Below are 57,671 nucleotides of genomic sequence, written 5' to 3' on the forward strand. Positions count from 1 at the left end.
AAGAAAAGCATGGACTGCGTTATACAACTCTTAGAGGAATAGATAAAGTGCGAATGCAGACCCTGCTTGCTTTCGCATGTCTAAATTTAAAAAAGCTGGCAAATTGGAAGTGGAAAAACTCCAAAAGCCAGCTCTTTTTGCGATCTTTTTTTGTTAGGAAAATACATATTTCCAAATTACAGGATATTTTCTCATGCAAGTTAAAATATTTGCCCTTTCGGGCAGATTGTTTTGTCTACAAACTGAGAAGAATGCAAGAGCATTCTTCTTTTTTTGACAAAATAGATAATAAGTAATATATTAAAACATCTCGACATATAGTATAATCTTAATACGAATGTCAAATCAGATCTACAAAAGAGGGATAAGATGGAAAACACTAATACTCTAGGTAATATGAATAAAGTTATTGATAATATAATTCAATCTGTAAGAAGCGGACAAGATGAGATTTTTTCTATATACGAGAATGCAAAAAATGAGTGCGAGAGAATAAAACTTGAACTACAATTATTTAAAGACAAAGTCGTAGATATAATAAGAGAAGTAGAAATACTAGAAAATGAAGAGAAAAAATGCAGAAATAAATTATTCATAGTTAGTAAAAATTTTGAAAGGTATAGCGAAGAAGACATAAAAAATGCTTACCAAGAAGCTACAGATGCACAAGTAAAACTAATACTAAAAAGAGAAGAAGAAAAAAATCTAGTAAAAGCTAGAAATGAATTAGAGATAAGACTAAAAAAGAATACAGAACTTGTTGAAAAAGCGGAAAATTATATGTACAAAATGAAGTCTGTTATGGATTTTTTAGTTGGAGATCTTCAAAATGTGTCTAAACAATTAAATCTATTAGAAGACAAAAACCAAATGGGAATAAATATAATAAAAGCTCAAGAAGAAGAAAGAAGAAAGATAGTTAGAGATATACACGATGGACCTGCACAGAGTTTAGCTTCCTTAGTTCTTAAATCTGAAATGTTAGAAAAGATAATGGATAAAGATATTTCTCTACTTAAAGATGAAATAAAAGAGATGAAAAATGTCATAAGAGATACACTGAAAGATGTAAGAAGGATTATGTATGATCTTAGCCCAACTTCATTAGACGATTTAGGACTAATTCCTACTATTAGGAGGATTATATCGGATATTACATACGATAGAGGAATAAATATAGATTTGATAGAACTAAGTAATGAAAAAATATACAGTCCTTTAGTTAATGTAACTGTTTTTAGAATAATTCAAGAAAGTTTAAATAATGCATGGAAGCATTCAAAATGTAAGAATATAAAAATCAAACTTGATATAAATAAAACTAATATATCTGCAATAGTAGAAGATGATGGTATAGGATTTAAGTTGAGTAATGACATAATATCTAAAAATTCATTCGGAATTAAATTTATGAAAGAAAGAGTGGAGCTTTTAGATGGAAAATTGGGCATACAATCTAAAGAAGGTCAAGGAACAAAAATAATATTTACAATTCCTAACAGGGAGGTACGATATGAAGGAAAAGATTAATGTATTGATAGTAGATGATCATGCACTTATGAGAGAAGGACTAAAAAAGATACTAGAACTTGAGGATAATATAAATATTGTAGCAACAGCTAGTGATGGAGTAGAAGCTATAGAGAAGTTCAAAATACATGATGTAGATGTTGTTCTTTTGGATATAAATATGCCAAACATGAACGGAATAGAAACTTTAAGAAAATTAAAATATATGGATTCATCAATCAAAGTAATAATGCTTACTATATATGATGAAAGAGAATATCTATTAGAAACATTAAACTTAGGAGCTAATGGATATATGCTTAAAGATTCAGAATCAGCAAGCTTAGTATCTGCAATAGTTAATGTAAATGATGGAGGAACTTATGTACATCCTAATTTAGCTGGAGAGCTTTTCAGAGAAATAAATGTAAAAAGAAGCAGTGGCTGCAAGTGTGGTATAGATAGTTTAACTAAAAGAGAGTACGAAGTTCTTTGTTGTATAGCTGATGGACTTAGTAATAGACAAATTTCAGAAACTCTTATCATAAGTGAGAAAACAGTAAAAAATCATGTTTCTAGCATACTTAAAAAACTAGAACTAGAAGATAGAACTCAAGCTGCAATATATGCATATAAAAATAATGTTAAAAAAATCTAACTTGAAATAAGTTAGATTTTTTTAAATTGTGAGAATTGTGATATAATAAAAACAATACATAAAAAAATTTTTAGAAGGAGGCAGGGAAAGGTGAAATTGACTCATGAATTTAAGAATGCTTGGAACAACCTAAAAGATGGTGAAATAGAAAGTGTAATGACTTATGGTAAAGAATATATGCACTTTTTAGACAATGGAAAGACAGAAAGGGAATGTGTTAAGGAGATAGTAAAGCAAGCTAAAGAAAATGGATTTATTTCTATTGATGATGCTATAAAAAATGGAAAAATAGAAAAAGGAGCTAGAATATACGCAGAAAACAAGGGGAAAGCTGTAGCATTATTTATAATAGGTGAAGAAGAGTTAGAAAAAGGTATGAGAATAGTTGGAGCTCATATAGATGCTCCAAGACTTGATCTTAAAGCGGTTCCACTGTATGAAGATGGAAATTTAGCTCTTTTAAAAACTCATTACTACGGTGGAATCAAAAAATATCAATGGACTGCTATACCACTAAGCTTACATGGAGTTATATATAAAGCTGATGGAACTAAAGTTGATATAGTTATAGGAGAAGAAGAAACAGATCCTGTACTTTATATAACTGATTTACTTCCTCACCTTGCTAAAGATCAGTATGAGAAAAAATTAGGAGAGGGTATAACGGGAGAAGGACTAAATGTTCTTATAGGACACATTCCTAGCAATCAAGATGAGAAAGATAAGGTCAAATACAATGTTCTAAAACTTTTGAATGATAAATATGGAATAACTGAAGAAGACTTCACTATGGCTGAAATAGAGATAGTTCCTGCAGGGAAATCAAGAGATGTAGGTATAGATAGATCTATGATTGCAGCTCATGGACATGATGATAGAGTATGCTCTTTTGCTGCATTAAAGGCAATACTAGAAACTGAAAATCCAAAATACACATCTGTAGGGTTGTTTGTTGATAAAGAAGAAGTAGGTTCTATGGGTAATACTGGAATGGAATCTAGATTTTTTGAAAATACAGTAGCTGAACTTATAAACCTACAAGGAGATTATAATGATCTAAAAGTTAGAAGATCTCTTGCAAATTCCATGGTGTTATCAGCAGATGTACTTGCTGGATTTGATCCTAATTTCCCAGATGTTTTAGATAAGAGAAATGCAGCATTCATAGGTCATGGGGTAGTTGTGACTAAGTATACAGGAGTTAGAGGTAAAGCAGGTTCTAATGATGCTAATGCTGAGTTCTTAGCTTATGTAAGAAAGATATTTAATGAAAATAACATAACTTGGCAAATAGGAGAACTTGGAAAAGTTGATCAAGGCGGCGGTGGTACTATCGCTTATATTTTAGCAAACTACGGAGCAGAGGTAGTAGATTGTGGTGTTCCTATGCTTAGCATGCATGCACCTTTAGAGCTTGTTAGCAAGGTTGATTGCTACGAAACATATAAAGCGTACAAGACATTTTATAAGGGAGTTTAAAACTCCCTTTTTTAGCTAAAGAAACTAATAACATGATCTATAAATTTCTTCTCTAGAGGTGTTAATGATTTTCTCTTAGAGTATGCAAGATAAAATTTTCTCTTAAGATTAAGATCTCTGATTTTGTAAGATTTTAGAAGATTAAAATTAATTTCATCTACAATTGCTTTATTTGAAATTATAGATAGACCTATTTCATGCCTTACCATTTTCTTTATAGCTTCAGAATTTTCTACATGAGCTATGATATTAAATTCATCTAAGGACATATTATTTTTGCTTAATTCCGATGTTATAAGCTTTCTAGTAGAAGATCCTTCTTTTCTCATTATTAGATTCTCATTTTTTATATCTTGTATTTGTACATATCCATTTTCGTTATTTATTTTATGATTATAAGGAGTTATTAAAACCAGTTCATCGCTTATCAAATCGATATACTCTATCTGGCTATTTGAGGATTTTCCTCCAACAAATCCAAAACTTATTTTATCAGTTATTATTCCTTCTATAATATCTTGAGAATCACATTGATTTAATATGTACTTTATATGAGGAAAATCACGGCTGAAAGACTTTAGTATATCAGGGATAACATATCCGTCAGGAATTGAACTAGATGAAATTTCTATAACTCCTTCTATTTTTCCAGCATATTCACCTAGATTGTAAAGAGCTCTTTGTTTAGTGTTGATCATATCTAGAGCGTATTCATAAAGTATTTTTCCGGATTTTGTAAGAGATATTCCTTTATTACTTCTATTGAGAAGAACAGTTCCTAACTCATTTTCAAGGTTTTGAATATGATTACTTATAGTTGGTTGAGTTAGAAATAGTTCTTTTGCAGCTTTTGAAAAGCTTTTATATTTTGCAACACAAACAAGTGTTTCTAGTTGTTTGAAATCCATTTTGTCCCCCTTGCTTGAAATCAATTTAATACGTCAATATAATATAATTATATCATATAGTTATAAAAATTATCAAAACATCATAATTTAATGTAAATTAACTCTTTAGGAGGCTTAGGATGTATAGATATAAAATAGAATCCTTGCTAAAACAAAATGAAGGACCTAAACTTGATTATAAATTAAAATTAAGTGTTGATACTGAGGGAGAAAAAAAGGAAATAGCTAAAGATATAGCCGCTATAGCAAATACTAATGGTGGAAGAGGATATATAATATTTGGAATAGAAGATAAAAGCAAGGAAGTTGTAGGAGTGGAAAGAAATGATCACATAGAAGAACAAATACAACAAATAATATCTAACAGAATAGACCCTCCTGTACCTATAAGAATGGAATATATAGAACATAAAAATAAAACATTAGGAATACTAACGATATTTAAAAGCAAACACAGACCACATCAAATAAGGCAAAATGGAACATTTTATATAAGAAGGGGATCTACAACTGATGTAGCAAGAAGATATGAGGTTGCAAATATGTTTAAGGAAAGTGCTATATTAACATCAGAAATGGTTCCTATATACAACGGCAGAGTAGATGAAATAGATGAAAAGTTAATATACAAATACTGCAATAAGATAAATATAAAAGAAGAAATATCACTTCAGCTTCTTGAAAATCTTGGAATATGTGTAAAGACAGAAGAATCTAAATACCATCCTACTTTAGGAGGGATACTTGTATTTGGAAAGTATCCTCAAAAACACATATTAGGAGCATCTATAAGAGTAAATAACAATATAAATAAAGATAATGTAATTAGAGTTTTCCAAGGAAATATTATTTATATGCTAGATGAAGTAGAGGAATATATAAAGTATATTCTAGCAAATTACAATTATCCAATAGATGGACTGTTTGAGTGTATAAGAAACAGTTTAGTTCATAGAGATTATCTAGACTTAAATAGAGAAATATTAATATATATAGGAACGGATAAAGTAGAAATAAGTAACCCTGGTACATTGACGCATGGAGATACAATAAATTCTATACTCAAAGAAAGAAATCCATCTAGAAGAAACAACTGGATCCACCAAAGACTACTGATTATAGATGATAAAATGAGGTTCCTAGGAAGTGGCATGGGTCTTGATAAAATAAAGAAATCTTTCGAGGGTGAAGGAAATGTAAGATTTTTCAATGTATATAATAGAAACCTATTTAGAGTAGTACTTCCAGGAATTAAAAAAAGCTAGATTGTACAATCTAGCTTTTGATGTTTAATAAGTTGGTGCCGGTGGTGGGACTTGAACCCACACGGTATTGCTACCAACGGATTTTGAGTCCGCCCCGTCTGCCATTCCAGCACACCGGCGATATGTAGTATATTAACATAAAATTTACCAAACATCAATATAAAAATATGATACGTTAGCCTTTTTACATAACTTTTTTTCTGTTATAATCTAGTTTAACAAATATATAGGAATTATTTTAAATTTAAACGAAAATGCACAAATTAAGTGTAAAAATAACACTAGGAGTTGTTAATATGGATAAGACGCTTGTTATAATAGATGGGAATAGTTTGATGAATAGGGCTTTTTATGCTCTTCCTGAACTTATGAATAAAGATGGACTTCATACTAATGCTATATATGGATTTACAACTATGCTATTTAAAATACTGCAAGATTATAATCCAACACATATAAGTGTAGCATTTGATAAAAAAGCACCTACATTTAGACACATAGAGTATAAAGATTACAAGGCTACAAGAAAAGGGATGCCAGACGAATTAAGGCAACAAGTTGAGCCACTAAAAGAACTATTAGATGCTTTTAAGGTACATAGACTTGAAATAGAGGGATTTGAAGCAGACGATATAATTGGCACTATATCTAAGATAGCAGAAGATAGTGGATTTAAGGTTATAATTGTAACAGGAGATAAAGATGCTATACAACTTGCATCAAATAATACTACTGTTTTAATAACAAAAAAAGGGCTTACAGACCTTGAAAACTACGATTATAGTGGAGTTATAGAAAGATATGAATTAACTCCAAATCAGTTCATAGACCTTAAAGGGCTTATGGGAGATAAATCTGACAATATACCAGGAGTTCCTGGAGTAGGAGAAAAAACAGGTATAAAGCTTTTGAAAGAATTTGGAAGTATTGAAAATATAATAGAAAATGTAGATAAATTAAAAGGAAGTATAAAAAATAAAATACAAGAAAACATTGAAAGTGCTGTCATGAGTAAGCGTCTTGCTACTATTGTTAGAGATATGCCTATAGATGTAGATCTTGAAAATCTTAAAGTAGAAGAATATGAATTTGATAAGCTAATAAATCTTTTTAATAAATATGAATTTAACTCTTTAATACCAAGGCTTAAAGCTAAAAGTGATACACAAGAAGTAAAGTTAAATATTATAAATATGGATGAAAATATAAATGAAATTATAGATGAAATAAAAAATAAAAAGTATCTAACTCTAAAAACAGTATCAAAAAACGGAAATCTAGTTAATAAGAATATTATATATATGTTTATTACATTAGATGGAGAAAATATATATTATACACAAAGCGAAGATGCTATGTTAAAAATGAAAGAAGTGTTAAATTCAAATGAAATTAAAAAGTATGGATATAAATTAAAGGAAGATTATATTAATTTAAGACCATACGATATTGATTTGAATAATCTATCATTTGATATCGAAATAGCAGAGTATTTAATAGACTCTACAAGCTCTACTTATACACATGATACTATAAGCACAAAATACCTAGGTCAAAAGGTAATGTCTGAAGAAGAACTTCTTGGGAAGGGAAAAAACGCAAAGAAGTACGAAGACTTAAACAAAGAAGAATTGACTAATTATTTTGCGAATATATTGAATGTAGTTTTTAAAGTAAAAGATAAAATGGAAGAGAAGATAAATAATTTAGACATGAATGAATTATTTTACAATGTTGAAATGCCTTTAGTACAAGTTTTAGGGTTTATGGAGTATGAAGGATTTAAGATAGATACAGATAAATTAAAAGAGTTAAAACTAGAATACAGTGATATTATACAAAACCTAGAAAATGACATATATGATTTAGCTAACGAAAAATTTAATATTAACTCACCGAAACAACTAGGAGTTATATTATTTGAAAGGCTAAATCTTCCAGTTATAAAGAAAACTAAAACTGGATACTCAACGGACAGTGAAGTTTTAGAAAGTCTAAAAAAAGAGCATCCGATAGTTGAAAAGATATCTGAATATAGACAGATTGTAAAGCTAAAAACTACTTATGTAGATGGATTACTTAATATAGTAAATGAAAAAACAGGAAGAATACACTCTTCGTTTAATCAAACTATAACAACAACAGGAAGAATTTCATCTACTGAACCGAATCTACAAAATATACCTATAAGGCTTGAAATGGGTAGAAATCTAAGAAAAGTATTTATAGCACAGGAAAACTATAAATTGCTAGACTCAGATTATTCTCAAATAGAACTTAGGGTATTAGCTCATATCTCTAAAGACAAAAACCTTATAGATGCATTCTTGAACAAAGAAGATGTTCATACTACAACTGCATCGAAAGTATTTGATGTAAGTATTGATAAAGTGACAAGAGAAATGAGAGATGCTGCTAAGGCTGTAAACTTTGGAATTGTTTATGGTATAAGTGATTTTGGACTTTCTCAAAATTTAAATATACCTGTAAAGAAAGCAAAAGATTATATAGATAGCTACTTTGAGAAATATCCAAAGGTAAAAGAATACATGGATAAGGTAGTAGAAGGTTCTAAGGAAAATGGATATGTTACAACTATTTTGAATAGAAGAAGATATATTCCTGAGATTAATTCTAAGAACTTTGTTCTTAGAAACCTAGGCAAAAGACTTGCTATGAATACACCTATTCAAGGAAGTGCAGCAGATATAATAAAAATAGCTATGGTAAATGTATATAAAAAGCTAAAGGAAAATAACTTAAAATCAAAACTTATTCTTCAGGTGCACGATGAACTTATCATAGAAGTACTAGACGAAGAAATAGATATGGTAAAAGACATTTTAAAAAATGAGATGACAAAAGCATTACATCTAGAAGTTCCTCTAGATATAGATATTAATTTAGGAAAATCTTGGTATGATACTAAATAGGAGAACGCTATGAAGATTATAGGGCTTACAGGATCAATAGGAAGTGGGAAGAGTACTGTATCAGATATATTAATAAAGAAGGGATTTAAGATAGTAGATGCAGATAAGATATCTAGAAAAATACTAGATAAAAATAGCGTTGCATTTATTGAAGTGGTTGAGCACTTTGGGGAAGAAATACTTCAAGATGATGGCAATATAGATAGAAAAAAATTAGGAAGTATAGTTTTTTCTGATGATGAAAAGCTTAAAAAACTAAACTCTATAACTCATCCAAAAATAGAACAAAATATAAAAAGTGAAATAGAGAACTACAAAAATAAAGGTGTGGATATAGTATTTCTAGATGCTCCTTTATTAATAGAAGCTAATCTAACTGGAATGGTAGACTTAGTACTTTTGATAATTTGTAGTTATGAAGTTCAAATACAAAGAATAATAAATAGAGATAATATAACTAAAGAAGAAGCTATCAAAAGAATTAATAGCCAAATGAGCGTTGAGGATAAAAAGAAATATGCAGACTATATAATAGATAATTCATACACATTAGATAAGTTAAATAGTGATGTTGATATGTTTTTGAAGTATTTGGAGGGAGTAGAACGGATTGATAAGGCATAAAAAAAAGCACTCTATATTGAGTGTAGTTATATTTGTAGCTTTAATAGTACTTGTGAGTAGGAGTAATATACTAGATAAACTATCTCACCCTTTGCACTATGAAAAGTACGTATATAAATATTCTGCAGAATATGAAATAGATCCCTACTTGGTATTTGCCATAATAAGAACTGAAAGTAAATTCTTTCCTTATGCTAAATCAAGAAAAGATGCTAAAGGGCTTATGCAAATAGCTCCTATAACAGAGAATTGGGCAAAAGAAGAGCTAAACAAAACTAATATAGACATATATGATCCAAAAACAAATATAAAAATAGGATGTTGGTATTTAAGTAAGCTTATGCGTCAGTTTGATGATATAGATCTTGTAATAGCAGCTTACAATGGTGGATCTGGTAATGTAGATAAGTGGTTATCTGATAATAGATATAGTTATAACGGAATTAATTTGACTAATATACCATTCAAAGAAACTAGACAATACGTAACAAAAGTAAAACAAGCAATGAAAACATACGAAAAGCTTTATAAGAAAAGGTGAATTGGATGAAGAGTATTAAATTTATTTGTGTAATATTTATGATTATCTTTTTATTGATTGGTTGTACAGATGCAGATATTGAAAATGATATAGATTTAGAAGAAAATGAAGAGATTACTGAAAATATATCTCCTAAAGAAGGAGGAAGTATAAGTATATCTGTTGTTAGATTTGAAACACTAAATCCTCTTTTGAATAAGGAAAAATCTTTAGATTACGCTCTAAAGCTTGTATATGATAGTTTATTTACCTTAGATGAAAACTATAATGTAGTACCACAGTTAGTTAAGCACTATGAGTTATCAGAAGATGGTATTTCTTTGAGAATAACATTAAGAGATAATGCAAAGTGGCACGACGGTGCAAATTTAACCTCGGATGATGTCAAATTTACTATAGACTTTCTAAAAGGAAATCCTGAAAGTCCGTATCATCCTCTTGTATCTAATATTTATAGTGTAAATATTATAGATGGTAAGAGTTTTAATATATCATTTGCTAGGCCTTATGCATTTTCTCTTGAAAAGCTAGTTTTCCCTATAGTACCTAGACATAGAGTTGGAAATTTAAGAGCAGAAGATGTAAAGCTTCCAGAAAAGAATTTTATAGGCTCTGGAATGTATAAAATAACAGAGTACGAAAAAAGAAGACATATAATTTTGACTAAAAACAATGACTATTACTATAAAAAGCCATATATAGATGAAATAAAAGTAATAATAGTGCCAGATAGAGAAACACAGGAGAATATGCTACTTTCTTTTGAAGCTCATATAGGTAAGGTTAGTGAGGTTATAAGTGGAAAATTCTCTCAAAGAAAATTCAATATTCATGAATATTTAGGTGAAGAATATGATTTTGTAGGTCTTAACTTTAATAGTGAATATATACAAGATATAAACTTTAGAAAGGCATTAGCATATGCAATAGACAGAAAGAAGATTTTAGAAAATGCCTATGTAGAGAAAGGAAGTTTAGTTGAATTTCCTTTAAATATAAATTCTAAATACTACAATAAAAATATAGAGTCCTATCAACATAATATAGATAAGGCTAGAGAATATTTACAGAAAACAGAATTTGAAGATATAAAACTAAGACTTTTAGTAAATGAAGATAACAGATTAAAAATAAAAACTGCATATATAATAAAAGAGTGTCTAGAAAAGCTAGATATAGAAGTTGAAATAATAGAACTTAGCTCTGATGATATGATGAATACGGTTTATGCAGGAGAGTACGAACTGGCTTTGCTAGGGTGGAAGTTACCTATATATAGCGACATATCATTTGCATTTTCATCACTAGATGGAAAAAATATTACAAACTATAATGATGAAAGAATGAACTATTTATTATCAAAGCTTACAAGCTCTGTGAATAAAGAAGAAACAATAATAAACTATCATTTAGTTCAAAACTATATCAAAGAGCATATTCCGTATATAAGTTTGGTTTTGAATAATCAACATATAGTTCTGAACAACAGGATAAAAGGAAGGTTAAAGCCAACTGATTTTAATATATACAATGGAATAGAAGAAATATTTGTTATAGACTAAAAGGGCAGGTAAATCTGCCCTTAAATATTAATATTGACTAAGTGATAAAAATAATTTAAAATAATAATACAAACCATGCAGGAGTGGTGGAATCGGCAGACACGCTATCTTGAGGGGGTAGTGAGAATATTCTCGTGCGGGTTCAAGTCCCGCCTCCTGCACCAGTTAAGCAGCGCTTATAGGCGTTGCTTTTTTCATATCAAAAACATTTTCAAATTTCGAGGTGAAGTATGGAAAAATTATTAGAATTATCACGTCAAAATGAAATAACACCATATTTTATAGATACGAAAGATATAATAGTAGAGGATAGAGTTTATCTAAAATGTGCCTACGGATGTAAAGACTTTGGCAAAAGACTTAATTGTCCACCTAATATAATAACTATAGACGAATTTAGAAGAATACTAAAAGAATATGAAAAAGGGCTAGTACTAATAGAAGAATATTACATAGATAAAGATGATGATATATATAATACGTGGGAAATAATAAGAAAAAACTCATTTCATAAAATGATTGAGATAGAAAAAGAAGCATTTAGACAAGGCTATAGCTTTGCACACTTATTAAGAGCTGGGTCATGTAATGAATGCCCAAAATGCAGTGAGCAATGCTCAAAACCATATTTAAGAAGGTTCTCTCCAGAATCTGTTGGAATAAATTTAACTAAAACACTAGAAAATATAAATATAACTATTAATTATGACAATACTAATAAGATAACGTTAATTGGATTACTTTTGTTATATTAAAAATAAATGATATAATAAGAAGGTATTATATACTATTTGTAGAATATATAATATAAATAATGTATTAAAACAGGAGGAACCAATGAATAAAAAAGCATTGACGCCACTTTTAGCAGGGTTAATAACTCTTTCTATGAGCTTTGGACATTCATTTGCACAAAGCGAACAAAGAGCAAGTATAACAGCTTCAGTGTTGAATGTCAGAAGTCAAGCTGCAATTTCATCTAGTGTAATATCAAAATTGTATAGAGGAAACCAAATCGTTGTAACAGGAGAAAATAATGATTGGTATAGTGTAAGGCTTAACAATGGAAGACAAGGATGGATAAGTAAGCAATATGCTTCGATTATTCCTTCTCAATCTGTATCAAGAAGTGCAAACTCTACAGGAGCAGTTGTTAGGTCAAATAATGTAAACTTCAGAGCAGGAGCTAGTACAAGTAGTAGAGTTATCAGAAGATTGAGCGCAGGAACAAGAGCAAATGTATTAGAAAAAACAGGAGATTGGTATAAGGTAGATATTAATGGTCAACAAGGATATATACACTCATCATTACTTACTATAGCACAACCTCAATCAGTAAAAGAAGAAACAAGACCTGTTGTTAGCAGGGGTACAACTAGATCAAATGTTATACAGATAGCTAATTCTCAGCTTGGAACAAGATATGTTTGGGGAGGTTCAAGCCCAAATGGATTTGATTGTTCTGGGTTTGTACTTTATACGTATAGAGCAGCTTTAGGAAGAAATCTTCCACATAGCTCTAGAGATCAGAGTAGAGAAGGAGTATATGTAGAAAAACAAAACCTAGAATTAGGTGATTTAGTATTCTTTGATACAAGTAATGATAGAAATATTAACCACGTAGGTATATATATAGGAAATGGACAGTTTATACATGCTTCGTCTTCAAGAAGACAAGTTATAGTATCTTCATTAAGTGAAGGGTATTATCAGAGAACTTACGTTACAGCTAGAAGAATTATAGATTAAAAGTGGTCTTTAGACCACTTTTTTAATTTTATTCTATAATTTCCGTTATGAATTTCAAAAAAGTTTACCTTTAAAATCTTTCAAGGAAAGACTTTTTTATTTTATTATAATAATCCATAACCTTTACTACATAGTTTTGAGTTTCTCTAAAAGGAGGAATACCTTTATACTTATCGACATTCCCAGGACCTGCATTGTATGAAGCTAGTGCAAGATCTAAATTTCCATACCTTTTAATAAGAGAACTTAAATATTTTGTACCACCAAAAATATTATCCCTAGGATCGTAAGCATCTTTAACATCTAAATAATCTGCAGTAGAAGGCATAAGTTGCATAAGACCCATAGCTCCTTTTGGAGATGTAGCATTTGGATTAAAATTAGATTCTACTTTTATTACAGATCTAATTAAAGCTTCGTCTACATTATATTTAATAGAAGCTTCCTTAATTATATCGTCAATATCGCTACTAAGTAGATTAGAATTTTGTACCTGAGAAACAGGACTAGAATCGATTATTTCGTTGTTAACTGAAATTTTATTGTTAAGAATATTATTAAACTCTGCACTGGAATTATTTGGAATATTTTCATTATTTCTGATAATTTTAACAGGTATTCTACTTTGAATTTCGTTTATTTTGTTTAGATATATTTGTCGAACTAAATTATTCATAGTCATACCCCTCATGATAGTAATATTTTATATACAAATATTATATAAATTATATATAGAATAGTAAAGGGTGGAGGGGAAACAAATGAGAAAAAGAAAAAATTACAAATTATCTAGTGCTATGTTGTTATTAGTTATACCAATAGTGGCAACAATTGTATCATGGAGTATATACAAAAAAATAAATACACTAGATTCAGTTCCTACATTTGCAAATAAAAACTCATACAAGATAGAAGCACTTACAGTATATTCTATACAAGTAGGAGCACTTACGGATAAGAATCAGACAAGTATAGTGGTAAAAGACCTAGAAGAAAACAGAATACCTAACTATATAGTTACAAAGGGAAATCTAAACAAAATAAATAGTTATATGTTCTTAGATAAGGAGCAAACAAGAAGTCTATTAGAAGATGTAAGAGGTAATTACTCAGATGCTTTTTTAGTAACAAGTCAAATTCCTGCTATAAATCTTTCTTATAGTAAAGAACATTCTTACTTGAGAGATGTAGGAAAAAAAATTGATCTTATTTTAGAAAATATGAAAAAAGAATCAAATTTCTGGTACTCGTATAGAGAAGGAAATCTAGAAACCGAAGAATACCTGAAAATAATAGAAGAAAGGAAAAACATTCTAGATGAAATGAAACAGTATACAATGAACATTGATAAAGAAGAAACAAAAGAATTTAATGCAAACTTATTAGTATTTATTAACAATGTACGGGAAAAAATAGATACAATAGACGGAAATATGCAAAAGCAAGACATGTTTTCCTGTGAAAAAATATACATAGATTCAATATTTGAATATTTAAAGTTTGTTGAGAGTTTAAGAAAAAGGAGCTAAATAGCTCCTTTTTGAAAAATTATGCATAAAAACCGTTAAAAAAATAATTAAAAGGACTTTTTATATCATTTGTAGTATACTATTTGTAACACGACTACAATGATTGTATGCTTAAAATGAATTATACTATTTTAAGCATATTTATTCATCAATACATAAAAAGGTTAGTAAGGAGGTAATATGATATGGCGCTCTTAACATTTAAAGGTGGTGTTCATCCCCCACATAGAAAGAAGTATACAGAACACATTCCTACAAAAAGAGCTAATGAACCTGAAATTGCATACATTCCACTACAACAACATATAGGTGCGCCTTGTAATGCTATTGTAAGTGTTGGAGATACAGTAAAAGTAGGGCAAAAAATAGGTGAGGTTCAAGGATTTGTTTCATCACCAGTACATTCATCTATATCTGGAAAGGTAAAAGCTATAAAGGAATACCCAACTCCTGGTGGGAACTCTTTGTGCATAATAATAGAAAACGATTTCAAAAATGAAGTTCATGAAAGCGTAAAAAGTAAGGGAGATATAGATACTTTAAGCAAAGAAGAAATATTAGAAATAATTAAAGAAGCTGGAATAGTTGGTATGGGTGGAGCGGGTTTCCCTACTCATGTAAAGCTTTCTCCTCCTAAAGACAAAAAAATAGATACAGTCATACTTAATGGTGCAGAATGTGAACCATATTTAACAGCTGACCATAGGTTAATGCTTGAAGCTCCGGAAGATGTTGTATACGGTCTAAAAGCAATTATGAAGGTACTAGGTGTAGAAAAGGGATATATAGGCATAGAAGATAACAAAATGGATGCTATAGATTCCATAAAAAAAGCTGTAGCAAATGAAAAGAATATCGAAGTTGTACCTCTTAAAACAAAGTATCCTCAAGGAGCTGAAAAACAGCTTATATATGCTTGTATAAAGAAAGAAGTTCCATCAGGAGGACTTCCTATGGATGTTGGAGTTGTTGTTAATAATGTTGGAACAGCAGCACAAATTGCAAAAACTATAAAAACTGGTATGCCTCTTATTGAAAGAATAACAACTGTAACCGGAAGTGCTATAGCAAATCCACAGAACTTGATAATAAAAATAGGTACTTTATTTAAAGATATAATAGATCAGTGCGGTGGATTTAAGGAAGAAGCAGGTAAGGTAATAATGGGTGGTCCGATGATGGGACTAGCTCAATACACATTGGATGTTCCTGTTATAAAAGGTGCATCAGGAATACTTTGTTTAAATAAAAAAGATGCTACCTTACCTAATCCAAAGAGCTGTATAAGATGCGGAAAGTGTGTTTATATATGTCCTGCAAATCTTCAACCATTATATATAAGTGCACATGCATTAAAATACAACTTTGACAAAGTAGAGGAATACAAAGCATTAGATTGTATTGAATGTGGATCGTGTTCTTTCATATGTCCATCTAAAAGGCCTCTACTTCATTCAATTAGAGTTGGTAAAAGAGAAATAATAGCTAAAAAGAGAAAGCAAAATAAGTAGTAAGGAGGCAAGTAAATGAATACAAAATTTATAATATCATCTTCTCCTCATTTAAGATCTGATGAAGATGTATCAGTTATAATGAGAGATGTTGTAATAGCACTAATACCAGCTACTATAGCTGCTGTATATTATTTTAGAATGGGTGCTGTAATAGCGATACTATCTGGTGTAATAGGAGCGGTTCTTACAGAGGCTTTAATTCAAAAGGTTATGGGAAAAGAGGTTACAATAAATGACTATTCGGCTGTTATAACAGGTCTTTTGGTTGCTTTTAACGTACCAGCGTCAGCTCCTTGGTGGATACCTTTTGTTGGTTCTGTATTTGCAATTGCTATAGTAAAACAGCTATTTGGAGGGCTTGGTCATAACTTTATGAATCCTGCACTTGCAGCTCGTGCGATGCTACTAGCTTCTTGGCCAGTTGAAATGACTAACTGGATTACTCCAGGAGTAGATGCAGTAGCTACAGCTACACCACTTGGAATGATGAAAAGTGGAGAAGCACTTCCAAGTATATTTGATTTATTCATAGGTAATATAGGAGGATGTGTAGGAGAAACTTCTGCAATAGCACTTATAATAGGAGGAATCTATCTTCTTTATAGGGGAGTAATAACTTATGTAATACCTACTTATTATATAGGTACAGTGGCAGTATTAACATTCTTATTAGGAGGATTTGATTTAACTACTGTTATTTATCATCTTTTTGCAGGTGGACTTATGATAGGTGCATTTTATATGGCAACTGATTATGCTTCTTCTCCTATGACAAATAAGGGACTTATAATATATGCAATAGGATGTGGAGTTTTAACAACTGTAATAAGATTTTACGGTGGATATCCTGAAGGAGTTTCATACTCTATTCTACTAATGAACGTTGCAACTCCGTTGATAGATAAATACACTAATCCTAAGGTATTTGGGGAGGTGTCTAAGTAATGAAAGATATAGCTAAACTTGGAGTAATTCTTCTAATAATAACATCTATATCTGCTGTAGTATTAGGATTTACAAACAATCTAACACTGCCTTATATAGAAAAGCAAGCTAAAGAAGCTAACAACCTAGCTCGTCAAGAAGTATTACCTGATGCTAATGAATTTGAAAAAATAGATATTAATATAGAATCTTCATTAGTACAAGAAATATACAAAGGGTTAAATGGAAGTGAACTAGTAGGGTACACTATAAAGACAACACCAAAAGGTTATTCTGGTGAAATAGAAGTTATGGTTGGAATAGGAGTAGATGGAACTATACATGGAGTAAATATAGGAAACCATACCGAAACTCCTGGGCTTGGTGCAAAAGCAAGCGATGATGAATTCAAAAATCAATACAAAAATAAAGAAGCTAAAGGTGATATAGAAGTTATAAAAAGTGGAATTCCAAAAGATGATGAAATAGTTTCTATAGCAGGAGCTACAATAACTTCAGAGGCAGTTACTGATGGGATAAATGAATCTATTAGAATATTTAATGAAGTTTTAAAGTAGCTTGGAGGTGTAAATATGAATTTGTTTAAACTTATAAAAAATGGAATAGTTAAGGAAAATCCAATATTTGTTCATGTATTAGGTATGTGTCCTACTCTTGCCGTAACTACATCGGCTGAAAATGGTATGGGTATGGGTCTAGCTACAACTACAGTTTTATTGTGTTCAAATTTTGTAATATCTCTTATTAGAAAGATTATACCATCTAAAATTAGAATACCTGCATTCATAGTTGTAATAGCAACATTCGTTACTATGGTTGGAATGCTTCTAAAAGCTTATCTTCCAGCACTTGATAAGTCGCTTGGGATATTTATACCTTTAATAGTTGTTAACTGTTTAATACTTGCAAGAGCGGAGAGCTTTGCATCTAAAAATAGCCCAGTTCCTTCTATATTTGATGGTATAGGTATGGGGGTTGGATTTACAATCTCTCTTACTATACTAGGTGCAGTTAGAGAATTATTTGGTGCTGGTTCTATATTTGGAGTTAATTTACTTGGAAGCGCTTATAAACCTGCTTTAATAATGATTTTACCTCCAGGAGCATTTTTAGCACTAGGTCTTTTACTTGCTGTATTTAACAAAATATCTGTCAAAAAAGCTAGTTAGGAGGAAAATTTATGGCAAATATATTTATAATACTACTAAGTTCTATACTTGTTAATAACTTTGTTTTGTCTAGATTCTTAGGTATATGTCCATTTCTTGGAGTTTCAAAGAAAGTTGAAACATCTTTAGGAATGGGTATGGCTGTTACGTTTGTTATGACTTTAGCTTCTGTAATAACTTATTTTATTCAAAAGTTACTAGTGTTTCTAGGAATAGAGTTTTTACAGACTATAGCGTTTATACTAGTTATAGCTTCTTTAGTTCAGTTTGTTGAAATGGTAATTCAAAAGGTAAGTCCAACACTATATCAAGCACTAGGGGTTTATTTGCCTCTTATAACTACTAACTGTGCTGTTTTAGGTGTTGCTATACTAAATATACAAAACGACTACAATCTAATAGAAACTATATTCAACGCAATAGGGGCAGCGGTAGGATTTACACTTGCTATAGTATTATTCGCTGGAATAAGAGAAAGACTTGAAATTGCTGATATACCGGAGTTATTCAAAGGCTTCCCAATAGCATTAATTGCAGCAGGACTTATGTCTATAGCATTTCTAGGATTTACAGGATTAGTATAATAAGGTGGTGTTAGAATGGCAAATCTAATATTAAATTCGGTATTGAGTTTGGGTGCTATGGGACTTATATTTGGAAGTGGACTTGCATATGCATCTAAAAAGTTTGCTGTGGAAGTAGACCCTAGAGTTGAAGATATAAATGAAGTTTTACCAGGTGCTAACTGTGGTGGATGTGGTTATCCAGGATGTAACGGATTAGCAGTTGCCATAGTAAACGGAGAAGCTCCTATTACAGCTTGTCCAGTAGGTGGATCTGATTTAGCTGATAAAATAGGTAACATAATGGGAATGACAGCAGAAACTGGAGAAAAGAAAGTAGCAAGAGTAATATGTAAAGGAACATGCAACAATGCAAAAGACAAGGCACAGTATCATGGAATACAGGATTGTAGAGCAGCAGCTATGATAATAAGCGGACCAAAATCATGTCAGTACGGATGCTTAGGGCTTGGAACTTGTGTTAATGTGTGTCAGTTTGGAGCAATAGTAATAAAGGATGATATTGCTCAAATAGACAAAGATAAATGTGTAACTTGTGGAAAATGTCTAGAAGTATGTCCAAAGGCAGTGATAGCATGGGCACCATATGGTCAAGATGTTGTAGTAGATTGTAATAGTAAAGAGTTTGGAAAAGATGTAAAAGTTAAGTGTACGGTAGGATGTATAGGGTGCAAGATATGCGTTAAGGCATGTCCATTTGAGGCGATAACTTTTGATAATAATCTTGCTAAAATAGATTATTCAAAATGTACTCACTGTATGGTATGTGTAGAGAAGTGTCCAACTAAAGCTATAAGTGGAGATTTGAGTAAAAGAAAAAAAGCAATAATAGAAGAAGATAAATGTATAGGATGTACTATATGTAAGAAGAAATGCCCAGTAGATGCTGTGAGTGGAGAACTAAAATCAAAACACGAGATAGATGAGCAAAAATGCATAGGGTGTTCAGAGTGCTTCAAAAAATGTCCTAAACAAGCTATAAAAATGAAATAATAAGGTTAAGATATAAGGTGTGGAAGATTCCACACCTTATTGTATTTTGAGTTTCTAAGTGGTAAACTATAATATGGTAAAAATAAAGAGGTGATGTAAAAAATGGGCATTGTATTAGCTTCATCTTCACCTAGAAGAATAGAGCTACTTTCTAACTTGAATCTTGAATTTAAAGTGCTAAAAAGTGAGATAGATGAAAATGTAAATAACAAAGATGAACCATTTATAACAGCTGTAAGTTTATCTTTGCAAAAAGCATTAGATGTTGCATCAAGGGTAGATAAAGATGATATAGTAATAGGAGCAGACACTATTGTAGTCTTTGAAGGTGAGATACTAGGAAAGCCAAATGATGAAAAACAAGCATACGATACGCTAAAAAAATTGTCCGGGAAATATCATACTGTTGTGACAGGAATAAGCATAATAAGACTTTCTGACAACAAGAAGATAACAGATTATGTGTCAACAAGTGTTAAAATGAAAGAATTAGATTCTGAAAAAATAAAAAGATACATACAAACCAAAGAACCTATGGACAAGGCAGGAGCATATGGTATACAAGGATATGGAGCTTTATTAGTGGAAAAAATAGATGGAGATTATTTCAACGTAGTTGGACTTCCTTTAGCGAAACTTGAAGAAAATTTATATAGACATTTTAATATAAATATTATATAAATTTAGGGGGGCTTGATGTGGAAAGTCTAGCTAAATTGTCTATAAAAGATATGGCAAAAGAAGAAAGACCAAGAGAAAAATTACTTCTTAAGGGCCCAAATTATTTATCAAATGTTGAGTTACTAGCCATACTTCTTAGAACAGGAACTAAGGATATGTCAGCTTTAGAACTTGCAAATTACATAATAAATAAGGAAAAAGAAGGAATAAAGCATCTTGGGAGTGTGTCTGTTGAAGAACTAAGCAACATAAAGGGATTAGGAGTGGCAAAGTCGTGTCAGATTATAGCAGCACTAGAACTTGGAAAGAGAATATCAAAATCGATGAAGCTAGAAAGAATAAAAGTAAGCTGTCCAAGTGACATAGCTGATGTTTACATGGAGGATTATAGATACCTAAAGAAAGAAGTGTTTAAGATACTTCTTTTGAATACAAAGAATGAAATAATAAATGATGTAGAAATTTCAGTTGGGTCTTTAAATTCATCAATAGTTCACCCAAGAGAAGTTTTTATAGAAGCTATAAAGAAAAGTGCAAGCAAAATAATGCTTATACATAATCACCCATCTGGAAATCCTGAGCCAAGTAAAGAGGATAAAGTTATTACAAATAGATTGATAGATGGAGGACGAATACTAGGCATTGAGGTTATAGATCATATAATATTTGGAGATGGTGTATATTTTAGTTTTAAAGAAAAATCTTTAATTTAGGAAGGTGAATAGGTGTGAGATTAAAAGCAAAGAAAATGAATTTATTTGGAGTTATCTCTAAAGATATGGGTATAGATTTAGGTACTGCTAATACTTTGGTATATGTTAGAGGAAAAGGTATAGTATTAAGAGAACCATCAGTTGTTGCTGTAAGAGATGATAATAAAGATGTATTAGCTGTTGGAGAAGAAGCAAAGCGTATGATAGGAAGAACTCCAGGAAATATAGTTGCTATAAGACCTATGAAAGATGGAGTTATAGCAGACTTTGATATAACTCAAAGTATGCTTAGATACTTTATAAGAAAAGCATATCCTAAAAAATCGTTAATAAGTCCTAGAATTGCCGTTTGTGTTCCTTATGGAGTTACTGAAGTTGAAAAAAGAGCAATAGAAGAAGCAGCAAAACAGGCAGGAGCTAGAGATGCTTATCTTATAGAAGAGCCTATGGCAGCAGCTATAGGAGCTGGTATAAGAGTTGAAGAGCCAGACGGAAATATGGTTGTAGATATAGGTGGAGGAACAAGTGAAATAGCTGTTATATCTTTAGGTGGAATAGTTACAGCAAAATCCATAAGAATTGGTGGAGATGAATTTGATGAATCTATTGTTAATTATGTAAAAAAAGAATATAATTTAATGATAGGGGAAAGAACAGCAGAAGAAGTTAAGATAAAAATCGGTTCTGCGTTCAAATCTGAAAAGGAAGAAAAAATGAGCATAAGAGGAAGAGATTTGATAACAGGCCTTCCTAAAACAATAGATATAACTTCAAGTGAGGTTAGAGAAGCGTTAAGTGAACCAGTAACAAGCATAGTAGAAGGAATAAAAGCTACTCTTGAGAGAACTCCACCTGAACTTGCGGCAGATATAATAGAAAATGGAATTATGCTAACAGGCGGAGGGGCGTTATTAAAAGGTTTAGACAGGTTAATTAAAGAAGAAACAGGAATGCCTGTACATGTAGCAGAAAATCCTTTAGACTGCGTTGCGATAGGTACAGGAAAGTCAGTTGAAGATAAAGAGATATTTGATAAAGTTCTTATGCACAATAAAAGGTGATAGATATGAGTAGAAGAAGAAAAAAAGAAAATAAGACTAATAAAGAAGTGATAGCATTTGTTTCAATTGCTATCACTCTAATTATAGTTATAGGTATATCTGCAACAAGGGGAAGTACGAATCCTTTATCTAAAATAATTTTAGATACTACATCTTCTATATCTAGGGGATTAAATAAGGCATTTTCTACCTTAGAAGAAAATGTTGTTGGAATTATAAACTATAGAAAAAACTTGCAAGTAATAGAAAGTATGCGTTCAGAAAATCAAGAACTTAAGCAGAAGATAATAGAAATAGATTTAAGAAGAAGTGAACTTGAAAGCTTATCAAATCTTAAAAGATCACTTAATTACGTAGAGGATAGCTATGAAAAGAAATATATAAGTGCTAGCGTTGTAAGTAAAAACGATGGAAATTGGTACAATAGCTTTACGATATCGGCAGGTAGAAAAGATGGTGTGAAAAATAACAGCATAGTAATATCAGGCGATGGATTAGTTGGAATTATATATGAAGTTTCAAATAATTATTCAAAAGCAATATCTATAATAAACAATAAATCTGCTGTGAGTTTTGAAGTTCTAAGAAAGCCAGAATATACAGGAGTATTAAGTCAAAACATATCTTTAGATTCAGATGAAAAATTTGAAGAAGGACATATAAAAGGATATTTATTTGATGAAGAATACGAAGTTGTTGCTGGAGATATAATAATAACTTCAGGTATAGGACTATATCCAAAGGGGATACCTATAGGGCAAGTAGATAAAGTTATAGAGGATAGAAATAGCTTATTAAAGTATATTAGTGTAAAGCCATACGCAAACTTTAAAAATCTAGACAAAGTGCTAGTAGTTCCGCCAAGAGTATTAGAATAATGGGGGATTTATAATGAAGAATTTTATAGTTTTATTACTAGGAATAATATTTATTATATTTGAAAATAGTGTTCTAAATTATATGCCTATATTCGAAGCTACTATCAATCTTTCGCTTGTATATATAATTTTCATATCCTTATCACTTGAAAAAAATGAAGGTGCTATAATAGGTCTTGTCATGGGAATTTTTAAAGATATTTTAGTTGGGAGATTCCTAGGATTAAATGGACTAATATTTTTCGTAGTAGGATATATATTAGGGGTTATGAAAGATAAAATATTCAAAGATAATATAATTACAGTGCTTGTATTAGTTGTTTTTTCAACTATATTTGACTGTGCTATACAGTTTTTGATGGCAAGTTATTTTGTAAGTACCCAATCTATATCTAAATTTTTATATAAAGGAATGATACTTATTCCACTTTTGCACGTAGTATTTACAACATTAATATATAGGTTTTTAAGGAACTTCATAAAAAGAATAGATAATATATAGTGGTGATTGATTATGAAAAAGAAAAAAATAGAAGATAGATTCGAGGTTTTAAATTTAGTATTTGTAATTGTATTATCAATAGTAACTCTTAGATTAGGATATATAACTACAATAAAGGGAGAAGAATACGCAACACAAGCAGAGAACAAGGTATATAAAAACATATTAGTAGAAGCCCAAAGAGGAGAAATAAGAGATAGATACGGTAGGTTATTAGCAGGAAATAGACCATCTTTCACAGTTCAAATTTATAAAGATCAAGTCCAAAATGAAGGTTTTAATAGTGTTGCTATAAAGCTTATAAATATACTAGAGGATAATGACGAAAAATACATCGATGAATTTCCAATAATTGTAGAAAATGGGGAGTATGTATTCACATATGACATAGCTATAAGAGATTGGAAAGAAAGAAATGAAATACCTCTAAATTATGATGCTGAAAAGAGCTTTTATTACCTAGTAGATAAATATACAAAAGAAGGAGAAATAAATCCACAGCCAGATGCAGATAAATTTGAACTACAGAGAATGTTAAATGAGCAAGGATATTATCCTCCTATAAGAGTATCCACATGGGAATTTAGTGAGCAAGTGAAAAAGAGAGAATGGCTTTATAGATACAGAATTAGAGATGAAGAAATAACTGCTAAAGAAACTTTTGAAAGACTAAGAGAACGATTTAAAATAGATGAGAGTTTTACAAATAACGAAGCTAGGAAGATATTAGTTGTTAGGGATTTATTACTATCTACAGGATATCTTCAGTATCAACCAATAAAAGTAGCTCTTGATGTATCAAAAGAAACAGTTGCAAAAATAGAAGAAAGAGCTATAGAGCTTCAAGGTATAAATATAGAGGTAGAGCCTGTAAGATATTATCCAAACGGTAATTTAGCATCTCATATACTAGGACAGATAGGAAAAATATCTCAAAAAGAAGAAATTGAAAAGTATATAGAACAAAATGGATACAGTATAACTGATATGATTGGTAAAACAGGTATAGAAAAAACATTTGAAGATGTACTTCAAGGAAAAAAAGGGTACAAAAAAGTACAAGTTGATGCATACGGAAGATTGGTTAGAAGAATAGAAACTAAAAATCCAATTCCTGGGGATACTGTTTACCTTACTATAGATATAGATCTTCAAAGAGAAGCAGAAAGATCTTTAAGAGAAGTTTTACAAACTATCCAAGTAGGTGGCGTTTATGAAAGTCCTTTTGGAAATGTAACATTAAGAAATAATCAAAGAATATATAGAAATGCAAAGTCAGGGGCTGTAGTAGCTTTAGATGCAAAAACAGGGGAGGTTCTTGCTATGGCAAGTTACCCAGACTATGATCCTAATTTATTTGCAACAGGAATAAGTGCAAGTGACTGGAGAGCTTTGCAGCCTGAAAACCCAAATGATCCAATAGCTCCAAAACCTCTTTTTAATACAGCTACATTAACTTCTGTTCAGCCTGGATCTACATTTAAGATGATAACAGGACTTGCGGCTATAGAAAATGGATTAAGCCCTTATTATACAATATATGATAAAGGATATATAATGGTAGGTAATAGATCATTTGGATGTTGGATATGGAATGATCGTAGAGGAACACATGGTGCTACAGATTTATTCAGAGCTATAGAGCATTCTTGTAACTATTACTTTTACTCTGTAAGTACAGGATACGATTATAGTAGAAATAAGCCTTTGCCTGTAAAGATGAATGTAGATGAAGTTTTAAAATACGCTAGAATGTTTGGACTAGACTCAAGAACAGGTATACAGATAGAAGAAAGACCTGGAAGGGTTCCAAGTCCAGATGAGAAGCTAAGAGTTACAAAAGCATCTTTAAAAGCTAGATTAATTAGAGAAATGAGAAATTCTTTTGAAGATATAAGTCCAAACAAAAATGAACAAGAATATGAGAAAAGAGTAAATGAGATAGTTAGCTGGACTGAGGAGAATCCTTCAAGAGGTGAAATAATAAGAAGACTTATAAGCCTTAAAGTACCTGAAAGTGAAGCAAATAGAATTGCAGATTTAGCTAAATATAGTTATTTTAATCAAGCTGATTGGAAAACAGGAGATACATTCAACCTTTCTATAGGACAAGGTCAGCATGCTTATACTCCACTTCAAATGGCAAATTCAATAGCTACTATGGTAAATGGAGGTTATTTAAATAAAGTTACTGTTGTTGATAGAATTGTATCTCAAGACAAACTTGAAACTCAAAGAATAGAGAGAGTTTCAGAAAAAATAGATCTTAAAGATCCTAAGAATTTAGACTACCTAAAGCAAGGAATGCTAGATGTTACACAAAGTGGTTCAACAAGGAGTGCATTTGCAAACTTTCCTATACAAACAGGTGGTAAAACTGGTACGGCTCAAAGAAGTGGTAGAATACCTACAAAAGACGAAAAACAATATCTACTTTCACACCTTGCAAGCTTTAGAGTAAGTGAAAAAGATGTTTTAGAAACTGCTGAAATTCTAAAAAAGCAAAGTACCGACAACAGAAGAGAAGATTATTATATAAGACAGGCCATAAGAAAATTAAATCCTAGTCTAAGCAATGAAGATATAGACAGATTTAAAGATACTTATGACAACTTTTCTTGGTATGTTTCTTACGCTCCACACGATGACCCAGAGATAGTAGTAGCAGTACTTCTATTCCAAGGAGGTCAAGGAGGATATGCAGCTCCAATTGCAAGAGATGTAATGGCACAGTACTTTGGACTCAATAAAAATTCAGATGTAGTACAAGAAAAATTAAATCTATCGGAAGAATTACAAAGATAAAGAAGGATTTGAAAAAATAATGTAGAATCTATATAAAATATAAAGTCTTTTGGAGGATGAATTATGGCTTTAGGTGAAGTAATACAGCTTAAAAATGCGAAAAGAAACATAATAGAATTCAAAGGAACAAAAAATGGTCTTGTAATAAATGTAAAACAAGGATATGACTTTGAAACTATAAAGAATAATTTGATTGATAAGATAGAGGAAAGTAGAAATTTCTTTTCAGGAGCTAAAATTTCGTCGATTAACTGTATTGATTTAACTGATCTAGAGATTATAGAATTAAAAGATATAATTACTCAAAAATTCGATTTGGACTGGGTAGAAGAAGATATTGAAAGTGAAGATGAAATATTTCAAGGCATAAATGAGGGAAACACTAAAATTGTAAAGACTACACTAAGATCAGGAACTAAAATAGAATATAAAGGAAATGTAGTTATAATTGGAGATGTAAACCCTGGAGGACAGGTAGTAGCATATGGCAATATAATAATAATGGGTGCATTAAGAGGTGTTGTACACGCAGGTGCTAATGGAAATAAAAACGCTTTTGTTGCAGCGTACAATCTAGACCCTATGCAGCTTAGAATAGCTGATACTATTGCTATAGCTCCTGAAGACAATTTTGAAAAGCCTAACTTTCCAGAAGTAGCACACATTAAGAATGATTGTATAGTAATAGAGCCATATTTAAATAGAAAATAAGGATGGGGGAGTAAAATGGGTGAAGTTATTGTAATAACATCAGGAAAAGGTGGAGTTGGCAAAACTACTACCACGGCTAACTTAGGTACAGCTTTAAGTTTATCTGGAAAAAAAACAGTAGTTGTAGATGCAGATATAGGTCTTAGAAATCTAGATGTTGTAATGGGGCTTGAAAATAGAATAGTATACGATATTGTAGATGTTGTTGAAGGAACGTGTAGATTAAAACAAGCTATTATAAAAGATAAAAGATATGAAAATCTATGTTTACTACCTGCAGCACAAACTAGAGACAAAAATGCTATTTCTCCAGACCAAATGAAAAAATTATGTGATGAGCTTAAAGAATCGTTCGATTATGTACTTATAGATTGTCCAGCAGGAATAGAGCAAGGATTTAAAAATGCAATAGCTGGTGCTGATAGAGCAATAGTTGTAACAACGCCGGAAATTTCAGCAGTAAGGGATGCTGATAGAATTATAGGTTTATTAGAAGCAAACGACATTGAAAATCCACAGCTTATAATAAATAGAATAAGACCGGAGATGGTAAAACGTGGAGATATGATGAATATGGATGATATAATAGATATCCTAGCTATAGATCTTATAGGTATAGTTCCAGATGATGAGGCTATCGTAGTATCCACAAATAAAGGTGAACCAGCTGTTGTTGACAACAAATCAGTGGCAGGACAAGCATACAAAAATATATGTAAGAGAATAATGGGAGAAGAGATTCCTTTTCTAGATATAGATACCCAAGAATCTTTTGTAAGTAAAATCAAGAAAATATTTGGACTTGCTAAATAGGGGTGGTGAATATGCTAGATTTATTTAAAATGTTTGGGAATGAATCAAAAACAAGTAAAAATGTAGCAAAAGAAAGACTAAAATTAGTATTAGTTCACGATAGAGCAAATTGTTCTCCAAGTTTTTTAGAGATGGTTAAAAGTGATATATTAAGAGTTATATCTGATTATATAGAGATAGATGAATCAGGATTAGAATTTAAGATGGCAAAAACAAGAAATGAAGAAGAAGGAGCTGCTACATCTGCATTAGTTGCAAATATTCCTATAAAGAAAGTGAAAGATAAGACAAGATAAGGGAAATCCTATAAAGGAATTCCCTATATTTTTTCCAAACTAAACACAAGAGGAGCTGAAAATAATGAATATATCTCTGATTGCTCATGACAACAAAAAAGAAGAAATGGTAAATTTCGCCTTAGCATATAAAGATATATTAAGCAAATATACCCTTCATGCAACTGGAACTACAGGAAGAAGAATACAAGAAGCCACAGGTCTTGATATTAAAAGATTTTTATCTGGACCATTAGGTGGAGATCAGCAAATAGGTGCAAGAATAGCAGAAGAGAATATGGACTTGGTAATATTTTTAAGAGATCCAATGACTGCTCAATCACATGAGCCTGACATACAAGCACTTATAAGACTTTGCGATGTTCATCAAGTACCTATCGCTACAAACTTAGCCTCAGCAGAAATATTTATAAAAGCACTAGAAAGAGGAGAATTGAACTGGAGAGAAACTAGAAAGAAAAACCTATTCAAATAAAGCTACTGACAAATCAGTAGCTTTTCTTTTTTTTTGAATAAATACACCTTGTACATCATATATATTGGTAAAAAGAAAATTTTAAATATACATAAATAGAGGTGCAGGGAAAAGGGTAGTTTTGGGTGATAAGGATAAGAACATCCAATACCAAATACGAATGGTTTCCTTGCCGAAAGAATATATTAGTTCTTTAATATATTCTTGGTTATAAAGCAAAATACTTTATAACTGCTATGAAGTATTCATAGAGAGCTATTTATGTAATGAAAACGTAGATTTTCATTGCATTATAGCAGTATAAAAAGCACTGAAAATCTTCAGTGCTTTATTATTTTAAAGAGGGGGATGAGTATGAAGGCAACTATTAGAGTAAGAATGAGCAATCATGATGCACATTATGGAGGGAATTTAGTTGATGGAGCTAAAATGCTTCAATTGTTTGGAGATGTAGCTACAGAACTTCTAATAAGAAACGATGGAGATGAAGGACTTTTCAGGGCATACGATAGCGTAGAATTTTTAGCTCCTGTATTTGCTGGAGACTACATAGAAGTAATTGGTGAAATAGTACAACTAGGTAATACATCTAGAAAAATGATATTTGAAGCTAGGAAAGTTATAACACAAAGACCTGACATAAATGATTCAGCAGCAGATTTATTAGAACAGCATATAGTTGTGTGTAGAGCTTCTGGAACGTGTGTTGTTCCAAAAGACAAGCAGAGAAAATAGGAGGTTTATCATGGAAAAGTTGATAATAACAGCTGCTATATGTGGGGCTGAGGTTACAAAGAAACATAATATAAATGTTCCATACACTGTTGAGGAAATAGGAAGAGAGGCGGAAAGTGCCTATAAGGCAGGGGCAAGCATAATACATCTTCATGTTAGAAATGATGATGGAACTCCAACACAGGATATAAATAGATTTGAAGAATGTATAAAAGAGATAAGAAGAAGATGCCCTGATGTAATAATTCAACCATCAACTGGTGGTGCGGTTGGCATGAGCAATGAAGAAAGAATACAACCTATATACTTAAAGCCTGAGATGGCAACATTAGACTGTGGAACATGTAATTTTGGTGGAGATGAAATATTTATCAATACTGAAAATACAATAAAAGAGTTCGGAGAAAAGATGATAAGTCTTGGGGTAAAACCTGAACTTGAAGTATTTGATAAAGGTATGATAGATATGGCAATAAGACTTCACAATAAAGGATATATAAAAGCTCCTATGCATTATAACTTTGTATTAGGTGTCAATGGAGGAATAAGTGCAACTATTAGAGATCTAACATTTATGGCTGGAAGTATACCAAGTGGTTCAACATTTACAGTTTCAGGAATTGGAAAAAGCCAATTTCAAATGGCCGCACTATCAATAGCAATGGGTGGACATGTAAGAGTGGGATTTGAGGATAACGTTTACATATCTAAAGGGGTGCTTGCAAAATCTAACGGAGAATTAGTAGAAAAGGTTGTAAGAATTGCAAAAGAAATAGGAAGAGAAATAGCATCTCCTGATGAAGCAAGAAAAATACTTCAACTTAAGGGGTGATTAGATGAACAAGGTAGTAAATATAGATGAGATAAAACACCTTTTCAAAGATGGGATGACAATAATGGTAGGTGGATTTTTAGGGTGCGGTACACCAGAAAAATTAATAGATGTTCTTATAGATTTAAATATAAAGGATATAACATTAATAGCCAACGATACAAGTTTTGTAGATAAAGGTGTAGGAAGACTAATTGTAAATAATCAGATTAAGAAAGCTATTGTATCCCACATAGGAACAAATCCACAAACAGGTAAACTTATGAACGAGGGCAAATTAAAAGTAGAGCTTTGTCCGCAAGGAACATTGATTGAAAGAATAAGGGCAGGTGGATATGGTCTAGGAGGAATACTAACACCTACTGGCATCGGAACAGTTGTAGAAGAAGGAAAACAGAAAATAGTAATAGATGAAAAAGAATACTTATTAGAACTTCCATTAAGAGCAGATATTGCTTTAATAAAGGGAAATACAATAGATGAATTTGGTAATGTATCATACAAAGGAACTACAAGAAATTTCAATCCAATAATAGCAATGGCAGCTGATAAGGTTATAGCAGAAGCTGAAAAGATAGTTAAAACTGGAGAAATAGATAAAGAGCTTATAGGGACACCGGGAGTAGTAGTAGATTATGTGATAAAAGGAGGGGAGTAACTTGATAATAGATGAAACAGTTGGAAAAGAAATCATAGCTAAAAGAGTTGCAAAAGAGCTTAAAGATGGTCAACTCGTAAATCTAGGAATAGGACTTCCTACGCTTGTTGCAAATTATATCCCTAAAGATATTAATGTAACATTTCAATCTGAAAATGGAATGGTAGGTATGGGTAGCTTAGCACAAAGGGGAGAAGAAAATATAAATATAACTAATGCTGGAGGACAGTATGTAAATGTACTTCCACAAGGATCTTTCTTTGATACATGTATGTCTTTTGGGCTTATAAGAGGTGGTCATGTAGATGTAACTGTTCTTGGAGCACTTGAAGTAGACCAAAGTGGAAACTTAGCTAACTGGATAATACCAGGAAAGCTAGTACCAGGAATGGGTGGAGCTATGGACCTTGTTACAGGAGCTAAAAAGGTGATAGTTTCTATGCTTCACACATCTAAAGGAAAACCTAAAATATTTAAAAAATGTAACTTGCCATTAACTGCAAGAGAAAAAGTAAATTTAATAATTACAGAATTAGGAGTAATGGAAGTTACAAATAAAGGATTAGTTCTAAGAGAAATAAATAAAGATGTAACTGTAGATCAGATAAAAAGCTTAACGGAAGCTGATTTAATTATTTCAGATGATCTTAAAATTATGGATATATAGGGGGATTAATAAATGAAAAGAGGATGCAAATACGGAACGCATAGAGTTATAGAACCTAAAGAGGTTTTACCTCAACCTGCTATAAAGATAGATAATGATATGAATATATATGATAATGAAATACTAATAGACGTTTGTGCGTTAAATATAGATTCTGCAAGTTTCACTCAAATAGAAGAAGCGTGTGATCACGATATAGAAAAAATAAAACAAATGATACTAGACATAGTAAATGAAAGAGGAAAGATGCAAAATCCTGTTACAGGATCTGGCGGAATGCTAATAGGGGTAGTGGAGAGATTAGGAGATAAGCTAAGAGGAAAAATAGATCTAAAGGAAGGAGATAAAATTGCAACATTAGTTTCTTTATCACTAACTCCTCTCAGAATAGATGAAATAATAGATATTAAGCCTGAGATAGATAGAGTTGAAATAAAAGGAAAGGCAATTCTATTTGAAAGTGGTATATATGCTGTTTTACCAGAAGATATGGAGGAAACTTTAGCACTTGCTGCTTTAGATGTTGCAGGAGCTCCAGCACAAACTGCAAATCTTGTTAAAAAAGGAGATACAGTTTTGATACTAGGAGCTGCAGGAAAATCAGGTATGCTTTGCTGCTATGAAGCTAGAAAGAGAGTAGGAGAAAAAGGAAAGGTAATAGGTCTTGTTAGAGATCAAAAGAGTAAGGACTTTCTAGATAAAACAAATTTCTGTCATGATGTTATAGTTGCTGATGCTCAAAATTCATCACAAGTTTTAAGTGAAGTATTAAAAGTTAACAACAATGAAGAAGTAGATATATGTATAAACTGTGTAAATGTACCTAATACAGAAATGTCTAGTATATTACCAGTTAAAGATGAGGGAATAGTTTATTTCTTCTCTATGGCAACAAGTTTTACAAAGGCAGCACTTGGAGCAGAAGGAGTAGGAAAAGATGTTACTATGATAATCGGAAATGGATATACAAAAGGCCATGCAGATGTTACAATTCAGGATTTAAGAGAGTGCGAAACTTTGAGAAATATATTTAAGGAATTATACGTTTAATATAGGGGGGTTAAATATGAATAGGAGATTTGAATTATTTAAAGATGTAAGTGATAGCAATTGGAACGATTGGAAGTGGCAGCTAAAAAATAGAATAGAGACTGTTGATGAACTTAAGAAATATATACCATTAACTGATGAAGAAGAACAAGGTGCGAAGGAATGTCTAAAGGCATTGAGAATGTCTATAACTCCTTATTACTTATCTCTTATAGACCCAAATGATAAAAATGACCCTATTAGAAAGCAAGCTATACCTACAACTTTAGAATTACATAAAGCTGAAGCAGATCTTTTAGATCCACTTCACGAAGATGAGGATTCTCCAGTTCCAGGCCTTACTCATAGATATCCAGATAGGGCACTTCTTTTAGTTACAGATCAGTGTGCAATGTATTGCAGACACTGTACAAGAAGAAGATTTGCAGGACATACTGACGATGTTTTACCGATAGAGCAAATAGACAAAGCAATCGAATATATAAGCAAGACTCCTGTTATAAGAGACGTATTATTATCAGGTGGAGATGCACTTTTAATATCTGATGAAAAATTAGAATACATAATAAGAAAATTAAGAGAAATTCCTCACGTTGAGATTGTAAGAATAGGAAGTAGAACTCCTGTGGTAATGCCTCAAAGAATAACAGAAGATCTTGTGAATATGCTAAAGAAATACCATCCTATTTGGATAAATGTACACTTTAATCATCCAAATGAAATAACAGAAGAATCGAGAAAAGCTTGTGAAATGTTAGCTAATGCAGGAATTCCAATTGGAAACCAATCAGTTTTATTAAGGGAAGTTAATGATTGCGTTCATGTAATGAAGAAACTTGTAAATGAACTAGTAAAAATAAGAGTTAGACCTTACTATATATATCAATGTGACCTTTCTATGGGACTTGAGCATTTTAGAACTACTGTATCTAAAGGAATTGAAATAATAGAAGGGTTAAGAGGTCACACATCAGGATTTTGTGTTCCAACCTTCGTCGTAGATGCACCAGGGGGTGGAGGAAAGACTCCAGTTATGCCAAATTATATAATCTCACAAAGCCACGACAAAGTAATACTTAGAAACTTTGAAGGGGTAATTACAACATATAAAGAGCCTACTAGCTATACTCCTGGATGCAAATGTGATATTTGTAGAAAAGAAAAAAACATAGATTTAGTTGGAGTAGCAGGACTTTTGAACAATCAAAAGATGGCACTAGAGCCAGAAGGTCTTGAAAGGAAATCAAGAGGCAAGAAAAAAGATGAATAATATTATAGATGAAATAAGAAATTACAAAAGCATATCAATAATAGGAATGGATAAGAATGTAGGAAAGACAACAACACTAAATTATATTATAGGTAAGGCTAGGGGTAAGTTAACCCTTGGTCTTACATCTATTGGAAGAGATGGAGAAGAAGAAGACATAGTAACTAGCACAGCAAAGCCTAGGATTTATGTAGAAAAAGGAAGCATTATTGCTACTGCAAAATCTTGTTTTTTAGATAGTGATATAACAAAAGAAATACTAAAAACTACTTCTATAAACACATCAATGGGAGAAATTATAATATTTAGATGTATAAGTGATGGATATATCCAAATTGCTGGTCCTTCCCAAAACTATTATATAGAAAAGATATATAGACATTTAGAAGAGTTAGGAAGTGATCTTATACTTGTAGATGGTGCATTATCTAGAAAAAGTTTAGCCTCACCTAAAGTAACACAAGCAACTATACTTTGCACAGGAGCTACACTTTCTAACAGTCAACAAAAAGTAGTTCAGATGACTTCACACACTGTAAATCTTTTGTCTATTGAAAAGGAAAAAGAAAGGCAAATACTAGATATATCTAAAGATATAATAAACACTTGCAAAGTAGGAATTATAGACAAACACAAAAAAGTAAAAAAATTAGATGTACTCACATCTCTAGACGCATCAAAAGAGATAATAGAAAGTTTAGATAAATTCTCAGAATACATAGTTATTAATGGAATATTATCAGATTCACTTTTAGAATACATTATGAAATCTACAGATATATGTAGTCAAATTACTTTTTTAGTTGAAGATGGAACCAAACTATTTATAAGTGAGGAAACACTAAATAAATTAATTAAAAAAGGTGCAAAGATAAAAGTAATAAACAAAATAAACATAATAGGGATAAGTGTAAATCCTAAATCTCCTTATGGATATGAATTTGATAAAGATAAATTCCTAAATATGCTTAGAGAAAAAATAAATCTACCTGTATTTGATGTCGTGGGAGGTGGATAATATTAGATTCTTAGATGATGAACAAAGACAAGATGTTGGGTTTAACTTCATATTAGAAAATTTGAACATACATACACCTTTTGGAATACAAGAAAAAAAGAAAATAAAGCCCTTCAAAAAAAGTGAATTGAATTTATTAAGAAAAGAACTAAACAATATAGAAAATATCATACATAATATGAAGCTCAATGATGATATATACAATGATATAACTAGAAATCTATCAAAATACAAAGATATAAGTGGCTCTATTAGAAAGTGCAAAACTTTAAACACACTAGATGAGATAGAACTTTATGAAATAAAAAATTTTTCTATACTGATAAATGACTTAATCACTATTTATAGTAGCCTAGATATAAAAATAGAAAGTGTAAACTTTAATTCACTACAAGAAATATCAAATCTATTAGATCCAGAAAACAATAAATTACCTACATTTTATATATACAGCTCATATAGCACTAATTTAAAAAAGATAAGAGAGAATAAAAGAATTATCGAAGAAAAAATATTTCTTGAAGAAGATGAAGAAAAAATAAAAATACTGAAAGAAGAAAGGTTAGATATAGTTATACAAGAGGAAAAAGAAGAGCTTAAAATAAGAAAATATCTAACAGAGAAAATAAATAAGAAAGTATTTGATATAGAAGAAAATATAAAATCACTAGCAAAGTTAGATATCCTTATAGCAAAGGCTAGGCTTTCAATAAAATATGATGGGGTAAAGCCAAACATAATTACAGATTGCAAAATACAGCTCAAAAATGCATTTAACCCAAGTATAAAAGAAATACTGGAAAAAAGGAAAAGTCCATTCATACCAATTAGTATATCACTAGATGAAGGAAGTACTCTTATTACAGGAGCTAACATGGGAGGCAAAAGCGTTACGCTAAAAACTATAGTTCTTAATATACTTTTAGCTAATATGGGATTTTTCGTATTTTGTGAGAATGCACATATACCTATACTAGATTTTATATACTACATTTCTGATGATATGCAATCTATAAATAAAGGCCTTAGCACATTTGGAGCAGAGGTAATCAAACTAAAAGAAATAACAGAAAGCATAAAGATAGGAAATGGATTCATTGCGTTAGATGAATTTGCTAGAGGAACAAATCCTAAAGAAGGAAAAATTCTAGCAAAAGCTTTATGTGAGTATCTAAATAAATATAAATCTATGAGTGTATTATCAACTCATTATGATGATGTTGGTAATTCTGATATAGTTCATTATCAGGTTATAGGACTTAAAAATATAAATTTTGACTCACTAAAAAGAAGAATAGATTTAAATAAAAGGCAGTCTATACAGATAATTCAAGATCACATGGATTATAGATTAGAGAAAGTATCAGTAGATAATAAAGTCCCTAAAGATGCACTAAATATATCTATATTGCTAGGGCTTGAAAATGAGATTGTAAATTTAGCTAAGAAGTATTATGAGGGGGAGTAATATGAAAAGTAAGTTAAATTTAGATTGGTCAGTAGTAGAAAAGGCGAGAAGTTGTGCTAAGAATATAGCCTTGAATACTCAGAAATTTATAGATATGCACACTACAGTAGCAGTAGAAAGAACTGTATGTAGATTACTTGGAATTGATGGAGTAGATGAATATGGTGTTCCACTTGCAAATGTCGTTGTAGATAGCATAAAAAAAGAAAATGCCCTTTCGCTTGGAGTAGCTATATTTATAGGAAACGCTATGGTGAAATTAGGAATTACTCCGCAAGAAGTAGCTATGAAAGTTTCAAACAAGGAAATAGAAATTACTAAAATACCTATGGCAGATTTATTTGAGATAAAGTTAGCAGTATCTAAAGTAGCTAGAGAAACTGTAAAGAAGATAAAGGACAATAGAGCTAAAAGAGAACATTATCTACAAAAATACGGAGATAAGCAAGGTCCATATCTATATGTTATAGTTGCAACAGGTAATATATATGAAGATATAATTCAAGCAAAAGCAGCTGCAAGACAAGGTGCTGATATAATTGCAGTTATTAGAACAACAGGACAAAGCTTATTAGATTATGTCCCTTATGGTCCAACTACTGAAGGATTTGGTGGAACATACGCTACGCAAGAAAACTTTAGATTAATGAGAAGTGCATTAGATGAAGTAGGAAAAGAGCTTGGAAGATACATTAGACTTTGTAATTATTGTTCTGGACTTTGTATGCCAGAAATAGCTGCAATGGGAGCACTTGAAAGATTAGATGTTATGCTAAATGATGCTCTTTATGGAATATTATTTAGAGATATAAATATGAAAAGAACAATGGTAGATCAGTACTTCTCAAGAATAATAAATGGATTTGCTGGTGTAATAATAAACACTGGAGAAGATAACTACTTAACTACTGCCGATGCTATAGAAGAAGCGCATACTGTACTTGCTTCTCAATTTATAAATGAACAATTTGCACTTATAGCAGGACTTAAAGAAGAACAAATGGGACTTGGTCATGCATTTGAAATATCACCTGATGAGAAAAATGGATTTCTATTTGAATTAGCTCAAGCTCAAATGGCTAGAGAGATATTCCCTAAAGCCCCATTAAAGTATATGCCACCTACTAAATTTATGACAGGAAATATATTCAAAGGTCATATTCAAGATGCACTATTTAACATGGTTACGATAATGACAAATCAAAAAATACATCTTTTAGGAATGCTTACAGAAGCTATACATACTCCTTTTATGTCAGATAGAGCCTTAGCTATAGAAAATGCTAAATATATATTTAATAATATGGAAGATCTAGGGAATGAAATTACTTTCAAAGAAGATGGAATTATTCAAAAAAGAGCAAATGATGTATTAAATAAAGCGTATGAATTACTTTTAGAAATAGAAAAACAAGAGCTATTTAAAACTTTAGAAAGCGGAACATTCGGAGGAATAAAAAGACGAATTGATGGAGGAAAAGGACTTGATGGAGTAGTTGAAAAACACAAAGACTACTTTAATCCATTTATAGAACTTATGTTAGGGGGAAGAAACTAATGGATAGCAAAACACTTGATCTTACAAGAATAACTCCTTATGGAGATACTATGAATGATGGAAAAGTCCAGATAAGTTTCACTCTTCCAGTTGAAAATGGAGAAAAAGGAGTAGAAGCAGCAAAAATTCTTTCTAAAAAAATGGGATTGATGGATCCTTGCGTAGCTTACAGCAGTGAACTAGATAAAGGATTTACATTCTTTGTTGTGTATGGAAGTTTAATTCACAGTGTTGACTATACTCAAATACACGTTGAAAGTGTAAATGTTGATACAATGAGTATGGAAGAGACTAATGAGTATATAAAAGAAAATATAAAGAGGAAGATAGTAGTTGTAGGGGCAAGTACAGGAAGTGATGCACATACTGTAGGAATAGATGCAATAATGAACATGAAAGGATATGCAGGACATTATGGACTTGAAAGATATGAAATGATAGAAGCATATAACCTTGGTAGCCAAGTTCCAAATGAAGAATTTGTAAAAAAAGCTATAGAGCTTAAAGCTGATGTACTTTTAGTGTCTCAAACTGTTACACAAAAAGATATCCATATTCAGAATCTAACGAACTTAGTTGAACTTCTTGAAGGAGAGGGAATAAGAGAGAAAGTAATTTTGATATGTGGTGGACCTAGAATAAGTCATGAACTTGCAAAGGAACTAGGATATGATGCGGGGTTTGGTCCTGGAAAGTATGCAGATGATGTAGCTACATTTGCAGTTACTGAAATGGTAAGTAGAATGAGTAATAATAGGGGGGAGTAGGATGAATATTTGTTACGAGAAAATAAATGACAATATAGGAGTCCTCAAAATAAATAGACCTAAATATCTTAATAGCTTAAATAAAGAAACGTTAATTGAAATTGATAATTTAATAGACACAATAGAAAAAGATAACAACTTACATGTAATCATAATAACTGGAGAAGGAGAAAAATCATTTGTAGCAGGAGCAGATATAAAAGAAATGAAAGATATGAACAGTGTTGAAGCTATGGAGTTTTCTAGATATGGAAACAAAGTTTTCTCTAAAATAGAAAATCTCAACAAGGTAGTAATAGGAGCTATAAATGGATTTTGCTTAGGTGGAGGATTAGAGCTTGCACTAGCATGTGACATTAGAATAGGAAGCAATAAAGCAAAGTTTGGGCAACCAGAAGTGAACTTAGGAATAATTCCGGGATTTGGAGCAACTCAAAGGCTATCTAAAGTTGTAGGAGTGTCAAAGTCTAAAGAAATGATATTTACGGGGGATATAATAGATTCAAATGAAGCATTAAGCATAGGAATTATAAGTAAGATATCCGAAAATCCTTTAGTTGAAGCTATAAATATAGGTAGTAAGATAATAAGCAAAGCACCTAAAGCAATAATTCAAGCAAAGAAGGCTATGAACTTTTCTAATAATAAGAACTTATTTATAGATTACGAAGTTGAGTGTTTTGCTAACTGCTTCAGTACAAAAGATCAAAAAGAAGGTATGGAAGCATTTATAGAAAAAAGGAGTCCACAATTTGAAAATAGATAGGGGGTAGTGATTGTGAAAATAGGTGTTATTGGAAGCGGAACAATGGGAAGTGGAATAGCACAACTTTTTATTGAAAATGGACACAATGTAATACTTAAAGATATAAAAGAAGAGAATGTAAGAAAAGGAAAAGAGATAATAGAAAGAAATTTAGATAATAAAGTGAGAAAAGGAAAGATAAATACTGATGATAAAGATAGAATAATAAGTAATCTAAATACTACAACAAAAGTGGAAGATCTTAAAGATGTAGATATTATTATAGAAGCTGCCGTGGAAGACATAAATGTAAAAAAAGAGATATTTAAGGAATTAGACAAAATAGTAAATGATGAAGCAATATTTGCAACAAATACATCTTCTCTTAGCATAACAGAAGTTGCTCTTTCAACTAAGAGGGTAGATAAATTCATAGGAATGCACTTTTTTAATCCTGCACCAGTTATGAAACTTGTAGAAGTAATAAGTGGCGTGTCTACATCACAAGATACAGAGGAAAAAATATTGAGTTTATGTAGTAACATAAACAAAACACCAGTTAAGGTAAATGAAGCTCCAGGATTTATAGTTAATAGAATACTTATACCTATGATAAATGAAGCTGTAGGGATATTAAGTGAAGGTGTAGCAACTAAAGAAGAAATAGATACAGCTATGAAGCTAGGAGCTGCACATCCAATGGGTCCACTTGAGCTTTCAGATTTAATAGGAAATGATGTTGTTCTTAATATAATGGAAATACTACATAAAGAATTTGGAGACGATAAATACAGACCACATCCACTTTTAAGAAAAATGGTAAGAGGAAATCAGCTAGGAAGAAAAACTAGAATAGGATTTTATGAATATGAATAAAACTGGCTAAATTTAGCCAGTTTTTGTTTATAATGAATAGGAAATTATAAATTTTTTGAATTATGGATAATTTATAATTTCCGTTATAAATTTCAAAAAGGTCTACCTTTAAAATCTTCCAAAGAAAGACTTTTTTATATATGTTTAGCAAAATTCTTCCCAAACTCAAAACATTGATTTAGTGTTTCTTCTGAAGGAGAGAATTTTTTACTTATAGGTTCAAGTGGGATTTTAAAGCCCATTTGCTTTAAAAGAGAGTTAGCCATTTGAATACCTTCTCCACTCCAACCGAATGATCCAAACACTCCTGCAACTTTACCGCTATTTGCCATAGGATCTATTACAGATAAAACATCCCACATAGGTTTTACCATGGATCTATTTATAGTAGGAGATCCTAAAATTATACCTTTAGATCTATTTATTATATTATGAACTTTTGCCAAATCCTCACTTTCAGCATCTACAAATTCTACCTTAACATTTTCAGATTCTAACCCTTCTTTTATTTTTTCAGCCATTGATACTGTATTTTTATAGGCTGATAAATAAAGAAGAGCTACTTGTTTTTGATTTCTATTTTTTACTTCTTCAGTTGACCACTCTAAATACTTTTCAACGTTGTACATAGGATTTTGAGAAAGTATAGGTCCATGGGAAGTTAATATAGTTTCTATTTCAAAATCTTTAACTTTATTTATTGCGTTAAGAACATGTTGAGCAAAAGGACTTACTATGCAGTCATAATAAAATTTTAGAGCCTGTGGATACTCAGAGTCGTTAACAGCCTCAGGATCTACCTTACTGTAGTGAGATCCAAAGCCATCACATGTAAATAGTATTTTGTCAGATTCACTGTAAACAAACATTGAATCAGCCCAGTGAAGAAATGGAGCTGTTATAAACTTAAGATCTCTACTTCCTATATTTAAAGTTTCTCCGTCTTTTATAACGTGGCATTTAAAGTCTGTATTTACTTGTTCCTTTAGGAATATGCTAGCAGCTTGAGTACAATAAACCTCAACATTTGGGTTTATTTCTAATATATATTTTAAGCTTCCAGAATGATCTGGCTCGGTGTGATTTATTATAACATAGTCGATGCCTTTTATATCTGTTATGTCACTTAGCTTTTGCAAAAATTCATCTTTGAAATTAGCTTTTACAGTATCTATCAGTACTTTTTTTTCATCATCTATAAAGTATGAATTGTACGTTGTTCCATGTTCTGTTTTCATTATTATGTCAAATACTTCAAGGTCTGCGTCTACAACTCCTGTCCAATATATTTTGTTTTTTATTTCAAAAGCCTTCATAAATACTATACCTCCTAAATCTTCGCTTATATTTTTATATTATCTATTTACCCAATACAAAAAGGTTTAATCAGAATATATAAATAGTATAACCTTGAGGATTTATTTTTTTCGTCTTAAAGTAGTATTTTTTTCATATAATGAACTAAAAATATGATTAGGGGGATTTTGGTATGATAAAAAGAAGATTCTACCAAAGAAGAATAAGAAGCATTGGTATGAGAAAAAGTAGTATTGGAAGAAACAAAGGTTTAAATAAAATTTTGATACAATTTGTAATTTCGTGTATAATTGTTCTGTTGGCTTTAGGGGTTAAAGCTAATTTCTTAAAAAGTGAAAGATATATAGATAATATAAGACATGTATTACAACATGATATAGATTTTGCACAGTATATGAATATTATACAGAAAAAAACAGCGGAGGTATTTAAATTATATGACGAAGGTGAATTTGAATAATATTTTACTTAAAGTAGAAAAACCTGCAAGATACTTAGGAAATGAACTTAATACATATCACAAAAGTCCAAATGAAGATATGATAAGATTTGGGTTTGCTTTTCCAGATATATATGAAGTTGGCATGAGCCACTTAGGACTTCATATAATGTACAATTTACTAAATTCTAAAGACGATATATACTGCGAAAGAGTATTTGCACCAGCTGCAGATATGGAAGAAATGATGAGAAATAACAATATTCCATTATTTGGGCTAGAGTCAAGAGAACCTATAACAAATCTTGATTTTATAGGGTTCACGCTTCAATATGAACTTTCATACACCAACATATTAAATATGCTAGAACTTGGAAATATACCAATATACTCTAAAGAAAGAAGTGTAGATGATCCTTTTGTTATAGTAGGTGGGCCATGTTCATATAATAGTGAACCTATAGCAGATTTTGCGGATATAGTTGTTTTAGGAGAAGGTGAAGAAGTAACATTAGAAATATTAGATAGATATAAGTTATGGAAAAATAACAAAACTTCAAGAGAAGAATTTTTATATGATATTGCAAAGAATATAAAAGGAGTATATATACCTTCTCTTTATACATTTGAATACAATGAAAATGGAACTATAAAAGAGTTTAGACCATTAAAAGAAGATATACCACAAAAAATAGAAAAAAGAATAATAAGTAATCTTGATGAAAGCTATTTCCCAGATAGAATAATAGTTCCTTACATAGAAGTAGTTCATGGTAGAGTAATGCTAGAGCTTTTCAGAGGATGTACAAGAGGATGCAGATTCTGTCAAGCTGGAATGATTTATAGACCAATAAGAGAAAGAAGTTTTGAAAAGCTAAAAGATCTTGCAGAAAAGCTTGTTAGAAGTACAGGATATGAAGAAATATCTTTAGCTTCTTTAAGTACAAGCGATTATTCACAGCTTCAGGAGTTATCTGATCATTTAATAAATAAATATGGTGAAGAAGAAAAAATAGGTATATCTTTACCTTCTTTAAGACTTGATAACTTTTCGTTAGAACTTGCACAAAGGGTTCAAAAGGTAAGAAAATCAGGGCTTACATTTGCACCAGAAGCTGGTACTCAAAAACTTAGAGATGTTATAAATAAAGGAGTAACAGAGGAAGATTTAAAAAATGCTACTCAAAAAGCATTTGAAATGGGATGGAACAGTGTAAAACTTTACTTTATGATAGGACTTCCAACTGAAACATATGAAGATTTAGATGGAATAGCAGATCTTGCATATAATGTTATAGATACTTATAGAGATGTTCATAATGGGAAACTTACAAAACACTTTAGTGTAACTATAAGTACATCTTCATTCGTACCAAAACCGTTTACTCCATTTCAGTGGTATGGACAAAATGATATTGAAACATTAAGAGAAAAGCAAAGATACCTAAGCAAAAAACTAAAAAATAGAAATATAAGATACAATTATCACGATTCAAATACTAGTTTCCTAGAAGCAGTTATAGCAAGAGGAGATAGAAGACTTTCAAAGGTTATTTATGATGCATTCAAAAAAGGATGCAAATTTGATGGATGGACAGATCACTTTAAATTTGACCTTTGGGTAGAAGCTTTTGAAGAAAACGGAATAGATATGGACTTTTATGCAACTAGAAATAGAAGTTATGATGAAATACTTCCTTGGGACCATATAAATACTGGGGTTAGCAAGAAGTTCTTAATTTCAGAGAATGAAAGAGCTTTAAGAGGAGAGCTTACAACAGATTGTAGATTAAACTGCAAAGCATGCGGAGTTAATGTAGATATAGCAAGGGGGATGTGTTAATGCCACTAATAAGATGTAAATTTACTAAACAAAACGATATTATATATATATCTCACCTAGATCTTTTAAGATTGATAGATAGAACCCTTAGAATAGCAGGAATAAAGGTTAATTTCACTCAGGGATTCAATCCCCATCCTAAAATTGCGTTCGGACAAGCTCTTTCTCTAGGAGTATCAAGCCTAGGAGAGTATGTAGATATAGATATAAATGAAGAAATGAGTGAAAATGAATTTATAGAAAGAATAAACAAGGTGCTCCCAGAAGGACTGAAATTCATAAAGGCTAAATATATAGATAGCACTGCACCATCTTTAATGGGAAGTATAACCCATGGAAGATATACTATAATATGCAATACAGATAATGAATACAGTTTCGATGAAGTAAAAAATAAAATAAATGAATTTATGAACAAAGAAGAAATAATAGATGTTAGAGAGAATAAAAAAGGAAGATTAGTAGACTTAAATATAAGACCTATGATAAGAGAGCTTAATGTTATTTCTTATGAACAAAATGTATTAAAATTAGATACTATTATATCTACAGGCTCAAGCGGAAATCTAAAGCCGAATGCATTGATTGCAAAATTGAACAATATAGCTAATCTAGATATAGATGTAGAAAATTTAATTATAATAAGACAAGATCTTTACATTGAAAATAATGGAAAGTTAAATACTCCTATTTAGGATGTGATATTTTGAAATCATTAATTATAGATTGGGGATGTATTGAGTCAAAAATAGCTTATTTAGAGGATAATAAGCTAGTAGACTTATGGATTGAAAGAAATGATGAAAAAATAATTGGAAATATATATAGAGGTAAAGTAACAAAAGTGCTTAAAGGAATGGAAGCTGCTTTTGTAGATATAGGGCTTCACAAAAGTGGCTATTTACCTCTAAAAAATGAAGAAATAAAACAAGGACAAGATATTTTAGTTCAAGTTAAAAAAGAAGGAGAAAAAGACAAAGGTCCAAAGCTAACTACAGAGATAAGTCTTCCAGGGAGAAGTTTGGTATTAGTATGCAATAAAGACCACTTAGGCATATCAAACAAGATAGAATGTGAAGACGAGAAAAAAAGGCTTCTAGATATAGCAAGTGAAATAAAACCAAACGGCAAAGGTATAATTATAAGAACACAGGCTATAGATGTCAAAAAGGAAGAACTACAAAATGACCTTAAAAATCTACTTAAGATGTATGAAAACATAGAAAAGGAGTACAAATTAGGGATAGGATCTAAGTTGCTTTTCAAAGATATTGATATATCCTTAAAAACTATAAGAGATAATCTAGCACAAGATATTGAAGAAATAATAATAAATGATTACAAAAAGTATGGTGAAATAAAATCTTTAGCTAAATCTATTAATGTTTCATTTACATCTAAGATAAAATACTTTGATGATGTAGTAGATATATTTGATTACTACGGAATACAAAGCCAGATACAAAGAGCTCTAAATAGAAAAGTATGGCTAAAAAGCGGAGGATATATAATAATAGACAAGACAGAAGCTTTAACAGTTATAGATGTCAATACAGGAAAATTCACTGGAAGTTTAGGATTAGATGAAACTATATTTAAAACAAACTGTGAAGCTGCTGTAGAAATAGCAAGACAACTTAGGTTAAGAGATATAAGTGGAATAATAATAATAGACTTTATAGATATGAAAAGTAAAGAACATAAAGACAAGCTTTTAAAGATGCTTTCAAGACATCTAAGAGATGATAAAACTAGAACGAATGTACTTGGAATCACAAATTTAGGATTAGTCGAAGTTGTAAGAAAAAAAACAAGAAATTCTATAGATAGTCACTTCAAGATGGAATGTAGTGTTTGTAGCGGAGAAGGAAAGATTAGGTCTATAAGTAGTATTTTAGATAATATAGAAAAAGAAGTGAGAAGAATAAGAGAACACACTGTTATGGAATCTGTAATATTTGAAGTATCAGAGAATGTGTACGAGTTAATAAACAAAGATAATCTAAATGATATAAATAAAATATCAAATTATTATGGTATAGATATAAATATTCGAAAATGTGACAAGATAAAAGCAGGAGATATAAAAGTGGTTTTAAAGGGATGCTAAGCATCCCTTTAAAGTTAGTGTTTTGGCTCAAATGTAGCACAATCAGTTTCTTCAGCACTTTGAGCATTATGTGCTTTTATTTGAATTGATGGAGCACTACAGTACTGACCATTTTGGTTATAGTTACATGTTGCAACAGAACATGAAACTCTGCTTATAGTGCTATTAATCATATTAGATATATTGTTCATATTATTCATAATTAATTCCTCCTTAAATTTTATTTGTTACCCAAGACTATTTTGTGAAGATATTTTTAAAATATACTGCTCAATTAGCTTCAAATACCATTGACAAAAAAGACAATTTTTGATATTATCTATATCTGTAGGTAGCCGCACAAGTCGGGTTTACAAATCCTAAAAAGGTACCTTGGCTTGGCGAGACTGGATTGAGGAGGTGCGAAGAATGTACGCAATAGTTGAAACAGGTGGAAAACAATACAGAGTTCAAGAAGGAGACACTTTATTCGTTGAAAAGTTACAAGCTAATGAAGGAGATGTTGTAACTTTAGATAGAGTATTAGCTGTTTCTAAAGATGGAAGTCTTGTAGTTGGAAATCCTGTAGTTGATGGAGCTAAAGTTGACGCTAAGGTTGTAGAGCAAGGAAAAGGAAAGAAAATCATAGTGTTCAAGTACAAGCCAAAGAAAGACTACAGAAGAAAGCAAGGACATCGTCAGCCATACACTAAGATAGTTATCGAAAAAATAAACGCATAATTATATGGTTAAGGCATCTATAAAGAGAAATTCAAAAGGAGATATAATTGAATTTGAGATAAAAGGACATGCAAATTATGCTTCTCATGGAGAGGACATAGTTTGTGCTGCTATTTCAGCTTTATCTCAAACTGCAATAATCGGACTTTCTGATTATGCACACGTAAAATGTGAATTTAAAATTAATAGCGGGTATCTACACTGTAAACTTCCTTTTGAATTGAATATAGATAAAAGACTTATAGTTAATGCTATAGTGGAAACAATGGTGCTTGGTATAAAAAATATAAAAGAAGGATATCCTTCTTTCGTGACACTTGATGAGAAGGAGGTGTAACTATGATTTTAAGAATAGACCTTCAATTGTTCGCTAGTAAAAAAGGAGTAGGTTCTTCTAAAAACGGACGTGACTCTATAGCAAAAAGACTAGGAGTTAAGAGATACGACGGACAATTAGTTAGTGCTGGAAGCATAATAGTAAGACAAAGAGGAACTAAGATACATCCAGGAAATAACGTAGGAAAAGGCGGAGATGATACGTTATTTGCTTTAGTTGATGGTGTTGTTAAGTTCGAAAGAAAAGACAAGAAGAGAAAGCAAGTTAGCATATATCCAGTTGCTGTTGCTGAATAATAATGTGGAGTGTCATTAGACACTCCTATTTTTAATTATAAGACTTTTTATTACATAATAAAATTAAGTTAACTGCATAAAAAAGGAATAGCCCTCAAATAAATAGAATATATACATAAGTTAGGGGGGTATGAAATTGAAAGAAATACATAAAATAAAACTGCATTACTGGGAACTAATAGAAGAACTACTTAAAGAACAAAGACATGATTTTTTAAATGAAATTCAAATAATATATGGATATATGAAATTGAATAGAACTGATAAGGTTATTGAGTATATAAATAAGTGTAGCAAAAATGCCAAAATAAACAGCAAGTTATCAAACTTAAATTGTATAGAACTTTATATTATGCTTTCGGATAAATTCAAAAGAGCAAATAACTTAGGGCTTTGTATAGATTTTGAAGTTTATAGTGTTGGAGAAAAGAAAGACATAGTAGTTAAGAATTTAGATGATGCTGTATTTTCATTTGAAAAAATAGTAGATATAATATTACATTGTATGTATACTAACTCTCATTTTGAGGAACAAATATTTTATATTGAAGAAATGCCAGATGCTTTTATTTTAAAGATAGAAATAGATGACAGTAATCTTATGGATATAATGAGAAAGGAACTTGAAAACTTTAAAGATAAGGTAATATTTGAAGACAATTACCTTATATATGAAGTTGAACTAGACTAGAGGTGATTATATGTTCATAGACAAGGCTAGAATATTCGTTAAAGGCGGAAAAGGTGGAAATGGAGCAGTAGCCTTTAGAAGAGAGAAATATGTGCCAGCTGGAGGACCAGATGGTGGAGATGGCGGCAGAGGAGGTAGTGTTATATTTGAAGTGGATGAGGGACTTAGAACTCTTATGGACTTTAAATATAAAACTAAATATATAGCACAGCCAGGAGAAGATGGAAAAAGTAAAAGTAAACACGGAAAATTTGGTGAAGACTTAATTCTAAAAGTGCCACCTGGAACTATAATAAGAGATGAAGAAACTAAACTTGTTATAGCAGATTTAAAGAAACATGGAGATAAAGCTATAATAGCAAAAGGAGGAAGAGGAGGAAGAGGTAATAATCACTTCACAACTGCAGTAAGACAAGCTCCTACTTTTGCAGAAGCAGGTAAAGACCCAGAGGAAAGATGGATAATACTAGAGCTTAAACTTATAGCTGATGTAGGATTATTAGGATTTCCTAATGTAGGAAAGTCTACTTTCTTATCAGTAGTTACAAGTGCAAAGCCTAAAATAGCTAACTACCACTTTACTACACTTACACCAAACCTTGGAGTTGTTCAAACTAAATTTGGAGATAGCTTTGTTCTAGCTGATATTCCAGGGCTTATAGAAGGAGCACATGAAGGAGTAGGTCTTGGACATGATTTTCTAAGGCATGTTGAAAGAACTAAAGTGTTAATTCATATAGTTGATGTATCAGGAGTAGAGGGAAGAGACCCATTAGATGATTTTGATAAGATAAATGAAGAACTAAAAAAATATAATGAAAAATTAGCTACTAGACCTCAAATAGTGGTTGCAAATAAAATGGATCTTCAGGATGCAAAAGACAATTATGAAATATTCAAAGAAGAGATAGAGTCTAGAGGATATAAGGTTTTTGCAATGTCTGCTGCAACCAGAGAGGGAGTAGATGATGTAATAAACTATGTTGCTAATATCTTAAAAGAAGTAGAGGAAGTAGAAATTGTTTCGGAAGAAGAAATGATGAAAGAAGAAGATTTAAGAGAAATCAGTGTTGAAGAGATAACAGTTAAAGAAGAAGATGGAGTTTATATAGTTGAAGGAAAAGAGCTCCAAAGGCTTTTATATTCTGTTGATTTTGAAGATATGGAATCTCTACAATACTTCCAAAAGGTTATGGAGAAAAAAGGAATATTTGATAAACTCAAAGAACTAGGCGTACAAGATGGAGATTTAGTTAAAATATATGACTTAGAATTTGAATACTACGAATAAACGGAGGTACAGAAGGTGTTAACAGGAAAACAAAGAGCTTATCTTAAATCTATAGCAAATGGACTAAAACCTATAACTCAAATAGGAAAAGAAGGTATAACTGAAGCTTTCCTAAAACAGTTAGATGATGCTTTAAGAGCAAGAGAGATAGTTAAAGTTAATATACTTGAAAATAGTGGACTTGATGCAAAGGAAACTGCAAATGAGGTAGCTAGACTTGTAAGAGGAGAATTTGTTCAGGCTATAGGATCAAAGTTTACTATATATAAAAAGAATATAGAAAAGCCTATTATAGAGCTTCCTAAATAAAACAATAAAAACTACCTACTATAGGTAGTTTTTGATTGTTGCGATAGATGCTAAGATTAAAAGCTCTTCATTATCATTATATATTTTATTAAATTGAGTTAAAGGTAAAGGGTTTTTGCCCATTCCAACTTCTATTGTATAGCCAGGTTTATTGTACTTTTCTATAAACCAATCTTTAAATCCTCCAAAAGATGCTATTCCAGATGTTTCATCTAAAGGATAATTGCTAACTTTTGAAAGCATTTGAGCTATCTTTTTAGATCTTTCATCAGCAAGATTATTATAATTCCAATATATTACTTCACCTTGGCTATGATATGCAAGAACAAGTTCAAAATTATGTTTTCGGGTAAAGTTAGCTAAAGCTCTACTTTCAGGTTCAGACTCTGGGTAATCACCACAAAATCTAGTAGGTCCAGGACCTAAAATACCATACTTAATCTCATAAGTTTTAGATAAGTGCCAAGAAGCATCATAGTTGTGATTAAGATCCACGCCTTTAATATTAGCACTCCAGTTTTTAGAAAAATCCATATTTCCTTTGTTCCATTTGATTAAATCTAAGTAATAAGGATTATTTTTGTTGAGCCCATTAATCACTAAATCAATACCGTCAGGATTTACCATAGGAACTATATATAGAGAGCTTTGATTATATATATTATTTATATCGTATCCTTTTATGGTTTTATTATTTGAGTATGCATAGCAAAAGGTTTCTGCAAACTTCATAAGAAGTGGAGTTGTAATCCACTCTAGTGCGTGGTGAGCAGCATTATAAAAAACTTTATTAGGTCCATTTCCTAGCTTTATACAATACAGCTTTTTTCCTAGGACGCTATTTCCTATAGTATTAACTTCCAAAAATTCATATTTACTTTTTAAATTGTTTATATCTCTTTGAAGTATCTCATAAGTGTAATTAATTTTTGTATTAACTATGCTCAATTAAATCACCTCACATATATTAATAATATTATTGTATAGTCTTGAAGGTGATTTGTGATAAATACTACTCATATACATCATAATCTAAAAGTTTTCTAATTACCTTTTTTATAATTTCATGATCAAATCCTTTATATGAAAGATGGGAAGCTAATTTTCTATATACTTTGCTTTTATCATCATCTTTTATTTTTTCTAGTTTTTTTCTTCCAAGGTGTAGAGCATTTTCAAATTCTTTATCATCATCTATTATATCCGATAATGTTTTTGATATAGTATTTTTATCTATTCCTTTGTTGTACAAATTGTATTTAATTTTGTTTTTTCCGAATTTATTTATATTGATGTTATCACTAGCTACTTTTTTAGCTAGGTCTTCATCATTTATAAAATTATATTTTTTCAAAAATTCAATAGTTCTTTCTATTATATTCTCATCAAATTCTTTCTTAGATAATTTTTTTCTCATATTTTTTTCGGTTTGAGGAGAATAAGATATAGTCTTTAATGCAAAATCTTTTGATTTAAGATACATTTCCTCATTAATTAGATTATATAAATCAATGTTATCCACTTCTTTTCCAACTTTAAGATTTAATGAATAAACTATATCTGCATACACCCCCATGAAGAAGTTATTGTCTATGTATATATTCACTCTATCACTGTTATTTTTCTGAAATTCTAGTTTAGTTATTTTGTTCATTAATACCATCCTTTTTATATTAATGTGTATATGTTTTCCATACAAAAGAAACAATACTATTAATTGTATTGCAATAGTTATAAAGATAAATAAAATTATAATACATTTTTGCAAGAATATCTAATTTAAATCAATTACTTTTATTTGTAAGAAAAATGGTGTATAATGTCATAAGTTGAAACATTGCAAAAAAGAGGTGTTTATGTGTTTGATGTAGACATTAGTGATTGCTTGAACTTTGCTTTAAACGTCAATAAGGAGAAGGAGCTTAGAACTAAAGAAAATAGTAGAAATTTATCTAAAGTTGGAATAATGGGAGGGACATTTGATCCTATTCATTACGGACACTTGGTAACTGCAGAATATATAAGAACTAACTTTGAGCTTGATAGGATAATATTTATACCATCTGGAGATCCACCACATAAAACTGACAGAATTATTATTGATAAGATGCATAGATACTACATGTGTGTCTTGGCTACTCAAACTAATGAAAATTTTTTTGTTTCAGAAATAGAACTAAAGAGAATAGGAAAATCATACACGATAGACACACTAAGAGAAATGAAAAAAGTATATCCATATTCTGAAATTTATTTTATAACGGGTGCTGATGCTTTATGTGATATGGAAACCTGGAAAGATGTTCCTAATCTTTTTAAAGAAGGAAAGTTTATCGGAGCTACAAGGCCTGGAGTCAATCTAGATAGTGCAAAAACTAAAGCGCAGCTTTTTAGACAAAAGTACGATGCACAAATATTTAATGTATCCGTTCCTTCGTTAGATATTTCATCTACAGATTTAAGAGAAAAAATAAAAAAAGATGAATCAATAAAATACTTGCTTCCAGAAAGTGTAGAAAAGTATATATTTAAGTACAATTTATATAGGTGATAATATGGATATAAAAGATATGATAAGTATACTTAAGAACATGATAACTGAAAAAAGATTAGTTCATTCTCTAGGTGTAGTTGAAAGTGCAAAAAAATTAGCAAAAATTTATGGTGAAGACGTAAAAAAAGCAGAGGTAGCAGCACTTTTGCATGACTGTGCAAAGTGTCTAGGTAAAGATGAGGTACTTTATTACGTAAGAAAATACAATATCTTACTAGATGATATACAAAAGAAAGAATTAGAATTAGCACATGGCATTGTAGGGGCTTATATATCTAAGGATATATTTAAAGTAGATGATGAGAGTATACTTTCTGCAATAACATATCACACTACAGGGAAAGAAAATATGTCAAAGCTTGAGAAAATAATATATGTAGCGGATTTTATAGAGCCAAATAGAGATTACCCAGGAGTAGATAAATTAAGAAATACAGCCTATAATGAAGATTTGGATAAAGCATTACTAATGTCGTTTGATAACACAATAAAATATGTAATTTCTATACAAAAGATTCTTCATCCTATAACTGTAAAAGCAAGGAATTATTTATTGTGTAAGTAAGTATGATTTGAGGTGAGCATATTGAAACATTTTTTTAGAGTATTTATATTGTCTTTTGTAATATTTACAATGGTATTTGGTACAGCACTATATCTTATAGTAAAAGATGAAGAAACTTCTATAGGATATTCAGAAGGATCTGAAGGAATAGATAAACGTCAAAGAAACGAAAGAGTTAATATACTATTATTAGGTATAGACAGTATGGATGGTAGCAAGGAAAGAGGAGTAAGAACAGATACTATTATGGTACTGAGTTTAGATCCAAAAGAAAATCAAGCTTCTATACTTTCTATACCTAGAGATACTAGAGTTAGGATAAGGGGAAGAAAAGGATACGATAAAGTAAATCACGCTCACGCATATGGGGGAGCTGATTTAGCAATAAGTACTGTTAAAGATTTACTTGGAATTTCTATACATCATTATGTAAGAGTAGATTATCAGGCACTATTTAAGACTGTAGATGATGTTGGAGGAGTAGAAGTAGATGTACCTATGAATATGAAATACACAGATACATCTGCAAGTCCACCTCTTTACATTGACTTAAAAAAAGGAAGACAAGTACTAGATGGAAATAAGGCTATGCAGTTTTTAAGATATAGAAAAGGATATCCAGATCAAGATTTAGGGAGAATAAGAGCTCAGCAGCAATTCATGGATGCTCTTATAAAGAAAGTCTTAAGTCCAGCTTCTATACTTAGAATACCTTCCTATGTAGAAACACTTCATAAATATGTAGATACAGATCTTAAAAGAACAGAAATGGTATCATTAGCACTGCAAGCTAGTAAAATAAATCCAAATGAAATACAAAAAGCAACTATTCCAGGGCAGCCAATGATGATAAGTGGAGTATCATACTATAAAGTAAATGATGATGAACTGAATAAATTAGTAAAAGAGCTTTATAACTTAGGTGAGTAAAGCAATAAAGGAGGAAATTTTGATGATACAAGTTGAGGAAATGGTTAAGAAAATCTATAATGCAATAGATGACAAAAAGGGAGAAGATATAGCTATATTAGATCTTAAAAATATAACTTCTGTTGCTGATTATTTTGTTATAGCAAGTGCAACTTCTGAAAGACAAGTTAAGGCAATTGCAGACAATGTTGAATACGAAGTTGAAAAAGAAGGAATATCTGTTAAAAGAAAAGATGGGCATAATACTTCAAGATGGATTCTTTTAGATTATGGAGATGTAATGGTTCACATATTCCATACAGAAGAAAGAGCATTTTATGACCTTGAAAGACTTTGGAAAGATGCACCATATATAGACATTGAAACTTTGTAAAATAGCTTGATATAAATTATACATTTTAATATAATAATGTTTAAAAGATAAACTGGAGTAGTAAAGAAAATGACTTTTACAGAGAGCTGATGGTTGGTGTGAATCAGTAAAGTTTATTCTTGAACTTGCCAGTAGTAAATTATCTTAAGGTTAGCTTCCTTTATAGAGCTACTGAGATGGCTTTTAGCTAAATTAGGGTGGTACCGCGAGATGACTCCTCGTCCCTAAACAGGGATTAGGAGTTTTTTGTATTTTTGATAATAAATAGGAGGTATGGTATGTCAAATTATAACTTCGCTGAGATAGAGAAAAAATGGCAAAGTATATGGGAAGATAAAAATGCATTTAGAACAGGAGAAAGTGATAAGCCTAAATATTATGTTCTTGAAATGTTTCCTTATCCATCAGGAAAAATACATATGGGTCATGTAAGAAATTACTCTATAGGAGATGTTGTTGCTAGATTTATGAAAATGAGAGGATATAATGTACTTCATCCTATGGGATGGGATGCATTTGGTCTTCCAGCTGAAAATGCAGCTATAAAGCATCAAGCTAATCCTGATAAATGGACTAAAGAAAATATTAAAGATATGAAAGAGCAGTTTAAACTTCTAGGTCTTTCATACGATTGGGATAGAGAGGTAGCTACTTGCCTTCCAGATTATTATAAGTGGACTCAATATTTATTTACAAAGTTCTTTGAAAAAGGTCTTGCTTATAAGAAAAGATCTTTTGTTAACTGGTGTCCATCTTGTGAAACAGTTCTTGCAAATGAGCAAGTTGTAGGTGGAGAATGTGAAAGATGTGATTCTGGTGTTATAAAGAAAGATTTAGAACAGTGGTACTTAAGGATAACAGATTATGCAGAAGAACTTCTAGAAGATATAGAAAAGCTTGATGGATGGCCAGAAAAAGTAAAATTAATGCAGAAAAATTGGATAGGAAAAAGTATAGGAGTAGAGGTTGAATTTGAGATAGAAGACTTTGATAAGAAATTAAAAATATTTACTACAAGACCAGATACTATATGTGGTGTAACTTATATGGTACTTGCTCCTGAACATGAATACGTAACTCAAATAGTCAGTGGAACAGAGTATGAAGATAAGGTTAATGAATTTAGACAAAAGATTCAGCATATGAGCGAAATAGAAAGATCTTCTACAGAACTAGAAAAAGAAGGATTATTTATAGGTAAGTACGCAATAAATCCTATAACAGGAAACAAAGTACCTATATATATAGCTAATTATGTAATGGTAGACTATGGAACGGGAGCTATAATGGCTGTTCCAGCTCATGATGATAGAGATCGCGACTTTGCAAATAAATACAATTTAGAAATAGTTGAAGTTATAAACGAAGATGGAATCATGATAAACTCAGGAGAGTTTAATGGGCTGTCTTCAAAAGATGGATTCGATAAAATCATAGAAAAAATAGAGTCTTTAGGTATAGGAAAGAAAACTACAAACTATAGACTTAGAGATTGGCTTATATCTAGACAAAGATATTGGGGATGTCCTATTCCAATAATATATTGTGATGACTGTGGTGCTGTACCTGTGAAAGAAGAAGATCTCCCAGTTATTTTACCAGAAGATGTAATGTTTACTGGGAAAGGAGAATCACCTCTTGCAACTTCAAAAGAGTTTTCTAAGGCTACTTGTCCTAAGTGTGGAAAAGAAGGAAAAAGGGATATAGACACTATGGACACATTTATAGATTCATCTTGGTATTTCTTAAGATATATAGATCCTAAAAATGAAAATGCTCCTTTCTCTAAAGAGCTAGCTAATAAGTGGATGGGAGTAGATCAGTATATAGGTGGAGTAGAACATGCTATACTACATCTTTTATATTCTAGATTCTTTGTTAAAGTTTTAAGAGATCTTGGAATGCTTGACTTTGATGAACCATTCAACAACTTGTTAACGCAAGGTATGGTTTTAAAAGATGGAGCGAAAATGTCTAAGTCTAAAGGTAATATCGTAAGCCCTATGGAAATAATAGAAAACTATGGAGCAGATACAGCTAGACTATTCGTATTATTCGCAGCACCTCCTGAAAGAGATTTAGAATGGTCTGATCAAGGAGTTGAAGGATGCTTTAGATTTATAAATAGAGTATATAGATTAGTAGATGAATTAAAAGAAGTTATAAACAACACGTCGGAATTAGGAAGCTTAACTAAAGAAGACAAAGACATAAGATACTCTATTCATAGTACATTAAAGAAGGTAACTGAAGATATTTCAGGAAGATTTAACTTTAATACAGCTATATCTTCATTAATGGAACTTGTTAACGATATGTATAAATATAAAGAGTTAAAAGATAGAAAAGAGTGCATATTAAAGGAAGGATTAGAAACTATAGTTACTATACTTGCTCCATTTATACCTCACGTAGCAGAAGAATTATGGCAACATATAGGCAAAAACGGAAGTATTCATGATATCACTTGGCCAAACTATGATGAGAGTGCATTAGTTAAAGATGAAATTGAAGTTGTAGTGCAGATAAATGGAAAAGTAAAAGGAAAAATGAATTTACCTTCAAATATATCTAAAGAAGATATGGAAAAATTAGCTCTAGAAGATGATAAAATCAAAGAGTTAACAAATGAAAAAACTATAGTTAAGGTAATAGCAGTTCCTAAGAAATTGGTAAATATAGTTGTTAAATAGTGGAGCCTTTTGGCTCCTTTTTTTCTGCTAATTAAAGGATTTAGTAAAAAAATGTTGAATTTACTTTAGATACAACAAAAATGGAGGGATTAACTTGCTTGGTACAATAGTAAACGCTATAGCCATCATAATAGGAAGTATTATAGGACAGCTAATTAAGGGATTAAATCCAGAAAAGTTTAATGACACTATAATTAAAGGACTAGCCTTATGTGTTATGCTTATAGGTATATCTGGAGCACTTGAATCTTCTAATATATTACTTTTAATATTCTCAATAGGTATAGGAGCCTTTATAGGAGAAGTAATAGATATAGATTCTATGCTACAAAAATTAGGGGACAGTCTTGAAAAAAGATTTAATGTAGGAAAAATATCAGAAGGATTTGTTACTGCAACTCTTATTTATTGTGTAGGGGCTATGGCTATTGTAGGTTCTCTTGAAAGCGGACTTACTGGAAATCATGAAACTTTATACGCAAAATCAACAATAGATGGTATTTCATCTATAATATTCTCATCTTCTCTTGGAATAGGAGTTATGTTATCTTCGATATCAGTATTTATATATCAAGGAATAATAACTCTTGGAGCAGGATTTCTTAGAAATATATTACTAGACTCAACTATAAGAGAAATGAGTGCAGTTGGAAGCTTATTGA

Annotated in this window: 61 protein-coding genes, 2 tRNA genes, 1 pseudogene, 1 riboswitch and 1 other annotated feature (1 of these 66 running past the window's edge); of the genes and pseudogenes, 57 read left to right on the plus strand and 7 right to left on the minus strand. The window is 30.9% G+C overall.

The genetic code is table 11. The features are described 5' to 3' along the window. The 4 genes and pseudogenes from CLOTH_RS10900 to CLOTH_RS06250 form a co-directional block, all read left to right on the plus strand. Positions 1-116, plus strand: a pseudogene (locus CLOTH_RS10900) (transposase); the annotation flags it as partial. 253 nt (positions 117-369) lie between these two features. Next, a complete protein-coding gene (locus tag CLOTH_RS06240) occupies positions 370-1,530 on the plus strand; it encodes a sensor histidine kinase (RefSeq protein ID WP_079412247.1) in 1,161 nt (386 codons plus the stop codon). Continuing rightward, on the plus strand, positions 1,514-2,167 hold the full coding sequence (locus CLOTH_RS06245; RefSeq protein WP_079412248.1) for a response regulator: 654 nt from the start codon (positions 1,514-1,516) through the stop codon (positions 2,165-2,167). Before CLOTH_RS06240 ends, CLOTH_RS06245 begins: the two co-directional genes overlap by 17 nt. A 90-nt stretch (positions 2,168-2,257) precedes the next feature. Further along, positions 2,258-3,646 carry an aminopeptidase gene (locus CLOTH_RS06250; protein WP_079412250.1) on the plus strand — a complete coding sequence of 463 codons (1,389 nt, stop codon included), beginning with the start codon at positions 2,258-2,260 and terminating at the stop codon, positions 3,644-3,646. An 11-nt stretch (positions 3,647-3,657) separates the two neighbouring features. Here CLOTH_RS06250 and CLOTH_RS06255 read toward each other — a convergent pair whose 3' ends face one another. Beyond that, entirely contained in the window at positions 3,658-4,554 is an 897-nt protein-coding gene (locus CLOTH_RS06255; RefSeq protein WP_079412251.1) for a selenium metabolism-associated LysR family transcriptional regulator, read from the minus strand. Positions 4,555-4,673: 119 nt separating this feature from the next. On the opposite strand from CLOTH_RS06255, the gene CLOTH_RS06260 reads away from it, so the two are divergent. Then, a complete protein-coding gene (locus tag CLOTH_RS06260; RefSeq protein WP_079412252.1) occupies positions 4,674-5,819 on the plus strand; it encodes an RNA-binding domain-containing protein in 1,146 nt (381 codons plus the stop codon). Positions 5,820-5,852: 33 nt separating this feature from the next. Here CLOTH_RS06260 and CLOTH_RS06265 read toward each other — a convergent pair. After that, positions 5,853-5,938: transfer RNA gene (locus tag CLOTH_RS06265), tRNA-Leu, on the minus strand. A gap of 177 nt (positions 5,939-6,115) precedes the next feature. Between CLOTH_RS06265 and polA the strand changes: the two genes are divergently transcribed. The 7 genes from polA to CLOTH_RS06300 all read left to right on the plus strand — a co-directional run bounded on the left by polA (position 6,116) and on the right by CLOTH_RS06300 (position 13,228). Next, positions 6,116-8,752 carry a DNA polymerase I gene (gene polA / locus CLOTH_RS06270; RefSeq protein ID WP_079412253.1) on the plus strand — a complete coding sequence of 879 codons (2,637 nt, stop codon included), beginning with the start codon at positions 6,116-6,118 and terminating at the stop codon, positions 8,750-8,752. Between the two features lie 9 nt (positions 8,753-8,761). Continuing rightward, on the plus strand, positions 8,762-9,376 hold the full coding sequence (gene coaE, locus CLOTH_RS06275; RefSeq protein WP_079412255.1) for a dephospho-CoA kinase: 615 nt from the start codon (positions 8,762-8,764) through the stop codon (positions 9,374-9,376). Further along, positions 9,363-9,917, plus strand: a complete 555-nt coding sequence (locus CLOTH_RS06280) for a lytic transglycosylase domain-containing protein (RefSeq protein WP_331722034.1) — start codon at positions 9,363-9,365, stop codon at positions 9,915-9,917. Before coaE ends, CLOTH_RS06280 begins: the two co-directional genes overlap by 14 nt. A 38-nt stretch (positions 9,918-9,955) precedes the next feature. Further along, positions 9,956-11,479, plus strand: a complete 1,524-nt coding sequence (locus CLOTH_RS06285) for an ABC transporter substrate-binding protein (RefSeq protein ID WP_158080478.1) — start codon at positions 9,956-9,958, stop codon at positions 11,477-11,479. Between the two features lie 77 nt (positions 11,480-11,556). Then, positions 11,557-11,643: transfer RNA gene (locus CLOTH_RS06290), tRNA-Leu, on the plus strand. Between the two features lie 66 nt (positions 11,644-11,709). Next, on the plus strand, positions 11,710-12,234 hold the full coding sequence (locus tag CLOTH_RS06295; RefSeq protein ID WP_079412257.1) for a DUF2284 domain-containing protein: 525 nt from the start codon (positions 11,710-11,712) through the stop codon (positions 12,232-12,234). 82 nt (positions 12,235-12,316) lie between these two features. After that, positions 12,317-13,228, plus strand: a complete 912-nt coding sequence (locus CLOTH_RS06300) for a C40 family peptidase (protein WP_079412258.1) — start codon at positions 12,317-12,319, stop codon at positions 13,226-13,228. A gap of 70 nt (positions 13,229-13,298) precedes the next feature. Here the strand turns inward: CLOTH_RS06300 and CLOTH_RS06305 are convergent, their stop codons facing one another. After that, positions 13,299-13,904 (minus strand): lytic transglycosylase domain-containing protein, encoded by a 606-nt coding sequence (locus CLOTH_RS06305; RefSeq protein WP_079412260.1) that lies wholly within the window; start codon positions 13,902-13,904, stop codon positions 13,299-13,301. 85 nt (positions 13,905-13,989) lie between these two features. Between CLOTH_RS06305 and CLOTH_RS06310 the strand changes: the two genes are divergently transcribed. The 29 genes from CLOTH_RS06310 to CLOTH_RS06450 all read left to right on the plus strand — a co-directional run bounded on the left by CLOTH_RS06310 (position 13,990) and on the right by CLOTH_RS06450 (position 40,541). Then, positions 13,990-14,757: an SPOR domain-containing protein gene (locus CLOTH_RS06310; protein ID WP_079412261.1), complete on the plus strand. Its 768-nt coding sequence runs from the start codon at positions 13,990-13,992 to the stop codon at positions 14,755-14,757. A 185-nt stretch (positions 14,758-14,942) separates the two neighbouring features. After that, on the plus strand, positions 14,943-16,268 hold the full coding sequence (gene rsxC, locus CLOTH_RS06315; RefSeq protein ID WP_079412262.1) for an electron transport complex subunit RsxC: 1,326 nt from the start codon (positions 14,943-14,945) through the stop codon (positions 16,266-16,268). Positions 16,269-16,283: 15 nt separating this feature from the next. Next, positions 16,284-17,216 carry an RnfABCDGE type electron transport complex subunit D gene (locus CLOTH_RS06320; protein ID WP_079412263.1) on the plus strand — a complete coding sequence of 311 codons (933 nt, stop codon included), beginning with the start codon at positions 16,284-16,286 and terminating at the stop codon, positions 17,214-17,216. Then, positions 17,216-17,773 carry an RnfABCDGE type electron transport complex subunit G gene (locus CLOTH_RS06325; RefSeq protein WP_079412265.1) on the plus strand — a complete coding sequence of 186 codons (558 nt, stop codon included), beginning with the start codon at positions 17,216-17,218 and terminating at the stop codon, positions 17,771-17,773. Before CLOTH_RS06320 ends, CLOTH_RS06325 begins: the two co-directional genes overlap by 1 nt. Positions 17,774-17,788: 15 nt before the next feature. Beyond that, positions 17,789-18,385 carry an electron transport complex subunit RsxE gene (rsxE, locus tag CLOTH_RS06330; protein ID WP_079412266.1) on the plus strand — a complete coding sequence of 199 codons (597 nt, stop codon included), beginning with the start codon at positions 17,789-17,791 and terminating at the stop codon, positions 18,383-18,385. An 11-nt stretch (positions 18,386-18,396) separates the two neighbouring features. Next, the gene (gene rsxA / locus CLOTH_RS06335; protein ID WP_079412267.1) at positions 18,397-18,969 is read left to right on the plus strand and encodes an electron transport complex subunit RsxA; all 573 of its coding nucleotides are present in this window, start codon (positions 18,397-18,399) and stop codon (positions 18,967-18,969) included. 15 nt (positions 18,970-18,984) lie between these two features. After that, positions 18,985-19,962 carry an RnfABCDGE type electron transport complex subunit B gene (rnfB, locus tag CLOTH_RS06340; RefSeq protein WP_079412268.1) on the plus strand — a complete coding sequence of 326 codons (978 nt, stop codon included), beginning with the start codon at positions 18,985-18,987 and terminating at the stop codon, positions 19,960-19,962. Between the two features lie 102 nt (positions 19,963-20,064). Continuing rightward, positions 20,065-20,643: a nucleoside triphosphate pyrophosphatase gene (locus CLOTH_RS06345; protein WP_079412269.1), complete on the plus strand. Its 579-nt coding sequence runs from the start codon at positions 20,065-20,067 to the stop codon at positions 20,641-20,643. 50 nt (positions 20,644-20,693) lie between these two features. Next, a complete protein-coding gene (gene radC / locus CLOTH_RS06350) occupies positions 20,694-21,356 on the plus strand; it encodes a RadC family protein (protein ID WP_143715441.1) in 663 nt (220 codons plus the stop codon). A gap of 35 nt (positions 21,357-21,391) precedes the next feature. After that, positions 21,392-22,417: a rod shape-determining protein gene (locus CLOTH_RS06355; RefSeq protein ID WP_079412492.1), complete on the plus strand. Its 1,026-nt coding sequence runs from the start codon at positions 21,392-21,394 to the stop codon at positions 22,415-22,417. A gap of 5 nt (positions 22,418-22,422) precedes the next feature. Beyond that, positions 22,423-23,295, plus strand: a complete 873-nt coding sequence (mreC, locus tag CLOTH_RS06360; protein WP_079412271.1) for a rod shape-determining protein MreC — start codon at positions 22,423-22,425, stop codon at positions 23,293-23,295. 13 nt (positions 23,296-23,308) lie between these two features. Beyond that, positions 23,309-23,797 (plus strand): rod shape-determining protein MreD, encoded by a 489-nt coding sequence (gene mreD / locus CLOTH_RS06365; RefSeq protein ID WP_079412272.1) that lies wholly within the window; start codon positions 23,309-23,311, stop codon positions 23,795-23,797. A 12-nt stretch (positions 23,798-23,809) separates the two neighbouring features. Next, positions 23,810-26,602, plus strand: coding sequence for a penicillin-binding transpeptidase domain-containing protein (locus tag CLOTH_RS06370; protein WP_079412273.1), 2,793 nt, complete (start codon positions 23,810-23,812; stop codon positions 26,600-26,602). Between the two features lie 63 nt (positions 26,603-26,665). After that, positions 26,666-27,313 carry a septum site-determining protein MinC gene (gene minC, locus CLOTH_RS06375; protein WP_079412274.1) on the plus strand — a complete coding sequence of 216 codons (648 nt, stop codon included), beginning with the start codon at positions 26,666-26,668 and terminating at the stop codon, positions 27,311-27,313. A 15-nt stretch (positions 27,314-27,328) separates the two neighbouring features. After that, complete coding sequence (gene minD / locus CLOTH_RS06380) at positions 27,329-28,126, plus strand: septum site-determining protein MinD (RefSeq protein WP_079412276.1); 798 nt, start codon at positions 27,329-27,331, stop codon at positions 28,124-28,126. An 11-nt stretch (positions 28,127-28,137) separates the two neighbouring features. Beyond that, positions 28,138-28,422 (plus strand): cell division topological specificity factor MinE, encoded by a 285-nt coding sequence (gene minE, locus CLOTH_RS06385; RefSeq protein ID WP_079412277.1) that lies wholly within the window; start codon positions 28,138-28,140, stop codon positions 28,420-28,422. Between the two features lie 64 nt (positions 28,423-28,486). Continuing rightward, a complete protein-coding gene (gene mgsA, locus CLOTH_RS06390; RefSeq protein WP_079412278.1) occupies positions 28,487-28,897 on the plus strand; it encodes a methylglyoxal synthase in 411 nt (136 codons plus the stop codon). Positions 28,898-28,985: 88 nt separating this feature from the next. Beyond that, a riboswitch (Lysine riboswitch) is annotated at positions 28,986-29,163 on the plus strand. Positions 29,164-29,251: 88 nt separating this feature from the next. Beyond that, entirely contained in the window at positions 29,252-29,632 is a 381-nt protein-coding gene (gene kal, locus CLOTH_RS06395) for a 3-aminobutyryl-CoA ammonia lyase (RefSeq protein WP_079412280.1), read from the plus strand. Positions 29,633-29,642: 10 nt separating this feature from the next. Next, positions 29,643-30,464, plus strand: a complete 822-nt coding sequence (gene kce, locus CLOTH_RS06400; RefSeq protein ID WP_079412281.1) for a 3-keto-5-aminohexanoate cleavage enzyme — start codon at positions 29,643-29,645, stop codon at positions 30,462-30,464. 4 nt (positions 30,465-30,468) lie between these two features. Continuing rightward, entirely contained in the window at positions 30,469-31,122 is a 654-nt protein-coding gene (atoD, locus tag CLOTH_RS06405; protein ID WP_079412282.1) for an acetate CoA-transferase subunit alpha, read from the plus strand. Between the two features lies 1 nt (position 31,123). After that, on the plus strand, positions 31,124-31,789 hold the full coding sequence (locus CLOTH_RS06410; protein ID WP_079412283.1) for a 3-oxoacid CoA-transferase subunit B: 666 nt from the start codon (positions 31,124-31,126) through the stop codon (positions 31,787-31,789). Positions 31,790-31,801: 12 nt separating this feature from the next. After that, positions 31,802-32,839: an L-erythro-3,5-diaminohexanoate dehydrogenase gene (kdd, locus tag CLOTH_RS06415; protein ID WP_079412285.1), complete on the plus strand. Its 1,038-nt coding sequence runs from the start codon at positions 31,802-31,804 to the stop codon at positions 32,837-32,839. A gap of 16 nt (positions 32,840-32,855) precedes the next feature. Next, positions 32,856-34,109 (plus strand): lysine 2,3-aminomutase, encoded by a 1,254-nt coding sequence (gene kamA / locus CLOTH_RS06420; RefSeq protein ID WP_331722036.1) that lies wholly within the window; start codon positions 32,856-32,858, stop codon positions 34,107-34,109. Beyond that, positions 34,102-35,127: a lysine 5,6-aminomutase reactivase subunit KamB gene (gene kamB, locus CLOTH_RS06425; protein WP_079412287.1), complete on the plus strand. Its 1,026-nt coding sequence runs from the start codon at positions 34,102-34,104 to the stop codon at positions 35,125-35,127. The genes kamA and kamB overlap by 8 nt, the downstream gene beginning before the upstream one ends. Continuing rightward, the gene (gene kamC / locus CLOTH_RS06430) at positions 35,120-36,595 is read left to right on the plus strand and encodes a lysine 5,6-aminomutase reactivase ATPase KamC (protein WP_331722037.1); all 1,476 of its coding nucleotides are present in this window, start codon (positions 35,120-35,122) and stop codon (positions 36,593-36,595) included. Before kamB ends, kamC begins: the two co-directional genes overlap by 8 nt. A 1-nt stretch (position 36,596) precedes the next feature. Further along, positions 36,597-38,153, plus strand: a complete 1,557-nt coding sequence (kamD, locus tag CLOTH_RS06435) for a lysine 5,6-aminomutase subunit alpha (protein WP_079412288.1) — start codon at positions 36,597-36,599, stop codon at positions 38,151-38,153. Next, on the plus strand, positions 38,153-38,920 hold the full coding sequence (gene kamE, locus CLOTH_RS06440; RefSeq protein ID WP_079412290.1) for a lysine 5,6-aminomutase subunit beta: 768 nt from the start codon (positions 38,153-38,155) through the stop codon (positions 38,918-38,920). The genes kamD and kamE overlap by 1 nt, the downstream gene beginning before the upstream one ends. A 1-nt stretch (position 38,921) precedes the next feature. After that, positions 38,922-39,686 carry an enoyl-CoA hydratase-related protein gene (locus tag CLOTH_RS06445; protein ID WP_079412291.1) on the plus strand — a complete coding sequence of 255 codons (765 nt, stop codon included), beginning with the start codon at positions 38,922-38,924 and terminating at the stop codon, positions 39,684-39,686. A 12-nt stretch (positions 39,687-39,698) separates the two neighbouring features. Continuing rightward, a complete protein-coding gene (locus CLOTH_RS06450) occupies positions 39,699-40,541 on the plus strand; it encodes a 3-hydroxybutyryl-CoA dehydrogenase (protein ID WP_143715440.1) in 843 nt (280 codons plus the stop codon). A gap of 134 nt (positions 40,542-40,675) precedes the next feature. On the opposite strand, the gene CLOTH_RS06455 is transcribed toward CLOTH_RS06450, so the two are convergent. Next, complete coding sequence (locus CLOTH_RS06455; RefSeq protein ID WP_079412292.1) at positions 40,676-41,857, minus strand: FprA family A-type flavoprotein; 1,182 nt, start codon at positions 41,855-41,857, stop codon at positions 40,676-40,678. Between the two features lie 173 nt (positions 41,858-42,030). Here CLOTH_RS06455 and CLOTH_RS06460 point away from each other — a divergent pair, with 173 nt between their 5' ends. The 4 genes from CLOTH_RS06460 to CLOTH_RS06475 are packed head-to-tail and all read left to right on the plus strand — an operon-like array spanning position 42,031 to position 46,250. Continuing rightward, complete coding sequence (locus CLOTH_RS06460) at positions 42,031-42,318, plus strand: hypothetical protein (RefSeq protein ID WP_079412293.1); 288 nt, start codon at positions 42,031-42,033, stop codon at positions 42,316-42,318. Then, the gene (locus tag CLOTH_RS06465; RefSeq protein ID WP_079412295.1) at positions 42,296-44,140 is read left to right on the plus strand and encodes a TIGR03960 family B12-binding radical SAM protein; all 1,845 of its coding nucleotides are present in this window, start codon (positions 42,296-42,298) and stop codon (positions 44,138-44,140) included. The genes CLOTH_RS06460 and CLOTH_RS06465 overlap by 23 nt, the downstream gene beginning before the upstream one ends. Further along, positions 44,140-44,835 carry a TIGR03936 family radical SAM-associated protein gene (locus CLOTH_RS06470; protein ID WP_079412296.1) on the plus strand — a complete coding sequence of 232 codons (696 nt, stop codon included), beginning with the start codon at positions 44,140-44,142 and terminating at the stop codon, positions 44,833-44,835. Before CLOTH_RS06465 ends, CLOTH_RS06470 begins: the two co-directional genes overlap by 1 nt. An 11-nt stretch (positions 44,836-44,846) precedes the next feature. Then, complete coding sequence (locus CLOTH_RS06475) at positions 44,847-46,250, plus strand: Rne/Rng family ribonuclease (RefSeq protein WP_079412298.1); 1,404 nt, start codon at positions 44,847-44,849, stop codon at positions 46,248-46,250. Positions 46,251-46,264: 14 nt separating this feature from the next. Here the strand turns inward: CLOTH_RS06475 and CLOTH_RS06480 are convergent, their stop codons facing one another. After that, positions 46,265-46,450 (minus strand): DUF1540 domain-containing protein, encoded by a 186-nt coding sequence (locus CLOTH_RS06480; RefSeq protein ID WP_331722038.1) that lies wholly within the window; start codon positions 46,448-46,450, stop codon positions 46,265-46,267. Positions 46,451-46,658: 208 nt separating this feature from the next. Here CLOTH_RS06480 and rplU point away from each other — a divergent pair, with 208 nt between their 5' ends. The 6 genes from rplU (at position 46,659) to yhbY (ending at position 49,894) form a co-directional block, all read left to right on the plus strand. Continuing rightward, positions 46,659-46,970, plus strand: coding sequence for a 50S ribosomal protein L21 (gene rplU, locus CLOTH_RS06485; protein WP_079412299.1), 312 nt, complete (start codon positions 46,659-46,661; stop codon positions 46,968-46,970). Positions 46,971-46,974: 4 nt separating this feature from the next. Beyond that, positions 46,975-47,307 carry a ribosomal-processing cysteine protease Prp gene (locus CLOTH_RS06490; RefSeq protein WP_079412300.1) on the plus strand — a complete coding sequence of 111 codons (333 nt, stop codon included), beginning with the start codon at positions 46,975-46,977 and terminating at the stop codon, positions 47,305-47,307. 5 nt (positions 47,308-47,312) lie between these two features. Next, positions 47,313-47,603 (plus strand): 50S ribosomal protein L27, encoded by a 291-nt coding sequence (gene rpmA, locus CLOTH_RS06495; protein ID WP_079412500.1) that lies wholly within the window; start codon positions 47,313-47,315, stop codon positions 47,601-47,603. A 136-nt stretch (positions 47,604-47,739) separates the two neighbouring features. Next, a complete protein-coding gene (locus tag CLOTH_RS06500) occupies positions 47,740-48,294 on the plus strand; it encodes a Spo0B domain-containing protein (protein ID WP_158080479.1) in 555 nt (184 codons plus the stop codon). A gap of 10 nt (positions 48,295-48,304) precedes the next feature. Further along, positions 48,305-49,585: a GTPase ObgE gene (gene obgE, locus CLOTH_RS06505; protein WP_079412304.1), complete on the plus strand. Its 1,281-nt coding sequence runs from the start codon at positions 48,305-48,307 to the stop codon at positions 49,583-49,585. 15 nt (positions 49,586-49,600) lie between these two features. Then, positions 49,601-49,894 (plus strand): ribosome assembly RNA-binding protein YhbY, encoded by a 294-nt coding sequence (gene yhbY / locus CLOTH_RS06510; RefSeq protein ID WP_079412306.1) that lies wholly within the window; start codon positions 49,601-49,603, stop codon positions 49,892-49,894. Positions 49,895-49,912: 18 nt separating this feature from the next. Here the strand turns inward: yhbY and CLOTH_RS06515 are convergent, their stop codons facing one another. Further along, positions 49,913-50,842 (minus strand): M14 family metallopeptidase, encoded by a 930-nt coding sequence (locus tag CLOTH_RS06515; protein WP_079412308.1) that lies wholly within the window; start codon positions 50,840-50,842, stop codon positions 49,913-49,915. 64 nt (positions 50,843-50,906) lie between these two features. Continuing rightward, the gene (gene recX, locus CLOTH_RS06520) at positions 50,907-51,548 is read right to left on the minus strand and encodes a recombination regulator RecX (protein ID WP_079412310.1); all 642 of its coding nucleotides are present in this window, start codon (positions 51,546-51,548) and stop codon (positions 50,907-50,909) included. Positions 51,549-51,752: 204 nt separating this feature from the next. Here recX and nadD point away from each other — a divergent pair, with 204 nt between their 5' ends. The 6 genes from nadD to CLOTH_RS06550 all read left to right on the plus strand — a co-directional run. After that, the gene (nadD, locus tag CLOTH_RS06525) at positions 51,753-52,445 is read left to right on the plus strand and encodes a nicotinate-nucleotide adenylyltransferase (RefSeq protein ID WP_079412312.1); all 693 of its coding nucleotides are present in this window, start codon (positions 51,753-51,755) and stop codon (positions 52,443-52,445) included. A 4-nt stretch (positions 52,446-52,449) separates the two neighbouring features. Continuing rightward, a complete protein-coding gene (gene yqeK, locus CLOTH_RS06530) occupies positions 52,450-53,013 on the plus strand; it encodes a bis(5'-nucleosyl)-tetraphosphatase (symmetrical) YqeK (RefSeq protein ID WP_079412314.1) in 564 nt (187 codons plus the stop codon). 48 nt (positions 53,014-53,061) lie between these two features. Continuing rightward, positions 53,062-53,943 (plus strand): LCP family protein, encoded by an 882-nt coding sequence (locus tag CLOTH_RS06535; RefSeq protein WP_331722040.1) that lies wholly within the window; start codon positions 53,062-53,064, stop codon positions 53,941-53,943. A gap of 25 nt (positions 53,944-53,968) precedes the next feature. Beyond that, on the plus strand, positions 53,969-54,316 hold the full coding sequence (rsfS, locus tag CLOTH_RS06540) for a ribosome silencing factor (protein WP_143715444.1): 348 nt from the start codon (positions 53,969-53,971) through the stop codon (positions 54,314-54,316). A gap of 38 nt (positions 54,317-54,354) precedes the next feature. After that, positions 54,355-54,545, plus strand: a binding site (T-box leader). A 49-nt stretch (positions 54,546-54,594) separates the two neighbouring features. Next, positions 54,595-57,009 (plus strand): leucine--tRNA ligase, encoded by a 2,415-nt coding sequence (leuS, locus tag CLOTH_RS06545; protein ID WP_079412318.1) that lies wholly within the window; start codon positions 54,595-54,597, stop codon positions 57,007-57,009. A 94-nt stretch (positions 57,010-57,103) separates the two neighbouring features. Further along, positions 57,104-57,671, plus strand: the 5' portion of a protein-coding gene (locus tag CLOTH_RS06550; protein WP_079412320.1) for a DUF554 domain-containing protein. Its footprint extends 116 nt past the window's final position; the window shows 568 of its 684 coding nt (coding positions 1-568); the start codon lies at positions 57,104-57,106; its stop codon lies beyond the right edge, outside the window.

This window comes from Alkalithermobacter paradoxus (genome assembly GCA_002029295.1).
GTDB classification, from domain to species: Bacteria; Bacillota; Clostridia; order Peptostreptococcales; family Peptostreptococcaceae; genus Alkalithermobacter; species Alkalithermobacter paradoxus.

Coding starts and splice junctions, on each gene's coding strand:
- minC (WP_079412274.1), top strand. CDS start 26,666: ATGGCTTTAGGTGAAGTAATACAGCTTAAAAATGCGAAAAGAAACATA.
- CLOTH_RS06325 (WP_079412265.1), top strand. CDS start 17,216: ATGAAAGATATAGCTAAACTTGGAGTAATTCTTCTAATAATAACATCT.
- CLOTH_RS06305 (WP_079412260.1), bottom strand. CDS start 13,904: ATGAATAATTTAGTTCGACAAATATATCTAAACAAAATAAACGAAATT.
- CLOTH_RS06285 (WP_158080478.1), top strand. CDS start 9,956: ATGATTATCTTTTTATTGATTGGTTGTACAGATGCAGATATTGAAAAT.
- kdd (WP_079412285.1), top strand. CDS start 31,802: ATGAAAAGAGGATGCAAATACGGAACGCATAGAGTTATAGAACCTAAA.
- CLOTH_RS06470 (WP_079412296.1), top strand. CDS start 44,140: ATGCCACTAATAAGATGTAAATTTACTAAACAAAACGATATTATATAT.
- CLOTH_RS06345 (WP_079412269.1), top strand. CDS start 20,065: ATGGGCATTGTATTAGCTTCATCTTCACCTAGAAGAATAGAGCTACTT.
- leuS (WP_079412318.1), top strand. CDS start 54,595: ATGTCAAATTATAACTTCGCTGAGATAGAGAAAAAATGGCAAAGTATA.
- kamE (WP_079412290.1), top strand. CDS start 38,153: ATGGATAGCAAAACACTTGATCTTACAAGAATAACTCCTTATGGAGAT.
- CLOTH_RS06240 (WP_079412247.1), top strand. CDS start 370: ATGGAAAACACTAATACTCTAGGTAATATGAATAAAGTTATTGATAAT.
- polA (WP_079412253.1), top strand. CDS start 6,116: ATGGATAAGACGCTTGTTATAATAGATGGGAATAGTTTGATGAATAGG.
- CLOTH_RS06490 (WP_079412300.1), top strand. CDS start 46,975: ATGGTTAAGGCATCTATAAAGAGAAATTCAAAAGGAGATATAATTGAA.
- CLOTH_RS06260 (WP_079412252.1), top strand. CDS start 4,674: ATGTATAGATATAAAATAGAATCCTTGCTAAAACAAAATGAAGGACCT.
- obgE (WP_079412304.1), top strand. CDS start 48,305: ATGTTCATAGACAAGGCTAGAATATTCGTTAAAGGCGGAAAAGGTGGA.
- minD (WP_079412276.1), top strand. CDS start 27,329: ATGGGTGAAGTTATTGTAATAACATCAGGAAAAGGTGGAGTTGGCAAA.
- rsxC (WP_079412262.1), top strand. CDS start 14,943: ATGGCGCTCTTAACATTTAAAGGTGGTGTTCATCCCCCACATAGAAAG.
- mreD (WP_079412272.1), top strand. CDS start 23,309: ATGAAGAATTTTATAGTTTTATTACTAGGAATAATATTTATTATATTT.
- mgsA (WP_079412278.1), top strand. CDS start 28,487: ATGAATATATCTCTGATTGCTCATGACAACAAAAAAGAAGAAATGGTA.
- CLOTH_RS06460 (WP_079412293.1), top strand. CDS start 42,031: ATGATAAAAAGAAGATTCTACCAAAGAAGAATAAGAAGCATTGGTATG.
- CLOTH_RS06355 (WP_079412492.1), top strand. CDS start 21,392: ATGAATTTATTTGGAGTTATCTCTAAAGATATGGGTATAGATTTAGGT.
- radC (WP_143715441.1), top strand. CDS start 20,694: ATGGCAAAAGAAGAAAGACCAAGAGAAAAATTACTTCTTAAGGGCCCA.
- rsxA (WP_079412267.1), top strand. CDS start 18,397: ATGGCAAATATATTTATAATACTACTAAGTTCTATACTTGTTAATAAC.
- rsxE (WP_079412266.1), top strand. CDS start 17,789: ATGAATTTGTTTAAACTTATAAAAAATGGAATAGTTAAGGAAAATCCA.
- CLOTH_RS06465 (WP_079412295.1), top strand. CDS start 42,296: ATGACGAAGGTGAATTTGAATAATATTTTACTTAAAGTAGAAAAACCT.
- rnfB (WP_079412268.1), top strand. CDS start 18,985: ATGGCAAATCTAATATTAAATTCGGTATTGAGTTTGGGTGCTATGGGA.
- CLOTH_RS06320 (WP_079412263.1), top strand. CDS start 16,284: ATGAATACAAAATTTATAATATCATCTTCTCCTCATTTAAGATCTGAT.
- CLOTH_RS06255 (WP_079412251.1), bottom strand. CDS start 4,554: ATGGATTTCAAACAACTAGAAACACTTGTTTGTGTTGCAAAATATAAA.
- recX (WP_079412310.1), bottom strand. CDS start 51,548: ATGAACAAAATAACTAAACTAGAATTTCAGAAAAATAACAGTGATAGA.
- CLOTH_RS06295 (WP_079412257.1), top strand. CDS start 11,710: ATGGAAAAATTATTAGAATTATCACGTCAAAATGAAATAACACCATAT.
- CLOTH_RS06245 (WP_079412248.1), top strand. CDS start 1,514: ATGAAGGAAAAGATTAATGTATTGATAGTAGATGATCATGCACTTATG.
- mreC (WP_079412271.1), top strand. CDS start 22,423: ATGAGTAGAAGAAGAAAAAAAGAAAATAAGACTAATAAAGAAGTGATA.
- kamA (WP_331722036.1), top strand. CDS start 32,856: ATGAATAGGAGATTTGAATTATTTAAAGATGTAAGTGATAGCAATTGG.
- kal (WP_079412280.1), top strand. CDS start 29,252: ATGAAGGCAACTATTAGAGTAAGAATGAGCAATCATGATGCACATTAT.
- CLOTH_RS06300 (WP_079412258.1), top strand. CDS start 12,317: ATGAATAAAAAAGCATTGACGCCACTTTTAGCAGGGTTAATAACTCTT.
- kce (WP_079412281.1), top strand. CDS start 29,643: ATGGAAAAGTTGATAATAACAGCTGCTATATGTGGGGCTGAGGTTACA.
- kamB (WP_079412287.1), top strand. CDS start 34,102: ATGAATAATATTATAGATGAAATAAGAAATTACAAAAGCATATCAATA.
- kamD (WP_079412288.1), top strand. CDS start 36,597: ATGAAAAGTAAGTTAAATTTAGATTGGTCAGTAGTAGAAAAGGCGAGA.
- CLOTH_RS06370 (WP_079412273.1), top strand. CDS start 23,810: ATGAAAAAGAAAAAAATAGAAGATAGATTCGAGGTTTTAAATTTAGTA.
- CLOTH_RS06310 (WP_079412261.1), top strand. CDS start 13,990: ATGAGAAAAAGAAAAAATTACAAATTATCTAGTGCTATGTTGTTATTA.
- CLOTH_RS06480 (WP_331722038.1), bottom strand. CDS start 46,450: ATGAATAATATGAACAATATATCTAATATGATTAATAGCACTATAAGC.
- CLOTH_RS06455 (WP_079412292.1), bottom strand. CDS start 41,857: ATGAAGGCTTTTGAAATAAAAAACAAAATATATTGGACAGGAGTTGTA.
- rplU (WP_079412299.1), top strand. CDS start 46,659: ATGTACGCAATAGTTGAAACAGGTGGAAAACAATACAGAGTTCAAGAA.
- yqeK (WP_079412314.1), top strand. CDS start 52,450: ATGGATATAAAAGATATGATAAGTATACTTAAGAACATGATAACTGAA.
- minE (WP_079412277.1), top strand. CDS start 28,138: ATGCTAGATTTATTTAAAATGTTTGGGAATGAATCAAAAACAAGTAAA.
- coaE (WP_079412255.1), top strand. CDS start 8,762: ATGAAGATTATAGGGCTTACAGGATCAATAGGAAGTGGGAAGAGTACT.
- atoD (WP_079412282.1), top strand. CDS start 30,469: ATGAACAAGGTAGTAAATATAGATGAGATAAAACACCTTTTCAAAGAT.
- CLOTH_RS06445 (WP_079412291.1), top strand. CDS start 38,922: ATGAATATTTGTTACGAGAAAATAAATGACAATATAGGAGTCCTCAAA.